Below are 47,982 nucleotides of genomic sequence, written 5' to 3' on the forward strand. Positions count from 1 at the left end.
TAGGGAGAATCTTCGTCAGGCCATGGCCCAAAACCCCTATTTGAATGTTTTGATACAATCGGGGTATTATGATGGTGCCACCACCTATTTCAATGCTAAATACACCATGTGGCAAGTGGACCCCAGTGGTCGTATGAAAGATCGCTTCGAATTTAAGGGCTATCGCAGTGGACATATGATGTACTTGAGAAAAGAGGACCTGCAAAAGGCCAATGAGGATATAAGAGCCTTTATAAAACGAACAATGTCTAATGGCAAAAGCGCTAAATATTGAATGAAAACAGTAGATTTTAGCAACCCGCATCGCAAAAAGCATTTTGATTTTTTCCGGGAGATGAACCATCCGCATTTCAACATTACCGCCAATGTTGAAATTAGCAGACTACTCCCCTTCCTGAAGGATAATAAATTTCCAATAAATATCGGTATGGTCTATTTATTGGCCCGAACGGCCAATGAAATCCCTGAATTTAGATGGCGTATTCGAGGGGATAAAGTTGTGGAACACCCTTTGGTACATCCTTCTTTTACGGTGTCGACCGATGTCGCGGATGTTTTTAGTTTCTGTTCGGTGGACTTCTCATACGATTCAAGCATGTTTTTTGATAAGGCTTCCACGATTATGGAAAACATGAAAACGAATCCTTCCTTGGAAGATGAAATAGGACGTGATGATTTTTTATTCATGTCCACTTTTCCTTGGGTGAGTTTTACGAGCATTCAGCATGCTATGCATTACCATCCTTCCGACAGCGTACCGAGAATTATTTGGGGAAAATTTTTTGAACAGGACGGAAAAACCTTGATGCCTTTATCGGTACAGGCCCACCATGCCATAGTGGATGGTAGGCATATAGGACAATTCTTCCAGGATTTTGAGGCCATGGCTTCCGCCCCTTCCGATTTCTTTTAATGGAAAACCAATACATACGTTTTAGGAGGTTTCCTAAAAGATAATTTTTTAGGGTTTGTCAGAGTAGGTATATTCTTGAAATCAGTACCTTTAATAGCTTAACCAATTACCTTCAAATTCTATGAAATCTATAGTCCTTTTAATAGCTTTTTTAATGATAAACGTTTCTCAAGCCCAAGACTGGGCAAATCTAGAACAGTTTAGGGCAGACAATGCCAAAATAGGTCTACCTGGTGCCGATGAGGATAGGGTCGTGTTTATGGGGAATTCCATCACCATTGGCTGGATCAATACCGTTCCGGAATTTTTTGAAGGCAAGCCATATATCAACAGGGGAATAAGTGGACAAACCACCCCTCAAATGCTGGTAAGGTTTCGCCAGGATGTTATCGCTTTACAACCGAAGGTAGTCGTCATACTGGCCGGCACCAATGACATTGCCGGTAATACAGGTCCGTCGACACTGGAAATGATTGCCGATAATATAAAATCAATGGCAGAATTGGCAGAGGCACATGGTATAAAAGTGGTCATTTCCTCGGTACTTCCCGCCTATGACTATCCCTGGAAACCCGGATTGGAACCATCAAAAAAAATCATCAAATTGAATAGTATGTTGCGTACGTATGCCGAAAAAAAAGGTCATATCTATCTTGATTACTTTTCGGTCATGGTCGATGGGCGTAACGGATTGCCCAAAAAATATGCCCTTGATGAAGTCCACCCCACAAAATTGGGTTATGAGGTAATGGCTCCTTTGGCAGAAGCGGCAATTGCAAAAGCCTTGGCCAATTAATAAGGAACTCATAATGATTCGAACAACCTCTCTTGGGTGAGTTAAAAGAACCGTTTAAAATTGTTTTTAAGGGATGGCGACAAAAAAAAGGATTCCGGTTAAAATCATAAGGCAAGGGGAAAACAAATTACTGGTTTGAAACAATAGTAATTTCTTTTTGGTAATTTTAGTACAAATACCGAGCCTTATGAAACGTTTATTTTTCTTCCTTTTACTGCTTTCCCCATCTATGTGCCTCCTTGCCCAAAATACTTTTGAAGTGAAGGGGTTTTGTATATCCGCCCCACCATCGGATCAGGTTGGGCCGTTTATCGATTTTTTGGAAAATGAACTGGCCCCTAACGGAATCAACACCATGGTTTTAAGGGTAGATTATAATTACGCCTATGAGTCAAGACCTGAATTAAGGGGGGAAAACCCTTTAAGTAAGATTCAAGTCAAGCAAATCGTAAACAAGTGTAAAACACTAAATATCAATATAATCCCCCAAGTAAATTTGTTGGGCCATCAAAGTTGGCATTCTGAACACACCAAGTTACTACAGGTATACCCGGAATTTGATGAAACACCACATATTGCATTGCCAGAAAATTATGTTTGGCCTAATGATGATGGCTTATATTGTAAGAGTTACTGTCCATTACATCCCAAAGTACATGAGGTAGTTTTTGATTTGATGGATGAGATTTTGGATGTTTTCGAAGCCGACGCCTTTCATGCCGGTATGGACGAGGTATTTTATTTGGCCGATGATAATTGTCTACGTTGTAAAGGGATGGATCCCGCGGCTTTATATGCCGGTGAATTGATTAAAATCAATAACCATTTATCCCAACGGGGAGCACGGTTATGGATTTGGGGTGATCGTTTGATTGACGGGGCCCAAACGGATATTGGCATGTGGGAAGCTTCGATGAATAATACAGCCAGGGCCATTGATATGATCCCGAAATCCGTTGTTATTTGTGACTGGCATTACGAGAAGGCCTTCCCCACGGCTGCCTATTTTGCGATAAAGGGATTCGATGTCATTACCTGTCCATGGCGCAAACCCGAAGTGGCAGTGGACCAAGTGAAGATGATGCATGATTTTAAAATGAATTCCACTCCGGAAATGGCTGCGCATTATCTCGGAATGATGCAAACTTATTGGTCATCCACCACAAAATTCATAGAAGAGCAAAAAGCATCAACAGGGAATGAAGCAAATGCAGTGACTTGTTTCAAGGCCATGGTCAACACCATGAAAACCATAGAATCCCCATATGGCAAACTGGAATAATCACATATAAGAGGGCCATTTTATTTGGCATACTCCCTATTCACCCGACTACGTAGGGCATTGGCCTCAACATCCCCCTTAAATTGCTCGTTTTCAGGGTCCCATTCCAATGTACGACCCAATTGATAGGCGATGTTCGCTATATTACAGATACTTGCAGATCGATGACCGGTCTCCACATCACAAATAGGTTGGGTCCTATTTTTGATTGCATCCAACCAATCTTGGTAATGATTGCCGTTGGAATTATAAAGACGGATATCCGAATCCTTGGGCATTGCTGTTTTTATATGTTCCGGATTGGTTTCGAAATAGCTTCTACTAATGTCCATCGTACCCTCACTTCCAATAAAGCGAACGCCCCATCCCCTACCAAAGTCTTCATGCACCATTTCCACGCCATTGGCATAGAACATACGTAAACCTCGAACCAAAGACTTATCCGAAGGTGGAATATAACGGACGGGACCTGAGTGGTCCATTCCCAATGCCCATTGGGCAATATCGAACATATGGGCTCCCCAGTCACACAGAATTCCACCACCTACTTCCCTGAACAGTCTAAAGTCGGGCCAAAAATCCACATCGTTTCGTGAAGGTGCCAATCTGTGATTGTAGGGCAAAAGGGGTGCAGGTCCGCACCAACCATTCCAATCGAGTTCTTCGGGAATGGGTTCTTCCTTCATATTATAGGGTACGGCAGGATCACCGACATTAACAAGAATCTTTGTAATCTTACCCAAATAACCATTTCGAACCAATTCACAAGCCCTTCTAAAATCATCCCAAGATCGTTGCATACTCCCTGTTTGCAGGATCTTACCTGTTTTTTTTGTGGTTTGTACTAATTCCATACCCTCAGTGATCCTATGGGTCAATGGTTTTTCACAATACACATCCTTACCCGCATGCATGGCATCCATGGCTTGTATGGCGTGCCAATGGTCTGGGGTGGCAATTACCACGGCATCGATATCTTTTCTGGACAACAATTCATTATAATCGGCATAACTGGTTATACCCTTATAATCATTACGTTTTCTTTCAACGGAATACAACTCGCCCACGTGTTTTTGAAAAGCCGCGGTCTTGGTTGTCCACACATCACAACCCGCTACGATTTGTGCACTTGTATTGGTTACAAATTGCTTGGCCAATCCGTTGGTTTGTTTACCAAGTCCAATAAAACCAAGGTTTATCTTATCGTTGGGCGCAATGAAACCCCGCCCCAATACATGCCGCGGAACAATACTGATCGCCCCTACGGTTAATGCCGTATTGGTCAAGAATTTTCTACGGGAAAGTGGGTTGTGATTTTCTCCTTCTTTTTTTGTGGTATCGGTTGGTTCTTCCATAATTGGGTTTTTTAAATGGCCTATATTTCCTTCCCAAAAGCTACTACAAAAAACTAGAAATAGCAACAAAAACCATTGAAACTGAATACGATAGTAGCCAACGTACCAAATCACGATTCAATTGCGGGTATCCCATTGATCAATACTATTGAAATTCACGGGCAAGAATCGATTTCATTACGTCATAGTTCCCATCGGTATCCCCATATTTTTCGCGCTCTTGCAGCATGGCCAATTTCATTTCCTTGATAATTGTCCCATACTCCAGTTCACCATAGGCATTATGTTGTTCTTTAGGATCCTTTTGAAGATCATAAAATTCCCATGCAGGTTCCGTGGTTTCCTTTGAAGTTCCCTTCATACCCAAATCCTGTCCGTAAAATAATGCCAATTTGTATCTTTCATTTCGAACACCAAAATGGGCAGGTCGATCGGGATGGTGCAACCAATACCGATAGTACATTTGTTTACGCCAATTACTGGGGGTGTTGCCCTTAAGGTTCTCCCTAAAACTCACTCCTTGTATATACGCTGGTTTCTCAATTCCGGCGTAGTCAGCCAATAAGGCGGCGAAATCGATATTCAAAATGATGTCATCCAATCGTTGCCCCCCTTTAATTTCTTTGGGATAACGTATGACAAAAGGCATCCTCAAAGACTCCTCATAAATCAACCGCTTATCAAAAAAGCCATGTTCCCCCAAAAAATAACCTTGGTCTGCCGTATACACCACAATGGTATTATCGGCGATACCTTGTTCTTCCAAATAATCGAGAAGTTTCCCGATGTTGTCATTAACTGCGGCGCCACAACGCATAAAATCCTTCACTAGTTTTTGGTAGATTTTTTTTCGTCTTTGAATACTATCGAGTCCTTCCAAGGGGTATGGCAATCCCGGGTAATCGGTCCAAAATTCATCGGGATGCTTAGTGGCCTTTTCCCAACGTATGGCCAATCGTTCCAAGGTTTGGCCATGAAAGGTGCGTCCGGTATTGTTCTGATCGAAATCCAAAAGACTTTCGGGTTCTGGGATATCGATATCCTTATAGAGGTCTTTATACCGTTCAGGATAATCAAAAGGTTCATGCGTCGCCTTAAAATTACAGAACATTAAAAAGGGCTTGTTCTTATCACGCTTATTTAGGTGGTCAATGGTTAAATCCGTAACCACATCCGTGGAAAAACCTTCGTGTTCCGTTCCTGTACTGCTATCATAGCCATCGCTCCAATTTTCTTCTGATTTGAAAATAGGATTCCAATACCTACCCTGTCCCGGCAATACGTTATAATAATCAAAACCTTCAGGTTTTCCCACCAAATGCCATTTTCCTATAACTGCGGATTGGTAGCCGTTATTGGATAATGTCCTAGCTATATTAGGATGGTTTCTAGGTAGGGGTTCACTTAATGTATACACCTGGTTCAGGTGACTGTACTGTCCGGTTAAAATACTTGCACGACTTGGGGAACATATACTATTGGTACAAAAAGCATTGTTCAGGACCATTCCTTCAGATGCTAGACGGTCTATATTGCCATTTTGTACATAATCCTCCAAAATACCGCCGTATATTCCCCAACCTTGGGAGGTGTGGTCATCAGAGAGAATAAAGAGAATGTTCGGTGGTTCGGGGTTATTCTGGTTTTTGCCCAGTTTTGGGCCACAGCCCATGGTTAAAAGAAGTAAAAGCAGGCAAAAAAATCGGTGATAATCAATCAAAAACTTCATGTGTTATATCCTTATGCATTTTAGCATCAAGATAAAAAGAATAATGGAATAAGCTTTAACTATTAGGGGTTTCCCTATAAATTTAAATAATGTATATCTTTGTTTAGCATATGTCTAAATATTTGTCCATATCGTTATCAATATTGATCCTTATCCAAAGTTTTGGTATGGATTTTCGTGACTTGGCACATATGGACGAATTAATAGAACATGCCCAGTTTCATTCTGATAAATACGGGGATAATTTTCTGGTCTTTTTGTCCAAACATTATGGTGCCTTGGAAGTGGAGCATTCACAAGATCATCAGGAAGAAAAACAGGATCACGAACAACTTCCCTTTAACAATCATTGCTGTTCGCACAGTATTGTGGTCTATATGATCAATAAACTTCAGGTTCCGGTTATAAATACGGTTCCGGTTTTTAATTATACGACCAATTACTATTATCTGGACAATTATTCCTTTTTAGAAAAATCAGATATTTTCCAACCTCCCAAACGAGCATAATCCCCAATTGATTTAGTTCATCCTGGTTATTAATGACTTGGATGGTTTGTATCACATTTTATCATGGATTATGTTAACAAAAATCATACGATTCAGCATAAAGAATAAATTATTCGTTCTTCTGCTAACCCTATTTATAATATGTTTCGGGCTGTTTTCCATTACACAGATCCCTATCGGGGCAGTACCCGATGTTACCAATAACCAAGTACAGGTTATTACGACATCACAGAACCTTTCCACCCAGGATATAGAACAATTCATCACCTACCCTGTTGAACTGGAAATGGCAAACTTACCCGGCGTCGTGGAAATTCGTTCCATATCCAAATTCGGACTTTCCGTGGTGACCATTGTTTTTGAGGATAACATGGGCACCTATTTGCCCAGGCAGCTCATTGCCGAAAAAATAAAATCGGCTTCAGAAAAAATACCAGAAGGATTTGGTACTCCGGAGATGGGACCCATAACCACGGGCTTGGGTGAAATTTACCAATATGTCTTGGATACGAAACCTGGTTATAAGGATCAATATTCCGCCATGGATCTCCGTACGATCCAGGATTGGATCGTAAAACGCCAGTTATCCGGTATACCTGGGGTTGTTGAAGTTAACACTTGGGGTGGTTATCTAAAACAATATGAAGTAGCCATCAATACGGAGAAATTACATGCCATGAATATCTCTATCAGTGAAATTTTCAATGCGTTGGAGAATAACAATAGCGTTGCCGGTGGTGGATATATTGAAAAGAACAACCAAGCCTATTTTATACGGGGTGAAGGACTTGTAACTTCATTGGAGGATATTGAAAAGATCGTAGTAAGAAATGAAGATGGGGTTCCCATTTTAATCAAGGATATCGCAAGTGTAGGTTTTGGCAGTGCTACCCGATTTGGAGCCATTACAGGTAACGGTGAAGGCGAAAAAGTATTGGGGCAGGTCATGATGCTCAAGGATGCCAATTCAAAAAAAGTCATCGATGCCGTCAAAGACAGGGTCGCTTCCATTTCTAAAACGCTACCAGAGGGAGTTTACATCAATCCATTTTTAGAGCGTAGTGCATTGATTGGAAAGACAACGTTCACCGTGGCCGAAAACCTTATTCTAGGGTGTCTTATCGTTATCTTTGTTGTCGTACTGCTCTTAGGTAATTTAAGATCGGGATTAGTGGTGGCCTCTGTTATTCCCATATGTCTGTTGTTTGCCCTTTCACTCATGTATATTTTTGGGGTCGATGCCAATTTGATGAGTTTGGGTGCAATTGATTTTGGGATCATCATCGATGGGGCGGTGATCATTGTGGAGTTCATTGCCTTTCAAATTACCTCCAATCGTCTGGAATTAATGCAAATGTCCGAAAAAGACGTACAAGAGGCCAAGGACAGGATCACGCTGCAAAGTGCCTCTAAAATGATGAATTCCGCAATATTTGGACAGTTGATTATCTTTATTGTCTTTATTCCAATCCTCTCATTAAGTGGCGTTGAAGGTAAGATGTTCAAACCTATGGCATTGACCTTTAGTTTTGCGTTGATCGGGGCCATGCTCCTTTGTTTTACCTATGTTCCGGTTATCTCATCCATAATATTGAAACCAACGCGGATTACCGATAGGAATGTTTCGGTGCGCCTAATGCGCTTTCTAAATCTACTTTATGCCCCTACCATAAAATGGGCGTTGGCAAGTAGAAAATTGGTTTTATCCATCGCTGGGCTTTTATTGGCGTCGGCCATATATCTTTTCACAACCATGGGCGGGGAGTTCGTGCCCACTTTGGACGAAGGTGATTTTGTGATCCAACCAATACTCAAGACGGGGACATCGTTGAGCAAGACCATTGAGACGACTACCCAAATTGAAAGGATCTTATTGGAAAAATTTCCTGAGGTAGACCAGGTGGTTACCAGGATAGGTGCTGCAGAAGTTCCTACCGACCCCATGTCTATGGAAGAAACCGATGTCATCATAACCTTGAAACCAAAGAAGGAATGGGTGTCTGCCGATTCAAAGGATGAACTTGCCGATAAATTCAAGGAAGCCCTCGGTATTATCCCTGGCATGGAAGTGGAATTTACCCAACCCATAGAAATGCGGTTCAATGAGCTTATTACGGGTGTACGGGCCGATATCGCCATTAAGATTTTTGGGGATGATCTGGATATCCTCAATAAAAAAGGAAATGAAATCAAAAGGTTGATACAAGATGTTAAGGGAGCAGCCGATATCAGTGTCGAGAAAATAGCGGGGCTTCCACAAATGAACATAAAATTCAAAAGGGGGAAAATTGCCCGATACGGATTGAATATCAGTGATTTGAACAAAGTGATTTCCATGGGCTTTGGAGGAAGTACGATGGGTAGCATCTTTGAAGGGGAAAAACGTTTTGATCTTGCCCTTCGGTTGGATGATGTAAGCAGAAGGAATATTGATGATATCAAAAACTTTTATGTCGACTTACCTTCTGGAGGAAAAATACCATTGCATGAAGTTGCGGATATCTCCTATACCAAAGGAGCTGCCAAAATCTCAAGGGATGATACAAAAAGGAGAATCGTGGTGGGGATCAATGTGCGTAATCGGGACTTACAATCCGTGGTTACCGATGTTCAAAATAAGCTTGAATCGCAATTAAAGCTTCCTGTTGGGTATACCATTACCTATGGCGGACAGTTTGAAAACCTACAAAGTGCCAAAAATCGATTGAAAATAGCCGTACCCGTAGCATTGGTCCTCATTTTCATCTTGCTCTATTTTGCTTTTAATTCGATCAAGGAAGCGTTGATGATCTTATCCGCAATTCCCCTTGCAGCTGTCGGTGGCGTATTTTTGCTATGGTTGCGTGGCATGCCTTTCAGTATTTCTGCAGGAGTGGGCTTTATAGCGCTTTTTGGTATTGCGGTATTGAACGGCATTGTACTCATAGAACATTTTAAGGAATTAAAGGAACAGGGTATGGAAGATATTGAAGCCCGTATAAAAAAAGGGACTAAAGATCGTTTAAGGGCGGTTTTACTAACAGCGGCCGCGGCGGCACTGGGATTTTTACCCATGGCGGTTTCTACCAATGCAGGAGCTGAAGTTCAAAGACCACTGGCTACCGTTGTCATTGGAGGACTTGTTACCGCGACGCTTCTTACTTTGATCGTACTGCCGGTCCTATATGCCATTTTTGACACAAAAATCAAATCAAAGCGTATTTTGAAAAAGAAAAAAAATAAAAGCTTAGGAATTTTTCTACTGCTTATTGGGTTGGCTGTACAGGTCAATGGCCAGGACAAAGGATTGCATTTTGATGAAATTAGGGCATTGGCATTGCAAAATAATGCGGGTCTTAAGGCTGCTGAACTTAAAACCCAATCCTCCAAGGCCTTGGTGGGTAGTGCCTTTGATTTTGATAAAACAGAGGTCTATTATTCCTACGATCAAAACAATCTGGCCTTTAACGATAAACCGTTGAACGTATATGGGGTACAACAAAGTATCCTGTTTCCAACAGTCTATTTTGCAGGTAAGCGAATCAACAAGGCAAACTTGCGTATGGAGGAAAGCAATTTTGAACTGCAAAAACAACTACTTGAGCGTGAAATTGCCTCTGCCTATTACCAATTATTGTACGAGCGGGAGAAAACCCAGGTATATCGGTATTTAGACAGTATTTATCGGAAATTTGCACATGCCTCGCAGCGTAGGTTCGAATTGGGCGAAACAAACTATTTAGAGAAGATCACGGCACAAGCCAAGCAAAAAGAACTCCAAGCCCTTTATACACAGGCTAAGGAAGATGTGACATTGGCCCAAGTACAACTGCAGAAAACGATACAGATCGATGAGCCCATCAAGGTGGCCCATATGCCTTTAAATAAATTGGAATTGCAATCCGCAGGGATTTCCGAGAATATTGGTTTAACCCTTTATGAACATAGAAATGAATGGTTTACGGCCAAAAGCGGTTATGAAAAGCAATCCTTATTGCCCGATATCAATTTTGATTATTTCCAAGGCACCAATTCCGGTTTGGGGGAACATCTATATGGTTATCAGGTGGGGCTGAAAATACCTTTGCTCTTCAATGGCAAAGCCTCGAAAATCAAGGCTGCGAAAATCGCAAAGGATATGGCTAAAGAGGAATCGGTGAATTATAAGAACCAATTGTACCTAAAGCATGAAAAATTAATGGGGCAACTCCGTAAATACGAGGAGACATTGCGCTATTACGAGAACGACGGACAACACCTTTCCGAAGAAATATTGAAAACCGCTTCGGTTGGCTTTCAAAATGGGGAAATCGATTTTTTCCAATATATACAAAGCTTGGAAAATGCCTATCGCATTACATTATCCTATTTGGAGAATCTCAACAATTACAACCAAACCGTTATTGCCTTAAATCATTTGACCTTATGATCAGCAACTATTTTAAAACGGGGAACATAAAAATGAATAGTACGAAACACAAAATAAACGTCATGAAATCATTTCAAAATATAGCATTCCTAATATCGGCCTTTATGATTCTAGCCTGTGGGGAATCAAAAAGCAATGGTGAAAATACGGCAACTACCGAGGACACCATCCAGAATAACGAAATTGAACTGACTAAGGCTCAGTTCGATAGCAATAATATGCAATTGGGGCAATTATCGGAACAGCCCTTTCCTACGGTAATCAATACAACAGGAATGATAGATGTGCCACCGCAAAACCGGGCCATTATTAGTTCTTTTATCGGAGGTTATGTCAAGACAACGCCCTTATTGATCGGGGATAAAATCTCAAAGGGACAAGTCTTGGTCACATTGGAAAATCCGGAATTTGTTGAAATGCAGCAAACCTATCTTGAAACTGCCCAGCAACTTACCTTCCTGAAATCGGAATACGAACGTCAAAAAACACTTGTCGAGGAAAAGATCAGCTCACAGAAAAATTTTCTGAAAGCGGAAAGTGAATACAAGAGTGCATTGGCACATTACAACGGCTTAAAGAAAAAACTTCAAATGTTGAACATCAATATCGCTTCGGTGGAGGCCGGAAATATTACTTCGACCATTACCCTTTACGCCCCTATCCATGGTAGTGTAACCAAATTGAACGTAAGTAAGGGTACTTATGTTTCCCCTTCGGATGAGATTATGGAAATCATTAATACAGACCATGTACATCTTGAACTTTCTGTGTTTGAAAAGGATGTTCTTAAGATAAAAGAAGGACAAAAAATCCTTTTTAAGATTCCTGAAGCCGATAATGAATTCTATGAAGCTGAAGTGCATTTGGTAGGGACGTCAATAGATTTGAAGAATAGGACGGTCAAGGTTCATGGCCATTTACTGGATGATGAAAACCACAATTTTGCAGTGGGTATGTTCGTCGATGCCCAAATTATCACAAATTCAACCAAGGAGTCCGCTTTGCCTGAAAGTGCCATCATATCAATGGACGATTCCCATTATGTTCTTTTGAATGTCTCTAGGGGCGATTTCTATAGTTTTACCCGTAAGGAAGTAACGGTTGGTGATAGTTTCAGTGGATTCACAATGATAAAAAACAGTAGTGATTTTGATGTCAATGATAAATTCTTGGTTCAAGGAGCCTTTAATCTTATCGATGAAACGGAATAATTGCTGATTTTTTTAAATAAATACGATGGTATTTTGGGGTATTAACTTTCCCGAGGGGTTCCATTAAGATCAAAAAAGGGCAAGTCACTATTGTGGTAATGCCCTTTTACTGTTTAAAATTGCATTAAAACGTACGAAAAGGTGTAAAAGGATCTATAGGCAATGATGTTTTTCGGTCGCTGGCAATTTCTGAGACCAACTTACCGGTTGCAGGACCCAAGCTCCATCCCATCATGGCATGGCCTGTGGCAAAAATGAGGTTTTCAATGTAGTTACTCTTGCCTATATAAGGTAATCCGTCTGGGGACACGGGGCGCATCCCACTTTGTGCCTTATCCATTTCCACAGGGTTTACCTCAATATTGGGATAATAATCGGTAGCGGCATGGGCGATAGCTTCGACCCTTTCTTTTCGGACAATGGAATTTATTCCTGAAAACTCCATGGTACCCGCAAAACGGGTAAATCCCTTCATGGGGGTGACTGCAACCTTAGCTTCCATTAAAATGGCGGGTATAGTAATGCCAGTAGGTCTTTCCAGATTTATTCGATATCCTTTTCCTGCCTGTAATGGTAATTTTATGTCAAGTCTTTTTGAAAATTGCCCACTCCATGAACCTGCGGCCAAAACTACTTCATCCGCTCTATAGCTTCCTTTGTTGGTCAATACTTGTTGTATCTTCCCATTAACCAAGTCAACACCCGTGACTTCCTCATTTGTTTTTATAAGTACCCCTGAATTTTTTAAATAGGATACCATTTTTGGCATAAATTCAGTTGGGGTCATATGGGCGTCACATCCATAGTGAATCGCTCCTTTGGCATTGATTGTACAATTAGGTTCAAATGTTTTCAATTGTACATGATTCAAAACATCCACTTCCAGACCCAATTCCCCAGCCTTTTTCGCGACCCGCATTTCTTTTTCTCCGGCAGCGTCCGTTTTAAACAACATCAATAATCCCTTTCGGTCGAAATGAAAATCCCCCAAATCCCCTGAAGCTTTTATGGAAGCAAACAAATCCCTGCTAAATAGATTTATATCTTTTATGACAGGAATTGCCCTTTCTACCTTTTTTTGGTTCGAGGCCTTATGGAAATACCAAGCCCATTTAAAAAAATCGGTATTGAACTGGGGTTTTATATAAAATGGACTAGAGGAATTAAACATCCATTTAAAGCCTTTGGCCATCATGCCGGGAGCTGCCAACGGAATTATATGGCTCGGGGTTATATATCCTGCATTGACAAAAGAAGCTCCATCGGTAATATCCGATTTATCAATCACTGTTACTTGATGTCCTTCTTTATGGAGGTAGTAGGCGGAGCACAGCCCAATGATCCCTCCCCCAATAACAACGACTTCTTTGTTCATTCTCGAATATCAATTTAAAATTTGCGAATAGCGGAATACAAGGCTAGTCTCCCAAAAGGGTTCTAAATGACCTGAAACCCATGGGCATAGGGGTCATCATCATCAATGGTAATGGTATTATGCCCGTAAATTTTGGCCCAACCTTGAATACTCGGAACAACAGCGGGTATATCCCTTAAAACGACCTCCTGCTCTACCCTACCAATAAATTGGGAGCCAATATAGCTTTCATGTATAAATTCGGTTCCAAGTTTTAGTTTGCCTTTAGCGTACCATTGGGCCATACGTGCTGATGTACCTGTACCGCAGGGTGAACGGTCTATGGCCTTATCCCCATAAAAAACGGCATTACGGGCCGTAGCTTTTGGCGAAAGGGTCTTCCCTGCCCATAAAATATGACTTACCCCATTTATCGTAGGGTCATCGGGGTGTACAAACCTATCTGGGTATTTGGCATTGATCTTATCCCTTATTTCCTGACTGAATTGTATGAGCTTAGCGGCGGTATAGTCCTGTATTCCTTGGAAATTCTTCTGTGCATCAACGATGGCATAGAAATTTCCCCCGTAGGAAACATCAAATACCAATTCGCCCAATTGTGAACAATCTATCGTTAGTTCGGTTGCCGCCAAATAGGATTTCACATTGGTCAATTTTACCCAATCGACTTTTTTACCAGTTTGTCGGTATTCCACCTGTACCAATCCGGCCGGAGTTTCCATCCGTACTTTACCGGGAACCTTAGGGGTCAAAAGACCTTCCTCAATCCCAATGGTAATCGCCCCAATAGTGCCATGTCCGCACATGGGCAAACATCCACTGGTTTCTATAAAAAGAATACCGAGATCATTGACCGCATCCGAAGGGGGATAAAAAATACTCCCACTCATCATGTCATGTCCACGTGGCTCAAACATGAGTCCTTTGCGAATCCAATCATACTCCTTTAAAAAATGCTGCCTTTTTTCACTCATATTCCGCCCCTTGAGCTTCGGCCCACCAAGGGCTACTACCCTAACCGGGTTTCCACAGGTGTGCGCATCGATACAAGTAAATGAGCTTTGCCCCATTTAAGGATTGATTATACGTTGTTTTTGGTCTGTTCATTATTGACAAGCCGCGAAATTCCCAAAGGATTTGAATTTTTCAAGGCATTGGGCAATAGATTGTCGGGCCAATCCTGGTAACTGATTGGTCGTACCCATCGCTTTATGGAATGAATCCCTACGGCCGTAAAACGACTATCCGTTGAAGCAGGATAAGGTCCACCATGTTGCATTGATGGGCAAACCTCTACACCCGTTGGCACACCATTGTATATTAACCTACCTACCCTATTTTGTAGTGCACTGACTATTTTTTGGTGCCCTGCCAATTCGTTTTCCTCAGCGATTATGGTACCTGTCAATTGACCTTCAAGATTCCTGATGATTTCTTCCAATTGATCAACATCCTCACATTGAACAACAATAGAATAGGGTCCGAAAACCTCTTGATGCAAGGCCGTATTTTGTAAGAAGGTCTTTCCCTCAACCGTTGTTACGGTCTGCCGGGCATAGTTTGCCTGTACGTTTGGCGCTTTTTTATCCGCCATAACCTGCAATCCCGCCTGTGATAGGGCCTTGTCTTTTTTATGTTCATAGGCACCAATAATATTGGGGTGCAACATACATGTGGGCTCAATTTTGATGATCTCGTCTGAAAGTTTATTTATAAAATCGGTTAGTGCCCCACTCTTAATACCGAGTAGTAATCCGGGATTGGTGCAAAATTGTCCGGTACCCAAAGTGATGGATCCGGCATAGGTTTTGGCCAAGTCCGCTCCTCTTTTATGAAGGGCATCAGGTAAAATCACAACGGGATTCACACTTCCCATTTCGGCAAAAACAGGAATCGGTTCTTTGCGTTGTGAAGCAAGGTCAAATAAAGCCCTGCCACCACCGATACTTCCTGTAAAGCCCACAGCTTTTACACCGGGATGTTTTACCAAGGCAGAACCTACCTCAATGCCACTGCTATTCAAATTGGAAAAAACCCCGTTGGGCATATTGGTTTTTTGAATTGCCTTTACAATTGCTGAGGCCACTAATTCCCCTGTTCCGGCATGCATGGGATGTGACTTGACGATTACCGGACAACCCGCAGCAAATGCAGCTGCCGTATCACCACCTGCTGTTGAATATGCCAAAGGAAAATTACTTGCCCCGAAAACTACTACAGGTCCTAAAGGAATGAGCATTTTACGTAAATCAGGTTTAGGCACAGGCGTTCTATCAGGAATGGCAGTATCTATGGATGCCTCTACCCATGAACCTTCCTTGACCAATGCAGCAAAGGCCCGCAATTGCCCTATGGTCCTACCTCTTTCACCGATCGCCCGTCCTTCTGGCAAACCTGTTTCCGAACAATATGTTTTTATCAATAGTTCATCCAAGTCCAAAATTTCATCAGCTATGGCATTTAAAAAACCGGCCTTCTCTACCCCTGACATGGCCCCAAATTCAATAGAAGCCACAGTTGCCAAACGTACTGCCTCGTCGATTTCATCTTCGGTAGCCTCAACGAAGGAAAAATTGTTTTCGGTGTTCAATTGTGGATTAAACGTTTTATAGGTTGTATCGCCTTTTCCAGAGCGTGAATTCCCAATAAAGTTCTTACCCGTAATCATTTTGGTGTTCATTTTTATTTTCTTGATTATTCCACTACCAAATTATAGAATAATATTCTAAAATTATCGGTAACTTTAATAAAATAGACTATTTATGTACCTTGGGTGAAGTCTTTATATGGTGGTAAACCAGGCCTTGTTTTAAGGCTTTCCCCTATAATTCCCAAAACCCTTTTACGCTCGGTACCTTCTAGTGGTAATCTTGGGGCCCTGACTATTTCGGTACCGATTCCTGTACTGCTTTCGGCAAGTTTAATATTCTGGACCAATTGAGGGCTGATATCCAATTCCAACAATGGTAAAAACCACCTGTATATTGCAATAGCTTCCTTGGTCCTCCCCGCTTTGACCAACTCATAAATAGCAACCGTCTCAGCAGGAAAGGCGCATACGAGTCCGGCAACCCAGCCATCGGCTCCCATCAGCATGCTTTCCAAAGCCAAGGTATCTACACCACAGAGAACCTTTACCCGGTTGCCAAATCGATTTCGTATTCTCGTAACGTTGGAAATATCACGGGTAGACTCTTTAACCGCCTCGATATTATCACACGCCATCATTTCCTGAAGCATATCCAAAGTCACCTCGATTTTATAGTCAATCGGATTGTTATAGATCATTATGGGCAAATCCGTGGATTTGGCAATTGTCTTGAAATACACAACGGTTTCCCGATCCGTTGCCTTATACCGCATTGGAGGTAACATCATTAAACCGTTCGCCCCGTATTCCTTGGCCCGTTGCACGGCAACAAGGGCATCATGGGTACTTTGCTCAGCGATATTGATGATTACGGGAACCTTACCAGCCACTATTTTAACGGTTTCCTGAATGAGGATGCGCTTTTCTTCATCGGTCAAGGTACTGGCCTCCCCCAAGGTTCCCCCAAGGATTATCCCATGTACCCCTGCATTCAATTGTGCTTCTATATTTACACGGAACATTTTTAAATCCAAGGTGTCATCAGGACTAAATTTGGTCGTTACCGCTGGCATTACGCCCTGCCATTGTACTTTCATGCCTTACTTTTTTAATGGATTACACACAAAAATACACAGGGAGTAAGCTTTCTACATACATTTAAATTATCCGAATATATGCGTATATTACCCTATTAAAAGGTATTAAAACGATATGTCGTATAATATTCGCACATTTTAAAACAATGAAAGTATACCCCTTTAAAATTCCAAAGCCCTTGAACCAGAATCTGATCGTTCAGGTTGATGAGTCCAAGATGTTCTATGGTCAATTACACCAACATGAGGAAATTCAACTTAGTTGGATTGTAAAGGGTAAGGGGAAATTAATTACAGGGGATAGTATTCATCATTTTAACGATAACGACTTTTTTGTTATTGGCCCGAATTGTCCCCATCTTTTTCAAAGTGACTTAATGGACGAAAACGCTAAAATGATTTCCTTGTTTTTTACGCGGGTCTCTTTTGGAAAGGACTTTTTCGATCTGGCCGATGTGCAAGAGGTACAGCCATTTTTCAACAGTGCAAAAAACGGATTTAGATTGGTATCTCACCGAAAGGAAGTCCATAAACTCATTGAACAAATGCCACGACAAGGAAAACTCACCCGTTTTATCAGCCTTCTTCAACTGATGAAAATACTATGTACCGCGCACAAGGAGATGCTAACGGGTTTTGTTTATCCAAAGCATATTGGTAGCAGGGATGGTCAACGATTACAATCCATATTCGATTATGTCGTAAACAACTTTCAACAGGAAATACGATTGGGTATTGTAGCTGAATTGGCCTTTATGACGCCAAACGCTTTTTGCCGATTCTTTAAAAAACAGACCCATAAGACTTTCTTTCAATTTTTGATAGAACTGCGGCTGGAACATGCATGCCATTTACTCGCAACCTCAAACCTGAGCATCGCCGAAATCGCGGAACAATCCGGTTTTAATTCAATTTCCAATTTTAATCGTCAATTCAAGGCGCAAAAAGGCTTGGCACCCACCCAGTATGCCGATAATCCATCCCTAAAATTGAAAAAGGGGCACTAGTAGGATGTGTGTTTCAAATAAAAAGGACTTATCCTTCGGTTTTCATTATTTTTGATGTCATTAAAAATACGACCCAAATGAAAAAATTGGTTTTGATTGCTGTTGGCTTGACCATGGCCTGTAATTCTTCCCAAAATACGGTTCCTGAAAAAAAGGAAACCGCTACCTCCCCATCCGTTGAAACAACTTATGCCGCAACCATAACATCCGACGAATTAAAAGAGCACCTCTATGTATATGCTTCGGATGAATTTGAAGGGCGTGAGACAGGAACACCGGGCGAAAAGAAAGCCGCAGCGTATATTAAGGATGAATATGTGGCATTGGGTATTCCTGCCGCAAAGGAAAACGGTGACTATTACCAAGAAGTCCCTTTAATCATGGATGTAATGCCGACGGGGGAATTACGCATCAATGGTATGGATTATAAATTAGGTAAGGATGTACTTGCCTTCGATGCCGCCCAAGGGCATTTTAGTGATATTGTTTATGTGGGGTATGGTATTGACGATAAGAATTATAATGATTATGAAGGAATTGATATAAAAGGCAAGTTGGTATTGGTGAAGTTCGGGGAGCCCGTGAATGCCGATGGCACTTTCAAGGTCACTGGCACACGTAATAATTCAAAATGGAGCAAGGTATCCGATGCCTATGGTATGCGCTCGAAAGCGATTCAGGAGCGTGGTGGACTTGGTATGTTGTATTATGACGATACCAACTATACGAGATATCAAAATTATTTCAATAGAAGAAGACAACGTTCTTCTGGGGGACTGTCCTTAAAAACAACCAATGATAATGACTTTATTAATGTTGTTCTGAATAAGAATGTAGCAACGGCTTTATACCCTAGTATTTTAAATACAACCTCTAAGGACGTTATAAAAACAGCATTGGATCTTAACCTAAGTTCCGATAGTGGCATAATTGAGTCGGAAAATGTTGTAGCCGTTATCAAGGGGACTACTAAACCCGACGAATATGTCGTATTATCTTCCCATTTAGACCATATAGGGATAACGGATAAGGGGGAAATCAATAATGGGGCCGATGATGATGGATCAGGAACTGTGGCCTTACTGGAAATAGCAGAAGCCTTCAAAAAAGCTGCCGATGCGGGTAATGGGCCAAAGCGTTCCATTGTCTTTTTACATGTGACGGGAGAGGAAAAAGGGTTATTGGGGTCCCAGTATTATACCGATGTACAACCGATATTTCCATTAAGCCAGACAGTGGCCAATTTAAATATCGATATGATAGGTAGAATAGACCCTAAACGTGAAGGTAATCGCAACTACGTTTATTTAATCGGCTCCGATAAATTAAGCACGGAATTGCATAACCTCTCAGAAGCGGTGAACAAAAAATACATGAATATTGAATTGGATTATAAATATAATGATGAGAACGACCCCAACCGTTTTTATTATCGAAGCGATCATTACAATTTTGCCAAAAACAACATTCCTATAATCTTTTATTTTAATGGTACCCATGCTGATTATCATCGACCCTCCGACACCCCGGATAAAATAAATTATGACCTATTGGAGAACAGGACACGGTTAGTATTCCATACAGCCTGGGAAATTGCCAATCGTGACCAAAAAATAGTAGTGGACAAAGGGGTAAAGTAAGTGCTTCACGAGTAGTACAAAAAAAGCCCTGACAGTTTCGTCAGGGCTTTTGTTTTGGGTGGAAGACCGGGTTCGAACCGGCGACCTCTGGAACCACAATCCAGCGCTCTAACCAGCTGAGCTACAACCACCATTTAAAGCGGTGGCAAAGTTAATTTTTTTTCATGAATCTGTGCAACTAAAACAAGGTATATTTTAAAAGAATAGTAAAAATTATATTTTCACATTAGTTTTCCATACCCTCCCTTTTTAGCCCGACAAGGTTAAATCATCGATGAAATGCACTTTTTGGGGGACAAAACACACAAAAATCACCATTTCACAACATTTATTATTTATCAGCCCCAAAGGGGATTAATTTTATTTTTTGAATCAAATAGCTATTTTCAGTACCATATCATTTAAATGAGAATTAAACGAATATCCTTATTGAACAAGCTGGTTGTTAGTTTTGTTGTCCTAGCTTTCGGATTTACGCAGGTTCAGTCCCAAATACCACGTAGGGATAGTCTGCAATATCAAATTCAGCGATTAAAGTCGAAGACGGACTTTAATCCACAAGACAGTACATTCATTATTTTATTGAATGACTTAGGAAATGAAATGCGGTATTTCAATTCTGACAGTCTATATCTCCTTTCCAAGGAAGCCTACTCCTATTCCTCAAGTGCGAAATATGAATATGGACAAAGTAGTTCTTTGGTGGGAATCGGCAATTATTATGAAGACCAAGGGGATTACGAAGAGGCAATTAAGTACTACCAAAAAGCCCTGAAGATAGTAAAGGATATTGATGACAAAAATGAAATACTGAATATTGAGAATAGTATCGCCAATGTATATTACTATCAAGGAAATTATGCGGAGTCATTAAGCCGTAATTTAGAAAGTCTTGAACTTGCCTCTGAACTGGGAAATAACAAGATGCTTTCCATCATCAATGAGAATATCGCTGGCTTATATGCCGATCAAAACGACTTTGAACAAGCGATACAATTTTTTAAGATTGTAAAGAAAATCAATGAGCAAATAGGCGACGATATCAATTCGGCGGAAACAATGAGCAATTTAGCCTCAGTCTATACGGATATGGGGGAATTGGAGTATGCCATGTACAATATAAACAGTAGTATTTCCATCTTTGAAAAACACAAAATAATGGATTGGTTGGCTTTTGCCTATCAAGTTAAAGGAAAGGCCTACTTAAAGTCGAAAGATTATAAATGGGCCTTATACTGGTACAAACAAAGTGAGATGCTTCATAAGAATATTGAGGATAATCGAGGGGAGACTACACTATTGAATGGTATTGCCGAAGCTTATTTAGGCCGGGACAAAGATGATCTAGCGGAGGAATACGCCTTAAAGGCCTTCGAAATCTCTGAACGGATCAAGTTTCACGAAGAGACCCAAAATAGCGCTAAAATCTTATATCAAACCAACAAAAACAAAGGGGATTATAAGACCGCCTTGGCCTATCATGAACTTTTTCAAACCTTACACGATACAATTTCGACGAATAAAAATGAGAAAAGCTTGACCATGTTGATCACTAAGCTCGACTTTGAGAAACAAAAAGAAAAGCTTATCGTCGAGAATGAGAAGGCCTTGGCCAGTCAAAAGATATATATCTATCTCGGCTTGTTTATCCTTGTCATTTTCCTAATCGTAACATTGATCGTAAAAAGAAACGAAAAGATCCAGAAAAAATTGAACATAGAATTGTACAACAAAACCGCCAAATTAGTTGAAAATGAAAAAGAACTGCTTGAAATCAATGAGACTAAGGATAAATTGTTCTCGATTATCGGGCATGACCTTAGGGGACCTATCGGAGCCTTTCAAGGGCTCTTACAGCTCTATAAAAACGGTGAAATAGATTCCAAGGACTTTCTACAGTTTATTCCAAAATTAAGATCGGATATCGATAATATTTCATTTACACTAAACAATCTACTTTCTTGGGGTAGAACCCAAATGAACGGATCGACTACTAAACCAAGTATTGTTTCTTTGGAAAATTTAATCAAAGAAAATATAAATCTACTAGAGGAAACCGCCAAGGTCAAATCTATTGGTATTAAAAATAAGGTAAAAGTCAATACCCTATGCTGGTCAGACAGCGACCATATTGATATCGTTATTCGAAACTTATTGAGTAATGCCATTAAATTCACTCCTGAAGGAGGACAGATAACCATTAATGCCGATGAGCATAGTACATCATGGGAAATTTCGGTTCGCGATACCGGTATAGGTATAGATGCCGAAAACCTGGAGAAACTATTCAACAAAAACTCGAACATAACCACCTATGGTACCAATAATGAAAAAGGTACCGGTTTGGGCCTTTCCCTCTGCAAGGAATTGATAGAGAAGAACAAAGGTGAAATTTGGGTGGAAAGCGTAATACCCAACGGCACTTGTTTCTATTTTACCTTGCCCAAGATGAGGAGTAAATTGCAAAAAGCCGGTTAAATCAGATCATCAAAACCAATGATACCAGGAAAACGCTCGGTGGTAAATCCTTCAGCGTGGTCTACCCCTATTATTCTCCCTAGGTCCCTAGCCCTATAATTTACACTATCCAAAAAATTCTTACTGCTGATCGGTGTTTCGGGCTCATCACTGTTTGGGTCATGGAATTGGGATGAATAAGCCAATATCGCTTCAATTTTAGTGTCGATATACCCCGAAACATCCATTACAAAATCCGGATTTAGATTCTTCCATTGAATATAATGATATACATGTTTTGGTCGCCATGGATCCTGCCATTGGTCATCCCCTTCCATTTTTGTATCTATTTTTATCAATCCACTCAAAAAACAGGCATTACTTACCAATGCACTGCCTTTGCCGTGGTCAATATGTCGATCATCAATGGCATTGCATAAAACGATTTCCGGGCGGTATTTGCGTATCATCCTGATTACGGCCATTTGGTGCTTTTGGTCGTTTACGAAAAACCCATCTGCGAATTGCAGGTTTTCCCGAACGGAAACCCCTAATATTTTGGCTGCAGCAGCAGCCTCCCTATCCCTTATCTCGGCAGAACCACGGGTTCCCAGTTCTCCACGGGTTAAATCAATTATACCTACTTTCTTTCCCCTTGCCACCTCTTTGGCTATGGTTGCCCCAGCGCCAAGTTCTGCATCATCGGGGTGTGCCCCGAAAACCAATATATCCAGTTTCATTTGTATTATTCCTTATTTTTTGGATTGCCACTTTCGTGGAAATGATAATTAAAAATCTGTGTGAATACCTATTTTACATTGACTTCGGAAGGACTCCTTACCTGTGCTAAAGCCTGTTCAATATCAGCGATCAAATCCTCGGGTTCCTCAATACCTACCGAGAACCGAATCAATCCGTCGGATATACCTTGGTTTTTACGTTCTTCAGCCCCTATAAGCGCATGGGAGGTTTGGGCAGGTGATAAAACCGTACTTTCGACCCCTGCCAAACTCATGGAGGGTTTTATCAATTTCAGGGCTTTTTGGAATTTTGATGCATCGTACCCAGCTTTCAATTCAAAAGAAAGCATTCCGCCAAAACCACGCATTTGCGATTTGGCCAGTTCATGTCCAGGATGGTTGGGTAAACCGGGATAATAAACTTTATCAATTTCGGAATGACCCTCAAGATATTCAGCCATATGCTGGGCATTGTTATTTTGGGCCTTGACCCGGATTCCCATGGTTTTTATACTTCGTTCCAAAAGCCAAACGGTGTAATCGCTTAAACTACCCCCTAAATTTTTGGCCAATTGGAAGATGCGATCCATATTTTCTTCCGTGGAAGCAACGGCACCGGCACAAATATCAGAATGTCCGCCCATATATTTTGTGGCACTATGGATAATTATATCAATGCCAAAATCAATCGGATTTTGATTCACCGGACTTGCGAATGTATTGTCGATCATTGAAACCAACCCATGTTTTTTGGCGATTTTGGATATGGCCGATAAATCGGTAATCGTTAATAATGGATTGGAAGGGGTCTCCACAAAAATAACCTTGGTATTCCCTTTTATTTTTGTCTCGAAATCCTCAGGTTCCAAACCTTCGGTAAAAGAGTATTCAATTCCATATTTAGAAAATTCCTCATTGACGAAGTTGTACGTTCCCCCATAGAGTGTTTTTTGGAGCACTACATGGTCACCCGCCCTCAGAAATGCCAAAAGCGCTGTACTTATGGCCGCCATACCACTTCCAAAAATCATCGCAGCCCCAGCATGTTCAAGTGCTGCTATTTTTTGTGACAAGGCCACCTGGTTCGGGGTATTGAAATACCTTGGATATCGCTTAACTTCAACATCCTCAAAGGCGTACGATGTACTCATGTACAATGGGGAAACGACTCCCTTAAACTGCTCATCCTTAATATCCCCCTCATGTGTACAAATGGTATTGATACCTTTTTTCATAGTCACAAAATTAAATTTTTAACGAAAGTTAAAGTTATGAATTTCTTTTGGTCATCCAAGATTTATCGGAAAATGTATCACAGTGAAAGCAGTATGTTAAAAAATGCATGGCACCCCTTCCTTTTCCCTACGGAATATCAATGTTTTATGGACATCATACCCCATATTTTCGATACCCCATGTTATTTGGGACATGATTAAGATCATGTGTCTTTGTTAGAATGTACTCTAATTTTGGCAGGATATTTTTAAGGGTGTAAATAGTTTTTACTCCTTAAAAACAACACTTTACAATTAAAGGTTATCCAAATAAATTAAAATGAAAACTCCCACTAAAAATTACATTATCGACATTGTTGCCTTTGTCTGTTTCATCTTTTTGGTCTCAACAGGTGTTATACTATATTACAATCTTCCGAAAGGCAGTGGGCATAGTATTACCATATGGGGTCTGGATCGGCATGAATGGGGAACTGTCCATTTTTGGATAGCCGTTTTGTTTTTATTGGTTTTGGCTCTGCATTTGGTACTCCATTGGCGATGGATCGTAAGCCTAACCAAAGGAAAGAAAACCCCGGATTCGGGTAAAAGGGTCGCTTTGGGAATAGTTGGTTTCCTTGCCATCGTGGCACTTGCCATAGCACCGATAATTACCCCGGTTGAAAGTTCCACAACGAATACCAAAAAAGAAAACAGCGGTAATCCCACCTCGTTGAACACCCAATCCATTCGTGGCTCTATGACTTTAAATGATATAGAACAGGAAACCCATGTACCTATTTCCTATATGATTGAAAAATTGAACTTACCTAAAAACATTTCCACGGAAACCCCCTTGAAAATATTAAGGAGTGAATACCATTTCACCATGGAGGACATTCGAATAATCGTAGAGGATTACAAATGACAATACTTACCGTATTTGCCTAGGGCATCATCATGCAAGAAATGGTCTATATCTTATTTCTTTTCATAATTCACTTTGTAGCGCCAGTAACTGATTACCCCTAGAAGTGCCACCCCAAAAACGGTATACCAAATAAATACGGGTGTTATTACTTGTGCCCCACTGGCATAACTATGTAGCCCCACCAAATAGAAATTAACCCCAAAATAGGTCATCATAATACTGCCAAAGGCGACCACACTCAAAAAGTTAAAAAGCCATTTACCTCGCATTCCAGGCACTAGGCGCGCATGTATGACGAAGGCATATACCATAATCGAAATCAAGGCCCAAGTCTCCTTAGGGTCCCAACCCCAATAACGCCCCCAACTTTCATTGGCCCATTGTCCTCCTAAGAAGTTACCAATGGTAAGCATGACCAAACCGACCATTAAGGCCAATTCATTGATAATGGTCAACTCCTTAAGATTGATCTGCATCCGCTTTTTATTTTTCTTGGTGGTAAGCATAATCAAAAGAAGTGAGACCACCCCTAATATCATACCCACGGTCAACGGACCATAACTACCGACAATGACCGCAACATGGATCATCAACCAATAACTGTCCAATACTGGTACCAAATTGGCAATGGCGGGATCGACCCAACTCTGGTGGGCAATCCATAATAACATGGCTGTCACAAAGGCCGACGCCGCAATGGTCATATCACTTTTACGGCCCAATAGCAATCCCATACCCATTGTGGCCCAAGAAACATAAAGAATACTTTCATAGGCATCACTCCAAGGTGCATGGCCAGAAATGTACCAACGCATGACCAGGCCTGCCGTATGCCAAAGGAAAAGGATCATGATCGTACCTTTAAAGAAATAAGTACCTATACGCCATAGTTCGCGATCTTTGAATATCTGGAAGATCAAAATAAAGAACATTAGTATACCCCCTACTGCGTATAGCTTATACAGGTGGTTAAAGATGTTCAGTTTATTGAATATCACTTCAGCATTGATCTTCGCATCCGAGGGAATGACCTCACTACCGTGGTTAATCTGATTTTGTTTGAAGGCAGCCAATAGTTTATCGGCTTCGGTATAATCCTTACTGTCCATGGCTTTGTTCAAGGACATAAGGTAATAGGGCAAGGCGTTTTTAATGAAATTGGAATATAGGCTGTCGGTTACCTGATATTGCCCCCCTCGATATTCAATGGCGGAAACCCATTTGTTATTCTCATCGTTCAATAGTGGGAATATTTTCAGGATCTGACCACTCAATGCTTGATCCAAAAGACTTAGTCGAATGTTGGCATCCTTGAAATCCTGCTCAAATTTATTGGGATTGTTCGTGGCTGTAGCTTCCCTAAGGAATGGCTCTAGTTTATACCGTCCCTTTTCATCGAAGAAATCTATGGCCTTTACATACTTCTGTCCTTTAGGAATACCTATAACCTTACGTATGCTATCGTTCTGGGCTTTTTTATCCAGGGCGATGAACTCCACATTATACCATAAGGCCGGATTCATCATCATGGATAGGAAAATTTGATCGGCATTCATTTTCCTGAAGGTGTCCCTTAAGCTCAATTTCCGAACCAATTCGGAGGAAAAGGTATTGATCGGCTTCATTCTACCCCCATCATCCTGTATCACCAATTTCCCAAAAAGCTCCGCATGTTTCGCATCTACGACATTAGCTGCCAAAACGGAGTCTATCTCTCTTTGCGTTGGGGTTCTTGAATGATCATGGCCATCATTTTCGGTATGATCTTGGGCCAAGGAATTCATTGAAAGTCCCAAAATAAAAATTAGGCTCAAAGCTGCCTTTTTAGCCTTGATTTTTTCCAAGGATACTGCCAGATCCTTAAAACGCGTTTTTCCAAAGAACATAATCCCCATAAGTCCAGTATACAAAAGGAAATAACCTATATAAGTAATCCACGTGCCCCAAAAATCATGATTGACGGAAAGCGTGGTCCCCCGCTCATCAGGATCAAAACCTGATTGAAAGAAACGGTATTTCTTATGGTCCAAAATATGGTTCATATAAATGTCATAGTCAAATGGGCGTTCATCCTCGATCGTCACTTTACTCATAAACGAGGCGTACCCCTTTTCCGTTCCGGGATATTTTTCGGCAATGAAATCATTTAATCGAATACTGAAAGGAAGTTCGTAAACCTTTGATCCATAAGCCATGGAAAACTCCAATCCCCCCACATTGATTTTTTCTGAAAAATTTGACGTACCCCTACCCCCCAATAGTTTTTGTTGTACCGTTTCCCCATTGGTACTCACTTCGATCACCAAGGCATCTTGGCTCATCGGTGTCACTTGTTCGTCAGGGATCTTCACGATATCATAGGTACCTTTAATGATCGGTTCGGGAATCACAAATTGCATGCCGGCCGTATTGTATAACGATCGTAGTTCCAAAGTTTGCAAACTGTCTTTCAATAAAACACCTTGCAATTGATCGGCCATTCGCATATAACTGCCCTCAAAAGGTGATTTTATCTGATAGGTGCCCTCGTTGGAAAAGATATTTATGGCCCCTTCGGTCTCTTTGTTCAAGGAAACCAATATGTTGTGTATACTGGCTACTTGTCCATTCTCCAAGAAATGTTCATGACGCTGCCCATCACCGGCCTCAACGATTTTAAGGTATTCCTTTCCATTTTCATCCGGAACCAAACCTCTTTCGGCCCCTTTAATAAAACCGGCATAGGAAATGGTCAATGGCTGTCCGTTAAAATCATTATGCCAGGGTAGATTTGACTTTAAGGCTTCCGGTGTCACGATAAGGTCATCCTCCAATACTTTCCTTCGGGGTTCCCCATTGATCTTTCCATCGATATTGACGGTAAGAAAGGTCTTATCTGAATAAAACACATTTTCCGATTGTCCCTCCCGAATGGGCATCATTCCCTCAAAACTGATATATCTGGTCACAAAAGCCCCAAGAATGATCAATATCCACGATAAATGTAATAGCAAGACCGGCCATTTTTCTTTTCTAAAAAGTTTGTATTTGGATATGTTTCCTATAAAATTGATAACGAAGAATACCATGATCAATTCGAACCATGTCGTATTGTATATCCAAATTCGGGCTGTTTCCGTACTATACCAACTTTCGATAAAAGTACCAAAGGCCATCGCTGTCGCAAAAACTATAAATAAAACCGCCATTAAGCGGGTAGAGAAGAATATTTTCTTGAATAAATCTTTCATAAGCGCATCATACCAAATTAACCGGAGTGGGCAAAAATAAGGTATTTTAAATACAATAAAGGAGCTTTTAACATAGCGCTGTTTTTTTATCCATTATGCTTATAATTCTCTTTTTAACCAGAAACCCTATCCAATTTTGATCATGGTAATTATAAATGTAGCCACGGTTTCGATACTTCTTAAATTGCTTCAACAAGAATAATTATATCACTATTTTCGCAGTATGATTAACGTAGTAATCCTAGGGACGGGTAATGTGGCCAAACATCTGTTGGATGTTTTCATGACCCATGATGGGATAAAAGTCGTACAGGTTTATGGTCGGAACCAAAAAGCCTTATCCGTATTTGGGAAATTCGTACCAACCACTTCAGAGATTTCCAAGATAATACTAGCGGATATTTATATTATGGCTGTCAGTGATGATGCCATCGTTGAAATTGCAAGTCGTTTGGATCTGAAGGAAGGATTATTGGTCCATACCTCCGGAAGTATTCCCATGAAATCGTTGCCCAAAAAGAACAGACGTGGAATATTCTACCCTTTACAAACCTTTACTGTGGGCAGAACCGTTGATTTTAAGGAAATACCGATTTGTATTGAGGCGGAGAACGACCAGGATTACGGCTTATTGAAACAGTTGGCCTCGATCATTTCGAATAAAGTTGTTGGTATGGATTCAAAACAGAGAAAATCGTTGCATTTGGCAGCTGTAATGGCAAATAACTTCACGAACCATATGTATTTTCTGTCCAATGAATTTTGTGAACAAAAGGGTATTCCTTTTGATTTATTGCACCCCTTGATCAAGGAAACTGCACATAAGATACAAGACCTAGCCCCTTACGAAGCACAAACAGGGCCTGCGCGTAGAAATGATAAAGGAACCCTGAAAAAGCATTTGGCCCAATTAAAGAATAAAAACCACAAAGAATTATATAGACTATTGAGTAAATCGATTAGAAAGACCTATGGAAAAAAGTTATAAGCAATACTTAAAGGATATTACCACCTTCGTTTTTGATGTTGATGGGGTTTTCACCGATGGTTCCGTCTTAGTGACCTCACAAGGTGAATTATTGCGTAAGATGAGTGTGAAGGATGGTTTTGCCCTTAAAACCGCCATAAAAAAAGGTTATAATGTATGTATTATAACAGGGGGCACCAACGAAGGGGTAAAAGCAAGATTAAAGGCATTGGGTGTAACTACCTTCTATATGGGGGCACACAACAAAGCAGAACCCCTTGATGAATATTTGGATGTATATGGGATTGCCCCGGAAAATGTCCTCTATATGGGAGATGACCTACCAGACATCGCCCCAATGAAAATGGTAGCCCTACCTACCTGTCCCCAGAACGCAGTACAGGAAGTAAAGTCGGTCTGTAAATATATTTCCCATATAAACGGAGGTGAAGGCTGTGTACGCGATGTACTGGAGCAAGTATTGAAAGTGCGTGGCGATTGGTTTGATGATTTTAACGAAGCCCAAGCCTAAGCTATGTGGAAGGATAAATTAAAAGGTTATACAATAATCCTTGCCTCAGGTTCCCCAAGAAGAAAGCAATTTTTCAAGGACATGGACCTTGAATTTGAAATACGCTTAAAGGAGGTTGACGAGGTCTATCCCCCAAATTTAAAAGGAAGTGGAATATCCGATTATTTGGCGGAATTAAAGGCCAAGGCCTTACAGGACAGTTTAACGGACAAGGAAATATTGATTACCTCGGACACGGTTGTTTGGCATAAAGGCGTATCCTTGGCAAAACCAGCCGACAAGGAAGAAGCGGTTTCTATGTTAAAGACCTTATCCAACGGCTGGCACGATGTAATCACATCTGTAAGTTTCACGACCCAAACCGTACAAAAGACCGTGAACCATACAACAAGCGTCAAATTCAAAGACCTTAGCCTTGATGAAATCCTGTATTATATTGAAAATTATCATCCGTATGACAAAGCCGGTGGATATGGTATACAGGAATGGATCGGACTCATCGGGATCGAGGAAATAAAAGGTTCCCACTCCAATGTTGTGGGTCTTCCCGCGCATTTGGTCTATGAAACGTTAATGAATATGGTCGATTAAACGAGTTTCAGTAGTTTTATATAAAACAAGCTTATGAAAAAACGGATAAAACCAGGATCAGCTGTTGTCCTTTTTGCAATGACCATGATACTACTTGGTTCTTGCAAGGATAAAAATTCCACCAAGCCTACGGCGTTATCGGTAACCGATACCAAAGAAATGGAAGTGCCCAAAAAACCATTATCCAAAGAATTCAAGGATTATTGGTATTCAGGAAATGCGGAAATAACATCGTATTCCTTGGAGCAGGCCCGATATGGGGAATTACGGGAGGGCAAAGCCGTACTTATTTATGTGACGGAGCCTTTTCTAAAGGATAAACAAGTGAAAGCAGAGCAAAGTGGCCCTTCGAATATTCCTGTCTTAAAATTGAACAGTACAAAAAAGTACCTTACGGGTATTTACCCTTATTCCATTATGAGCAGTAGTTTTTATCCCGTCCACGATAACCAACATGCCATAAAAGTCACTTTTTCCGCCCAAGAATGGTGTGGACAGGTTTTTACACAATTGAACAATCGTGAAAAATACCATGTGACGTCATTTTCCTATTTTGAAAGGGAAGGTGATAAGGACATAACCTTGGAAAAAGAAGTTCTTGAAAATGAGCTATGGAATAAAATCAGGATCGATCCATCCGGCCTGCCCCTTGGTGACTTTAAAATGATTCCCTCCATGGAATATGTTAGAATGTCGCACAATGTGTTGAAACCCTATGAGGCACAAGCTTTCTTAACCCTGGACAACGGCATCAATACGTACAAAATTCACTACCCCGAATTGCAAAGAACACTTGAAATCCATTTCTCATCGACCTTCCCATACGCTATTGAAGGTTGGTCGGATTCCTTTAAAAGTGGTTTTGGGGACAAGGCTAAAACCATGGTATCCAAGGCAACGAAGATCAAAACTTTAAAAACACCCTACTGGCGACAAAATGGAAATAAGGATTTATCTTTGCGCGATACCTTAGGACTTTAACATGGAAGAATTCATTGTCGACAACCATCAAGAAATCGTGGCAACGGTTATAACGCTTGTTGTATTGGTGGTCTTAAACTTCATAAGCACAAAAGCCATTCGGAAAATAGGGCGTATCAGTGACCTGAACCAAGCTCGGACCCGATTGATCATAAAATATGTGACCATTGGACTATTAGCGATAGGTATTGGGGCATTGACTTTTATCTGGGGGGTGAATTTCAAGGAAATCGGATTGTTGCTATCGTCGATATTCGCCGTTATTGGGGTGGCCCTTTTCGCTTCCTGGTCGATCTTGAGCAATATTACCGCTGGCATTATCTTATTTTTCTCTTTTCCTTTTAAAATCGGGGACCGTATTCGAATATTGGACAGCGACTTTCCTGAGGAAGCCGATATTTTGGATATAAAGGCCTTTCATGTTTATTTAAGAAAGGATAATGGGGAATTGGTAACCTACCCCAATAATCTTTTGTTACAAAAAGGGGTGGCTTTAATCGCAAAGAACACCGTCATGGATGACGATACACTCTAATTTTCCATCCTGTTAAAGAAAATGTAAAAGTTCCCTGTTGGTGGTATATCTTTATATCTTTGGAAACCATCTAAAACAACAACATGCGAAAGTTATTGGTATCCTTCTTAGGAATCCTTTTATTATGTAATACCACCTTTGCCCAAGCGCCAAAAAAAAATTCTTCCTCCAGTATTTACCATGCCATCCAAAAATTGAACTTTTTGGGATCCGCATTATATATAGCCGCACACCCCGATGATGAAAACACAAGGCTGATATCATATCTATCCAATGAGGTAAAAGCCAATACCGCCTATTTGTCCCTTACCCGTGGGGATGGGGGTCAAAACCTGATTGGACCGGAGTTACGGGAGCTTTTAGGGGTATTGCGAACACAAGAACTTTTGGCTGCACGTCGTATCGATGGTAGCCAACAATTTTTTTCCCGGGCCGTCGATTTTGGATATTCAAAACATCCGGATGAAACTTTGGAAATATGGAACAAGGAAGCTGTCCTTGGTGATGTTGTTCGAATGATCAGAAAATTCAAACCCGATGTGATCATTAATCGATTCGACCATAGGACCCCGGGGTCTACCCATGGCCACCACACCTCTTCAGCCATGTTGAGTGTTGAGGCCTTTGACCTTGCGGCGAACCCTAACTCCTACCCCGATCAATTGAAGGACTTGAACGTATGGAAACCCTCAAGGTTATTTTTTAATACTTCATGGTGGTTTTATGGGAGTCAAGAAAAATTCGAGGCTGCCGACAAAACAAAAATGCTAGGTTTTGACATTGGGGTTTACTACCCGATGTTAGGGGTATCCAACAATGAAATTGCCTCCTTGGCAAGTAGCCAACATCGATGCCAAGGTTTTGGCAGGTTGAATACCCGTGGAAGCGAAATGGAATACATTGAATTATTAAAAGGTGATTTGCCTGAAGATAAAAACAATATATTCGATGGTATAAATACAACCTGGTCCCGCGTTGAAGGCGGACAAGCCATTGGGGATATCCTTTACGGAATCGAACAAAACTTCAATTTTAAAAACCCCTCCGTACACATCAAAAAATTATTGGAGGCCTATCAATTGATCCAGAAAATCCCCGATACCCATTGGAGGGACTTAAAATCAAAAGAGCTACAAACAATAATCGCTTCGATCACAGGATTGTACCTAGAGGCTTCCTCTGCAAATACCTCCGCCTACCCAGGCAGTACCGCCGATATCAATATTGAAGTGTTGAACCGCAGTCAAGTTGATATAAAACTGAGGTCTGTCACCATTGGGAATACCCAGGCTAAGGAAAAAGATTTGGTTCTTTCCAATAATGACAAGAAAGTACTTAAACTTGCATTGTCGATTCCAGAAAACAGTTCGTATACGAGTCCCTATTGGTTGAACAAGAAGGGCACCTTGGGAATGTATACGGTTGAAAACCCCGAATTGATCGGAAATCCGGAAACACCACCAGCTTTCCATGCAAAATTCAATATAGAGATTGAAGGTTATCCGATGACGATCAGTAAGCCTGTTGTACATCGTTATTCCAAACCGGATTATGGTGAATTATATCGTCCTTTCGATATTTTACCCGAAGCTACAGCCCGTTTTCAGGATAAGGTATTGATTTTTGCCGATGGCAAACCCAAAAAGGTTCCTATTACCATTACAGCCCATCAGGACAATATCAAAGGGGAAATCGTTTTTTGCCATTCCAAAGGATGGAAGGTAGATCAGGAAACAAGGCCTTTTGAAATTTCCAAAAAGGGTGATGAACAAATCGTGTCCTTTGAATTAACACCCCCTGAAAATGAGGATGAGAGTTTCATTGCCCCCATAATCAAGGTCAATGGAAAGGAAATATCCAAAGAATTGGTGACCATCGCTTACGACCATATTCCAACACAATCGGTCTTGTTACCCGCAGAGGCCAAAGTTGTCCGTTTGAATATTGAAAAAGTAGGGGAACATATTGGATATATTGCCGGGGCAGGTGATGAAGTCCCGAAAAGTTTGGAACAGATCGGGTATCAGGTCCATACAATCGATCCAGGCTCGATAAATGCTGAAACTTTAAGTAAGTATGGTGCGATTGTTGTGGGAATACGGGCATATAATGTAGTGCCTGAAATGAAGTTTAAACAAAAATATCTTTTTGATTACGTATCGAACGGTGGTAACTTGATCCTACAGTACAATACGGCCGGAAGATGGGATAAACAATATGAGGATATCGCCCCTTTTCCTTTAAAATTATCGAGGGACAGGGTGACCAACGAGGATTCCAAAGTTGAGATCATTGCCAAGGACCATGAATTGGTCAACTATCCCAATAAGATAACCAATAAGGATTTTGAAGGCTGGGTACAAGAACGCGGTCTTTACTTCCCCAATGAATGGGACGGGCATTTTACCCCTATCCTATCGATGCACGATAAAGGGGAAACGCCAAAAAAGGGTAGTCTTTTGATTGCACCCTACGGAAAAGGTAATTACATTTATACGGGACTTAGTTTTTTCAGGGAGTTGCCGGCAGGTGTTCCTGGAGCCTATAAGCTATTTGCAAATATGTTATCTGTGGGTAAGAAGAATGTTGAACCTATGGCCAAAATAAAGGATTGATTATGCATAACCGCCTCATTTGGAAAAAAGAATATACACTTGTGTTGATATTGAATATCATCTACATTTTGATTTTTAATTATATAATGACCGCTTTTATGTAATATGGGGACTATAGATTGGGTAATTCTTTCGGGCACACTTTTATTCATCGTAGTTTATGGTGTCTGGAAGACTCGTGGTAGCAAGGATGTCGATGATTATGTAAGGGGTGGCAGCCAATCCAAATGGTGGACGATTGGACTTTCCGTTATGGCTACACAAGCCAGTGCCATTACCTTTTTATCCACGCCAGGCCAGGCCTTCCATGATGGGATGGGCTTTGTGCAGTTCTATTTTGGGTTGCCTTTGGCCATGATTATCATTTGCCTTGTTTTTGTTCCGATATACCATAAATTAAAGGTGTACACCGCCTATGAATTTTTAGAGAAACGCTTTGATGTCAAAACACGTTCGCTGGCGGCAATCTTGTTTTTGATTCAGCGAGGCTTAGCTGCCGGGATAACGATTTTTGCACCGTCTATTATACTTTCTGCTGTTCTTGGATGGGATTTACGCACCTTAAACATTATTATTGGCACTTTGGTGATCATTTACACTGTTTCAGGGGGTACCAAAGCGGTGAGTGTGACCCAAAAACAACAAATGTTCATTATCATTACCGGAATGTTTATGGCCTTTTTCTTTATTTTGGGCTATTTGCCCAACGATATTGGATTAGGAAAAGCCTTAAAGATCGCTGGGGCCAGTGATAAGCTTAACATTTTGGATTTTAGCTTCAATACAAAAAGCCGATATACTTTTTGGAGTGGTATCACCGGTGGATTGTTCTTGGCATTGGCCTATTTCGGAACCGATCAAAGTCAGGTTCAACGATACCTTTCCGGAAAATCGGTTAGGGAAAGTCAATTAGGCCTCGTTTTTAACGGCATTTTCAAGATTCCCATGCAATTTTTCATTTTATTGGTCGGGGTCATGGTTTTCGTTTTCTATCAGTACAATCCTTCGCCTTTGAATTTTAATCCCGCAGCCACGAAGGGGGTCCTGAATTCCGAATATGCCGATGATTACAAGGTTTTACAGCAACGTCAGGTTGAATTGGAATCCGAAAAGGTAATCGCCCAGAATAAATTTGCCATAGCGCTTGACCTTAAGGAGTATACCACTATTGAGGCGGCCAAGGCGCAAATGATAGGAATCAATAAAAAGGACAGTACCAACAGGGTGGCCGCAAAGGCGTTGATCAAACTCGCCGACGATTCCATTGAAACCAATGATAAGGATTACGTGTTCATACATTTTATCCTCAATAACCTACCTACGGGACTGATAGGCTTATTGTTGGCGGTGATTTTGTCCGCAGCCATGTCTTCCACGGCCTCGGAACTGAACGCACTGGGTACTATCACGGCATTGGATCTTTATAAACGGGGAAAAACCTCAAAAAACCTCTCTGACAAGCACTATGTAATGGTTTCCAAAGGGTTTACGCTCATGTGGGGTATAATTGCTATTATCATCGCTTGTATAGCGCATCTTTTTGACAACCTAATACAATTGGTGAATATCATTGGGAGCATATTCTATGGAAATGTGCTGGGTATTTTCCTTTTGGCATTCTTCTTTAAATATGTAAAGGGGAATGCGGTTTTCATCGCTGCGATACTGACGCAGGTATTGGTTTGTATCACCTATTACAACCTGATCCATATATATCCTGCAGGACAGGAAAAATTAGGGTACTTATGGTTGAACTTCATTGGGGCAGCACTCGTCATTATATTTGCCCTTGTGTTTGAGGCTTTTGATAGATTGCTGAAAAACCCACCCATTCAACCGTAATAATCCCAAAATATAGGGTAAGCCATTGCCGCAAACGATTCGAAAAAAAGCACCCAAACAACCTCTTTTCCGATTGGGCTATTCCTATTCCAAAGGTTTTATAACATAGCTGTAAGAACGATTTTCCGGTTGGATCTGATAGGTGTCCAAAGCCATTAATCCCCAACTATTATCACCCCCTACTCCCATTTGCTTATAGTCGATATTGATATTGACCAAATCGCGCTTTACAATATCAATGGTGTGCCTTTGCTGTTTGCTTTTCCCTGCGTCAAAATCATTATTGTATTGATGATGGGCACTAAAATCGAACAACTGGGGTGCATATATTTTTATACCCTGACCTTTTTCATTTGCAAAAGTGACCCATCTAATATCCGATCTATTGCCATTTTCCTGTGGACGGATGTAGGGATAGTATAAATCATCAACAGAAGCCTTATAACTACCTACCAACGCCCCTGTCTTACGATCCTGATAATTCTCATGGGGTCCCCTACCGTACCACTGCACGTGTTGATATTCATTATTGATGATGAAGTTGGTGCCGAATCTTGGCAATACCGGTAGTTCTTTGGATAACCCTGATAACTGGGTGGTGACCCTGATTTCACCTTGATCATTGATGTCATAGGTAATAGCTACCCTTGCCTGTGGCCCGTTAAGTTCATAATCCGATTTAATCTGGATAGTACCATTTTCAATCTTAAAGGTATTTGCACTTAATTTCAGGGCATCGATTACCTGCTCCCCGCTTATGGAATTCATGGAGACTTCCAATAACTTTTGATTTTCCGTGGCATCTTTCCAAACCCCTAGTTTTTTGGGCATATCATATCCAAAATCATTGTCAGTGGTTGCCCTCCAGAAATTAGCGGTAATACCTTTTTGTAAAATATTGCCATTACCGTAGTCTATAGCGGTTAAAGTTCCTTTTTCCGCATCGAATCGCACTTCAAACCCTTCCCCGCTAATAATCACATCATTATTTTTGGAAACAATATCGATTCCATTATTCCTATTGGCCTCTATGAATTTTTCAGGTGTATAGGGTTTAAGCTGGAATTGTTCGTAGGCCATTAAATGATTTACGGGTACTAGGGCACTTGCCGCCTTGGTATGCGCATAAAGATTCAAAAAATACTCGGCTTTTGGATCATCCAATTTTGGTAAATCAATTTTTATTGTTTTTGATCCACCAGGGAGAATATCCATAGTAGGAAGGTCGCCCGACGCGATTTCAGTTCCGTTTTTAAACAATTTCCAATCAAAACCAAACTGACCCAAGTTTATAAAATCATAGCCGTTATGGATGGTAACGGTACCTTTTTTGGCATCATCGGCCTTGAATTTCACATATTGGTACACTTTCTTTACCTCGTGTAGGGAGGGGTGTGCTGTCCTATCCGGATTTACTAATCCGTTAAGGCAAAAGTTTCCATCATTTTGAAAATCCTTACCTCCCAAATCACCACCATAGGCCCAATATTCCTGTCCATCCGCTGTTTTGGTCAACAACCCTTGATCGACCCAATCCCAGATAAATCCACCTTGTAACACATCATATTTTTCGATGACATCCCAATATTCCTGTAGATTCCCTACACTATTACCCATGGCATGGGCGTATTCACATTGGATCAAGGGTCTTTTGGGATTATTTTCGGCGTATTTCACCATATCCGATATTTGCATGTACATAGGAGCCTGTATATCGGTGTTTTCGTAATGAGTTGCCCCTTCATACTGTACAGGACGCGTTGCATCGTGACTTTTCAACCAGGCATAGGTCGCATAAAAATTGGCCCCGTTACCGGACTCATTGCCCAAAGACCAGGTAATGATACTGGCATGGTTCTTATCCCTTTCAAACATGCGCATGGTACGATCTAAGTGCATGGCCTTCCATTGGGGAAGATAGGAAGGATGCGTTTGTTGGGTTTTAATGTCCGCATCCAAACCCTGATTGGTAGCCCCCATTCCATGTATTTCGATATTGGCCTCATCGATAACATAAAAGCCATAGGTATCGCACATTCTATAAAAATGGGGATTCTTGGGGTAATGGCTACAACGAATGGCATTAAGGTTATTTTGCTTCATTACGGTAAGGTCCTTCAAGGTAAGTTCCTCGGTGACCACATGTCCTGTTTTGTCATTATGATCATGGAGATTGGCCCCTTTCAATAACACCGCCTTACCATTGACCATAAATTGGTTGTTCTTTATCTCGACTTTCCTAAAACCAACCTTTACTGAGGTTGCCTCCGAAACCGATCCATCCTTATTGGTGAGGCTGATCAATAACGTATAGAGGTTTGGGGTTTCGGCATTCCATGTTCTTACATTCGGTATTTCTTTTTCAAAAGCCAGTTCAACAAGACCTGCATCACCTTTTATTGGTTTGGCTTCCGTATAAACCTCTGTATCACCCTCCAATAATTTCACTTCCGCTTGTACCGCTTTATTTTCGGTGGCTTGATTGATTTTCAATTGCAGTCCAAATACGCCATCCTTATAATCATTGTCCAAATCCGCTGTTACCCTAATATCCTTTAGGGTCGATTTTGGGGTAGCATAAACGTAGACATCACGATCAATACCACTTAATCGCCAAAAGTCCTGATCTTCCAAATAACTGGCATCCGACCAACGCAATACCTGTATGGCCAATGCGTTTTTTCCCCGCTTGGCAAGTTTCGTAATATTATAGGCCGCGGGAGTCTTACTTCCCTCATTATAACCTACCATTTCCCCGTTTAGCCAAATGTACATGGCACCACTAACGCCTTCAAAATGAAGATAGATTTCTTTGTCGTTCCACGTATCCGGGATTTCAAATTCGCGTTTATAACTACCTACCGGATTGATTTCATGGGGAATGTAAGGTGGATTTGCCGGAAACATATACGTGATATTGGTGTAAAAAGGAATCCCATGTCCTTGTATTTCCCAGTTAGAAGGAACAGGGATGGTATCCCAACCCGTAAGATCAAAATCGTTTTTATAGAAATCCACAGGTCTTTTCATTGGATTTTCGGCATAATAAAAATCCCATTTACCGTTTAATGACCGGTAAAGTGGGGATTGTTCCCAACTTTCATTCGCCAGGGCATCCTTCGTATTGGTGTATCTATAAAATGAAGCCACGGGAGCTTCCCTATGGATCTCAAATATTTCAGGGTTTTCCCATTCCGGGTTCTCCCATTTTTCCGCTGTATAAGTGGGTTTTTCAATTGGTTTTTGGCAAGAAAATTGGATAATTAAAACAGCGAGGTAAACGAAATTCTTATGCATGGTCTTTTAAGGAATTGTGAAACTATAAATTTACTACATCCCTGAATATTATAGTCCATTATAACATAAAAAAACCCTGACAATAGCGTCAGGGTTTCTGTAATATACTATGGAATGTTTTTTTACATACCACCCCACTCCTTTAAGGAGTCCTTGTTCATTTTAACGTAATCCGCATTACCAGCTTTTTCAGCTGCTGCCAAAGATTTTTTTGCGGTCGCAATTGCACCTTTCTTGTCCCCAGCCTTAGCCTGTATCAAGGATTGTTGTCTTAATTGCCAAAAAGCGGGTTCTTTGGTCATTGCCATGGCCTTGTCCATAAATTCCTTTGCCTTGTTGATATCCTTATCCGTTGACGAATAATAAACCGCTGCGGCATAGTAATCGTCAGCCCCAGGGCCGTTAAGGACCTTATCGATATTTTGCATTACCGTGGCATCGGTAGGAACCTCAAATTTTACACCCACATAGGTCTTTTCCCAAAGTATACCCAAGGTAGCGGCATCATTACTTATTTCATCGATCACAATCATAAAGGATTCAACATCCATTGGCATGGTCAGAACCTCTACGGTTGTTTTGGCAGCTACTTTGCTATCATCCCACTTCTGTGGTGTACCCCAATTATTTGTGTCAGAATAAAAGATCACTTCCCAAGAAGTTTTCCCTGGTTTGGTAAAAATGGCATAGGAACCCGCCTTAAGTTCTTGACCATCAATAGTAACATCGGTACTGAACTCGATAGTGGTGTTCTTGTTGGCACCTGTTCTCCAAAGTTTATCATAAGGCACCAAATCACCAAAAATAGTCCTACCGCGCATGGCAGGTCTTGAATAGGTCACGGTTACATCGGTTAATCCCACGGTTTGCATCAATGTTGATGACGGACTCGGCTGTGGCGTCTTTATCTGGGCTTCGATTGAAAAGGAAGCCAAGGCCACACATACTAATACTAGAAATTTTTTCATTTTGTTGTTGAATTATAGTTTTTCCAAAGCTATATATAAACCCTTGTCAGATTTGTTAACAAACTCTTAAATAAACGGAAATCGGTTTATCAATAGGCCACAAAAGCCTTGGATAACACTTTATCACCCAAATAAAGCGTAAGATAATATACACCTGATTTAAAGGTTGTTACATCCAAATCGTTATTTTCGATATCGGCACCCAATGTAAATTGGACCATTTTACCCGAAGTATCGAAAACCGCCTGGGCCAGAATTGATTTGTTCGACAACAGATCATATTGAAGTTTTTCCGGATTATAGGAATCGAAGAGCAATAGACGATCTTCCTGATGGTCTATATCGGGGTTCTCCTCTTCCTCCTCTTCCATTTCATCGATTGGGTCATTATCTTTCTTAAATTGGATGGCATAGAGCATTGGATCTAGATGTATCCCATAATTTTCCCGCACAAACTGTTCGGTACCTATGAAATAGCGCTGTAGCCCTACGGTTGTAATCGACTCTGCTTGAGCAAAACCGATATCCAAAGGTATGCGTTCCACAGCATCCCCAAAAAGTGAGGACATCCCAATATCCCTACTTATTAAAACAAAGGGCGATAAGGTACTTGAATAGGCAACCAACAATAAATCATTCTGGAGAGCATCGTATGAGGCCCCTGTAATCAGTCCACCCGCAGCATAGGATGCTACCCTTTTCGCTACATAATCCCCTGCTTCCTTGGGAATGCTGTAGACCACCGTACCTTCATCCAACCATTGTTTTGTAAACAGCAACAATTGGTCATTGAACACAGTTAAGGCCTCGGCATCCCAATTACTTTCCCCATTATCAACGAAATCCTGCTGGTCCTCATACTTGAATTTGATGATTTCTGCGGAGACTTCATCACTTCGATCAAAATCGTCTTTGGAAATCTTATAAATGGCCAAATCGGTTCGTATGCCCGAATAATTACCGATATCGGCCACATAGATATAGGCATCATCCTGGGAAAGGTCCTCCCAATCCATATTGGTCCCATTCAAAACGGTCACCCTGCGGGTTATTTGCATATTAACCGTATCCAAAACATAAAGTATCGGTGCATTGCCCGAATCATTGTGGGAGACCAAACTACCGTTGTAGAATATATGCCCCGAGTTCTCCATTAATTCCATAGGCATCTGCCCTACTTCTTCAACATTAACTTGGGCGCTGCCTTCATAAAGCAGAAACAGTATTAGTATAGGTAGTACAATCGTTCTCATAGTGATTTCCAAAACGTCAATGTACAAAATAGAAATGAAATGAATATTTCTATATTGTTTAATCTTTTACTATATTTGTTAAACATTATTAGATTGACATTTATGAAACTCTATCAATTACATGCTTCCCAAGCCCTCCCCATAACAAAGGATGTGGCATGGGCATTCTTATCGGACCCTAGGAATCTTGCGGCCATCACCCCGGATCATATGGGATTCGATATTTTATCGGGAGCCGATAAGGCCATGTTCCCCGGACAGATTATCCAGTATAAGGTGATTCCCTTTCCGGGTTTCCCGACCCGATGGGTTACTGAAATCACACATGTTAGGGATGGGGAGTACTTTGTGGATGAACAACGCTTTGGACCTTATGCCCTTTGGCACCATAAACATTTTATAAAAGCAATACCCAATGGTGTACTTATGGAAGATATTATCGATATAAAACTTCCTTTTGGTTTTTTGGGTCGTTTGGGGTATCCTTTGATCAAGAAGCAATTGACCAAGGTATTTAAATATCGCGAACAAAAACTAGTAGAACGCTTTGGTTGTCTCGAAGACCAACCGACGCGATTAAACCTAAAATCCATATAAGATGAAAAATATACTATTGATTGGGGGATCACAGGGCATTGGACATTCGTTGGCCCAACTCCTACAGGAAAACCATCATGTTTTCGTAGCTTCCCGCTCATGGGAAATTACCGATCTTCCAAAGGTTACCCATATCCCTTATGATGTTACCAAGGATACTTTGGATACTTCCCTGCTGCCCACTGAACTCCACGGGTTTGTCTATTGCCCTGGAAGCATTAACTTAAAACCTTTTAAGATGTTATCATTAGAAACCTTTCAAGAGGATATGCACCTAAATTTTTTCAGCTTGGTGAACACTATAAAACAAATCATAACCTATATGGTTGAAGGATCAAGTATGGTCTTTTTCAGTACGGTAGCCGTACAGACAGGTATGCCCTTTCACACCAGTGTGGCCGCGGCAAAAGGGGCTATAGAGGGATTTACCAAATCACTCGCCGCCGAATACGCCCCCAAAATACGGGTGAATGCCATTGCCCCCTCCCTGGTCGACACCCCCTTGGCTGCGCGACTTTTGAATAATGAAAAAAAGAAGGAAATGATGGCCCAAAGACATCCGCTTAAACGTGTTGGAAAAGCCGGGGATATGGCCAAAATCGCCCAGTTTTTACTCAGTTCGGATAGTTCCTGGATGACGGGTCAGATCCTAGGTGTAGACGGAGGATTATCAACCCTGAATGTTCATTGATATGACAAATAAAGTATCCCTATTTTGGTTTAGACGCGATTTGCGATTAAAAGATAACACTGGGCTGACCTATGCCCTTCAACAAACATCCAACGTACTTCCCATTTTTATTTTTGATAAGGAAATCCTGCATCAATTACCGAAAAACGATGCCCGTGTTACCTTTATCCACGAAACAATTTCCCAGATCAATTCGGAATTAAGGCAAAAATCGAACAGTTCCATAGGTATTTACCTAGGTCAGCCCCTTGAGATCTTTCAGACTTTGACCAAGGATTTTGAAATAGAGGCCGTTTATACCAACCACGATTATGAACCTTATGCCCTGCAGCGTGATAGACAGGTAAAAGAACTCCTTGCCCCTAAGGGCATCGCTTTTAAGACCTTTAAAGACCAAGTGATTTTTGAGCGGGATGAAATTGTGAAGGCAGACGGTAAGCCTTATGTGGTATATACCCCGTACAAAAACAAGTGGAAGGAAAAATTCGACACTGCCAACCCCTTGAAGCAGATCGATGATAACCCCTTGATCAACAACTTCATTCAAAACCGTGAATTACCCTTTTTGACCTTAGCGGATCTGGGCTTTGAAAAATCGCCCATAAAAGTGCCCGATTATCTGGTTTCTGAAGACCTGATCGAAAATTATGAGGCTACAAGAAACTTTCCTGCCATAAGCCATGGTACTTCCAGAATCGGTCCCCATTTACGATTTGGTACCGTATCCATACGACAAGTACTACAAAAAGCACTAGCGGCAAAGAACGAGGTATTTTGGAACGAATTGATTTGGCGGGAATTCTTTATGCAGATCCTATGGCATTTTCCCAATACCGTAAATAACGCCTTTAAGCCCAAATATGATCGTATTCCATGGCGGAATAATGAGGAAGAATTCGAAAAATGGAAAAACGGTGAAACCGGCTATCCCCTGGTTGATGCAGGAATGCGTGAACTGAATGAAACCGGTTATATGCACAATCGGGTACGTATGTTGGTGGCCAGTTTCCTATGTAAGCATTTATTGATCGATTGGCGTTGGGGAGAGGCCTATTTTGCCGAAAGGCTATTGGACTTCGAATTGAGTTCCAATGTGGGTAATTGGCAATGGGCAGCCGGTAGTGGTGTCGATGCAGCCCCATATTTTCGTATTTTCAATCCCACCACACAAATCGAGAAATTCGACAAAGAGCGAAACTATATCAACCATTGGGTCAAGGACCTACAGGAGTTGACCTATCCGAATAAAATGGTCGACCATAAAAAGGCTAGGGAACGATGTTTAAAGGTTTACAAAGAAGCACTCGGATAAGACATTTTTAGTATATTTAAGGGATAATAGTTTCCATGGAAAAAGAAATCATAAAAGAATATACCAAGGGGGACATGACAATTATTTGGAAACCCAAAACCTGTATTCATTCCGGTGTATGCGTACAGCAATTGCCCGAAGTATACCAACCTGGGGAAAGGCCTTGGATAAAGCATCAAAATGCCTCAAAAAAACAATTGATGCTACAGATATCGGCCTGTCCGACCGGTGCTTTAAGTTATCGCATCAAAGGTAAATCAGAAGAAATCAAAATCAATAAAGATATGACAACAGTAAAAATAAAACCGAACGGACCCTTATTGGTAGATGGTCAAATAACCATCATCGATGCGGATGGCAACGAAGAGATCAAGGAAAAAACAACTGCCTTTTGCCGTTGTGGCGCCTCTAACAACAAACCATTCTGCGACGGCACCCATAATAAGGTGGGTTGGAAAGACAGCTAAATAAGATGGGTAAGGCCAACCCCAAGTCTACCTATTTTCTGCCCATATTCACCCTCCTTGTCCTAATCGATTTGTATGTGGGTAGTATTGGGGATGATGCCATGCGTCATTTTACCAAACCCTTGATCCTATGCTCCCTAATGGTTTATTTTGCCATTAATGGGCGTCAACTAGGGAAGCCTACCTATGGGTTAATGCTGATGGCCCTCTTTTTTTCTTGGCTGGGTGATGCTTTTCTGATGTATGATGGCATTTCGTCCCATTATTTCGTGGCCGGACTCCTTTCCTTTCTTCTGGCGCATGTGGTATATACCGTTCTTTTTTTCAGAAAGCGGAATACTCCATTTTCAAACACCTTTTGGTTGGTTTTAGGTCTGTTGGCCTTTTATGGGGGTTTTCTCTTCTTTCAGATACAAGCGGGACTTGGAGCCCTTAAAATTCCCGTTATCTTTTATGTAGCCGTTATTCTATTGATGGCCTTAGCGGCCTTTGGAAGAAAAGGCAAGGTGCGGCAATACAGTTTTAACCTGGTTTTTTGGGGAGCATTGTTCTTTATTGCCTCCGATAGTATATTGGCAATCAATAAATTTTTAATCGATGTCCCCTACTCCCACCTATTGATCATGGGTACCTATGCCACGGCACAATATTTGATCACCCAAGGTGTGCTGGATCAGGAAAATCCATAATCAGGTTTTTAAAAGGGTTGTTACCTTATTGATTCAACAAAAATTAGATACATTTATTTACAATAGAACATTGATGATTGCTGTTATATATCGTAGCAATATGGCACGAGCGTGACGCTCGCGCTAGCGTGGGCAACCGCTTCAGGTTTGACTAGAGCTGAACTGTATAGAATCGGGTGGTATGACAATAAATTTGACCACATATTATTAAAAGAGGGTGTTTGGATGGATTTTAATGCCAATGCTTATGTAATTTTTGCTGGTTTAAAACTTGAAACCGAAACATTTTATGAAAAAGTACAGTTAATAGAGCCTAAATATGAGTAAAGGAGTAAAATACGTTTTTAGTTGGATTGTAGTGTTTTTTGCGCTTTCCGGGCTATTAGATAGTTTATTACACAATTTTTCGGAATTAAAATGGCTATACGCAACAATTTATCCTACAGAGTACTTCAGCAAGGATGTCTTAATATATGAAAGCCAGAGCAAGGGAGCTGGCAGCGGGGGTAGAGATTTTTACTATTTCAATGGAACATTAAAAAAATTTAAAACAAAAAAGAGAGTTTTTTATACAGGAAAAGGAATGAAAAAAATATGGACAACGGATGGTTATCCTGAAAATGAGCTTAAAATCCCCGTATGGTACAATACTATGGACGGTGCAATTTCAATAAGAACTTCCGAAAAATTTCCCAAACCATATTCAATAGGGCAAATTAAAGCTTATATCAATATGATAACGTGGATACTCTTACTGCCTTGCGTATGGTATATTATTCATTATCAAATACAAAAACGCAAAAAAAAATCTTAGAAAAATTAAACTAATGAAAATTAAGCTTATTTACTTATTAATTCTACTATATGCCTTTAGTGTTCAGGGGCAACAAGAAAATTTAGGCATAGTTGTAGAATACACTGCTCCGATAGATTTAACCTTCCAAACCTACGATCCACCACTTAAAATAAAAAAAAACCAGCCAAAAAGAAGGGATCAATTACAAAGAAATTGAAGGCTTATTACAATCATTCTTCTCCGCATCTGATATGGAGTGGGCACTTAGCGATTATCTGGCTGAAAATGCAACAACCTCCCGTGACGAATCCCATTTTGAGGCTATTAAAAAAATCGATGCAGATAATTAGAAATGGTGTATGGATTCAATTACCAAGGCAGGCAGATGGCATATGTGAGGTATTCTTTTATAATGGATCAAATGCCTTTTCCAATCATCGGTATTTTATCTGCTGAATTTTCAGAGGGGAGATGGTTTATCAATACGCTTTTAAATCAATCGGATGTTTTTACGGTACTCTCCAATTTGGACCCAGCAGTTCTAAAACAACTGTTCTCCGGCAAAAGCACCAATCCCGATATTAATAAAATTATTGCTAAGACAAGCCAAAACGGATTGTTCAATATGTTTCTGATGGGGCAATTGTATACTGAATTTAATAACGATGAAAGTATAAGGTCACAAATGAAGGATAAGAGATTAATTATTGAGGACTATGAATTTAAGAACGCATCTCTTGCCGTAAAACCAGTAACAACAAAATATACGGTTTTGAATCCATTTGTTCTAGATCATGCCAAGTTTTTAGAATACACCAAAAAAGATAAAGGTGTAATGAATGACGAAAAAGGACAAAAAGCATATGAAGGTAAACCTGAAGCTGTAGTCTTGAAGAACACCCCAATTGATTTTATGGTCAAACTAGAATTTGCCACACAAGGAAAGACATACCACCTTATCAAATATTTTGATTATACAGATCAAGTAGTTTTGATAACAAATAATGAAGGAAACTTCTCTATTAGTCCATCAAAACGAGGGTGTAAACTGAACTCTGTCTGAAATAAATTTAAGTATTAATTTTATTCAGACAGAATCATGAGAAAAGAAGAACAAACAGAATTCGAAAAGAAGGTGCTTGACCAGTTCATGTCCGGCAAGAACCTTTTCGGTAAAGGAGGTGCTTTCGCCCCAATGCTGAAGAACGTGATCGAAAAGGCCCTTGAGGCCGAGATGGAGGGGCATTTGAACGAAGTTCAAAGGACCAAGGGCAACAAACGCAACGGCAAGGGCAAGAAGACGATCAAGAGCGGCTACGGCACCTTCGACATCGATACGCCCCAGGACAGGCAGAGCAGCTTTGA

Annotated in this window: 40 protein-coding genes and 1 tRNA gene (1 of these 41 running past the window's edge); 28 read left to right on the forward strand and 13 right to left on the reverse strand. The window is 40.9% G+C overall.

All coding sequences use genetic code 11. From position 1 onward, the window contains the following. From LX92_RS19110 to LX92_RS19125, 4 genes are all read left to right on the forward strand, one after another. Positions 1-274, forward strand: partial view of a S10 family peptidase gene (locus LX92_RS19110; protein ID WP_109654048.1) — the final stretch only. 1,211 nt of this gene lie to the left of the window's left edge; only the last 274 of its 1,485 coding nucleotides appear in the window; its start codon lies beyond the left edge, outside the window; it ends in the stop codon at positions 272-274. Continuing rightward, the gene (locus LX92_RS19115) at positions 275-913 is read left to right on the forward strand and encodes a chloramphenicol acetyltransferase (RefSeq protein ID WP_109654050.1); all 639 of its coding nucleotides are present in this window, start codon (positions 275-277) and stop codon (positions 911-913) included. A gap of 154 nt (positions 914-1,067) precedes the next feature. Beyond that, positions 1,068-1,709: an SGNH/GDSL hydrolase family protein gene (locus LX92_RS19120; protein ID WP_223308419.1), complete on the forward strand. Its 642-nt coding sequence runs from the start codon at positions 1,068-1,070 to the stop codon at positions 1,707-1,709. Between the two features lie 187 nt (positions 1,710-1,896). Beyond that, positions 1,897-2,991: a family 20 glycosylhydrolase gene (locus LX92_RS19125; protein ID WP_109654054.1), complete on the forward strand. Its 1,095-nt coding sequence runs from the start codon at positions 1,897-1,899 to the stop codon at positions 2,989-2,991. A 20-nt stretch (positions 2,992-3,011) separates the two neighbouring features. On the opposite strand, the gene LX92_RS19130 is transcribed toward LX92_RS19125, so the two are convergent. After that, on the reverse strand, positions 3,012-4,346 hold the full coding sequence (locus LX92_RS19130; RefSeq protein ID WP_109654056.1) for a Gfo/Idh/MocA family protein: 1,335 nt from the start codon (positions 4,344-4,346) through the stop codon (positions 3,012-3,014). Positions 4,347-4,491: 145 nt separating this feature from the next. Continuing rightward, positions 4,492-6,075 carry a sulfatase family protein gene (locus LX92_RS19135; RefSeq protein WP_223308420.1) on the reverse strand — a complete coding sequence of 528 codons (1,584 nt, stop codon included), beginning with the start codon at positions 6,073-6,075 and terminating at the stop codon, positions 4,492-4,494. Positions 6,076-6,242: 167 nt separating this feature from the next. Here LX92_RS19135 and LX92_RS19140 point away from each other — a divergent pair, with 167 nt between their 5' ends. The 3 genes from LX92_RS19140 to LX92_RS19150 all read left to right on the forward strand — a co-directional run bounded on the left by LX92_RS19140 (position 6,243) and on the right by LX92_RS19150 (position 12,203). Then, positions 6,243-6,584 (forward strand): hypothetical protein, encoded by a 342-nt coding sequence (locus LX92_RS19140; RefSeq protein WP_223308421.1) that lies wholly within the window; start codon positions 6,243-6,245, stop codon positions 6,582-6,584. Positions 6,585-6,654: 70 nt separating this feature from the next. Continuing rightward, entirely contained in the window at positions 6,655-10,992 is a 4,338-nt protein-coding gene (locus LX92_RS19145) for a CusA/CzcA family heavy metal efflux RND transporter (protein ID WP_109654059.1), read from the forward strand. Positions 10,993-11,054: 62 nt separating this feature from the next. Further along, positions 11,055-12,203, forward strand: coding sequence for an efflux RND transporter periplasmic adaptor subunit (locus LX92_RS19150; RefSeq protein WP_109654143.1), 1,149 nt, complete (start codon positions 11,055-11,057; stop codon positions 12,201-12,203). Between the two features lie 124 nt (positions 12,204-12,327). Here LX92_RS19150 and LX92_RS19155 read toward each other — a convergent pair whose 3' ends face one another. The 4 genes from LX92_RS19155 to LX92_RS19170 form a co-directional block, all read right to left on the reverse strand. Beyond that, complete coding sequence (locus LX92_RS19155) at positions 12,328-13,578, reverse strand: NAD(P)/FAD-dependent oxidoreductase (protein ID WP_109654061.1); 1,251 nt, start codon at positions 13,576-13,578, stop codon at positions 12,328-12,330. A gap of 62 nt (positions 13,579-13,640) precedes the next feature. Further along, a complete protein-coding gene (locus LX92_RS19160; RefSeq protein WP_109654063.1) occupies positions 13,641-14,648 on the reverse strand; it encodes a 4-hydroxyproline epimerase in 1,008 nt (335 codons plus the stop codon). An 11-nt stretch (positions 14,649-14,659) separates the two neighbouring features. Beyond that, on the reverse strand, positions 14,660-16,246 hold the full coding sequence (locus LX92_RS19165) for an aldehyde dehydrogenase (NADP(+)) (RefSeq protein WP_109654145.1): 1,587 nt from the start codon (positions 16,244-16,246) through the stop codon (positions 14,660-14,662). 92 nt (positions 16,247-16,338) lie between these two features. After that, positions 16,339-17,265, reverse strand: coding sequence for a dihydrodipicolinate synthase family protein (locus LX92_RS19170; RefSeq protein WP_109654065.1), 927 nt, complete (start codon positions 17,263-17,265; stop codon positions 16,339-16,341). Between the two features lie 146 nt (positions 17,266-17,411). Between LX92_RS19170 and LX92_RS19175 the strand changes: the two genes are divergently transcribed. Then, positions 17,412-18,272, forward strand: a complete 861-nt coding sequence (locus LX92_RS19175) for an AraC family transcriptional regulator (protein WP_109654067.1) — start codon at positions 17,412-17,414, stop codon at positions 18,270-18,272. 77 nt (positions 18,273-18,349) lie between these two features. Then, positions 18,350-19,912 (forward strand): M28 family peptidase, encoded by a 1,563-nt coding sequence (locus LX92_RS19180; RefSeq protein WP_109654147.1) that lies wholly within the window; start codon positions 18,350-18,352, stop codon positions 19,910-19,912. A gap of 56 nt (positions 19,913-19,968) precedes the next feature. Here the strand turns inward: LX92_RS19180 and LX92_RS19185 are convergent. Beyond that, a tRNA-His gene (locus tag LX92_RS19185) sits at positions 19,969-20,044 on the reverse strand. A 273-nt stretch (positions 20,045-20,317) separates the two neighbouring features. On the opposite strand from LX92_RS19185, the gene LX92_RS19190 reads away from it, so the two are divergent. Next, positions 20,318-22,390, forward strand: a complete 2,073-nt coding sequence (locus LX92_RS19190) for a tetratricopeptide repeat-containing sensor histidine kinase (RefSeq protein WP_109654069.1) — start codon at positions 20,318-20,320, stop codon at positions 22,388-22,390. On the opposite strand, the gene bshB1 is transcribed toward LX92_RS19190, so the two are convergent. Both bshB1 and LX92_RS19200 read right to left on the reverse strand, forming a co-directional pair. Further along, a complete protein-coding gene (bshB1, locus tag LX92_RS19195; RefSeq protein ID WP_109654071.1) occupies positions 22,387-23,109 on the reverse strand; it encodes a bacillithiol biosynthesis deacetylase BshB1 in 723 nt (240 codons plus the stop codon). The two genes, LX92_RS19190 and bshB1, sit on opposite strands and share 4 nt — an antisense overlap. 68 nt (positions 23,110-23,177) lie before the next feature. Beyond that, positions 23,178-24,344, reverse strand: coding sequence for a trans-sulfuration enzyme family protein (locus LX92_RS19200; RefSeq protein WP_109654073.1), 1,167 nt, complete (start codon positions 24,342-24,344; stop codon positions 23,178-23,180). Positions 24,345-24,663: 319 nt separating this feature from the next. Between LX92_RS19200 and LX92_RS19205 the strand changes: the two genes are divergently transcribed. Continuing rightward, positions 24,664-25,251: a DUF4405 domain-containing protein gene (locus tag LX92_RS19205; protein WP_109654075.1), complete on the forward strand. Its 588-nt coding sequence runs from the start codon at positions 24,664-24,666 to the stop codon at positions 25,249-25,251. Positions 25,252-25,304: 53 nt separating this feature from the next. Here the strand turns inward: LX92_RS19205 and ccsA are convergent, their stop codons facing one another. Continuing rightward, a complete protein-coding gene (ccsA, locus tag LX92_RS19210) occupies positions 25,305-28,484 on the reverse strand; it encodes a cytochrome c biogenesis protein (protein ID WP_109654077.1) in 3,180 nt (1,059 codons plus the stop codon). Between the two features lie 223 nt (positions 28,485-28,707). On the opposite strand from ccsA, the gene LX92_RS19215 reads away from it, so the two are divergent. From LX92_RS19215 to LX92_RS19245, 7 genes are all read left to right on the forward strand, one after another. Then, positions 28,708-29,472 carry a Rossmann-like and DUF2520 domain-containing protein gene (locus LX92_RS19215; protein WP_109654079.1) on the forward strand — a complete coding sequence of 255 codons (765 nt, stop codon included), beginning with the start codon at positions 28,708-28,710 and terminating at the stop codon, positions 29,470-29,472. Continuing rightward, complete coding sequence (locus LX92_RS19220; RefSeq protein WP_109654081.1) at positions 29,456-29,983, forward strand: KdsC family phosphatase; 528 nt, start codon at positions 29,456-29,458, stop codon at positions 29,981-29,983. The genes LX92_RS19215 and LX92_RS19220 overlap by 17 nt, the downstream gene beginning before the upstream one ends. Before the next feature lie 3 nt (positions 29,984-29,986). Next, on the forward strand, positions 29,987-30,574 hold the full coding sequence (locus tag LX92_RS19225) for a Maf family nucleotide pyrophosphatase (RefSeq protein WP_109654083.1): 588 nt from the start codon (positions 29,987-29,989) through the stop codon (positions 30,572-30,574). Between the two features lie 33 nt (positions 30,575-30,607). Beyond that, positions 30,608-31,555 carry a septum formation inhibitor Maf gene (locus tag LX92_RS19230; protein WP_109654085.1) on the forward strand — a complete coding sequence of 316 codons (948 nt, stop codon included), beginning with the start codon at positions 30,608-30,610 and terminating at the stop codon, positions 31,553-31,555. Between the two features lies 1 nt (position 31,556). Continuing rightward, entirely contained in the window at positions 31,557-32,090 is a 534-nt protein-coding gene (locus tag LX92_RS19235) for a mechanosensitive ion channel domain-containing protein (protein ID WP_109654087.1), read from the forward strand. 83 nt (positions 32,091-32,173) lie between these two features. After that, positions 32,174-34,705, forward strand: coding sequence for a PIG-L family deacetylase (locus LX92_RS19240; RefSeq protein WP_109654089.1), 2,532 nt, complete (start codon positions 32,174-32,176; stop codon positions 34,703-34,705). 105 nt (positions 34,706-34,810) lie between these two features. After that, entirely contained in the window at positions 34,811-36,547 is a 1,737-nt protein-coding gene (locus tag LX92_RS19245) for a sodium:solute symporter (protein ID WP_109654091.1), read from the forward strand. An 84-nt stretch (positions 36,548-36,631) separates the two neighbouring features. On the opposite strand, the gene LX92_RS19250 is transcribed toward LX92_RS19245, so the two are convergent. The 3 genes from LX92_RS19250 to LX92_RS19260 form a co-directional block, all read right to left on the reverse strand. Then, entirely contained in the window at positions 36,632-39,844 is a 3,213-nt protein-coding gene (locus tag LX92_RS19250; protein ID WP_109654093.1) for a glycoside hydrolase family 2 TIM barrel-domain containing protein, read from the reverse strand. Positions 39,845-39,966: 122 nt separating this feature from the next. Continuing rightward, a complete protein-coding gene (locus LX92_RS19255; RefSeq protein ID WP_109654095.1) occupies positions 39,967-40,812 on the reverse strand; it encodes a DUF2911 domain-containing protein in 846 nt (281 codons plus the stop codon). Positions 40,813-40,901: 89 nt separating this feature from the next. After that, positions 40,902-42,065, reverse strand: coding sequence for a T9SS type A sorting domain-containing protein (locus tag LX92_RS19260; protein WP_109654097.1), 1,164 nt, complete (start codon positions 42,063-42,065; stop codon positions 40,902-40,904). Between the two features lie 102 nt (positions 42,066-42,167). Between LX92_RS19260 and LX92_RS19265 the strand changes: the two genes are divergently transcribed. From LX92_RS19265 to LX92_RS19310, 10 genes are all read left to right on the forward strand, one after another. Continuing rightward, positions 42,168-42,662: an SRPBCC family protein gene (locus LX92_RS19265; protein ID WP_109654099.1), complete on the forward strand. Its 495-nt coding sequence runs from the start codon at positions 42,168-42,170 to the stop codon at positions 42,660-42,662. Position 42,663: 1 nt separating this feature from the next. Beyond that, positions 42,664-43,353, forward strand: a complete 690-nt coding sequence (locus LX92_RS19270) for an SDR family NAD(P)-dependent oxidoreductase (protein WP_109654101.1) — start codon at positions 42,664-42,666, stop codon at positions 43,351-43,353. 1 nt (position 43,354) lies between these two features. Further along, positions 43,355-44,665, forward strand: coding sequence for a cryptochrome/photolyase family protein (locus tag LX92_RS19275; RefSeq protein ID WP_109654103.1), 1,311 nt, complete (start codon positions 43,355-43,357; stop codon positions 44,663-44,665). Positions 44,666-44,700: 35 nt separating this feature from the next. Next, a complete protein-coding gene (locus LX92_RS19280; protein WP_109654104.1) occupies positions 44,701-45,132 on the forward strand; it encodes a (4Fe-4S)-binding protein in 432 nt (143 codons plus the stop codon). After that, entirely contained in the window at positions 45,117-45,821 is a 705-nt protein-coding gene (locus LX92_RS19285; RefSeq protein ID WP_146197873.1) for a lysoplasmalogenase, read from the forward strand. Before LX92_RS19280 ends, LX92_RS19285 begins: the two co-directional genes overlap by 16 nt. A gap of 111 nt (positions 45,822-45,932) precedes the next feature. Beyond that, complete coding sequence (locus LX92_RS19290) at positions 45,933-46,148, forward strand: hypothetical protein (protein ID WP_109654108.1); 216 nt, start codon at positions 45,933-45,935, stop codon at positions 46,146-46,148. Next, positions 46,141-46,635 carry a hypothetical protein gene (locus tag LX92_RS19295; RefSeq protein ID WP_109654110.1) on the forward strand — a complete coding sequence of 165 codons (495 nt, stop codon included), beginning with the start codon at positions 46,141-46,143 and terminating at the stop codon, positions 46,633-46,635. Before LX92_RS19290 ends, LX92_RS19295 begins: the two co-directional genes overlap by 8 nt. 13 nt (positions 46,636-46,648) lie before the next feature. Continuing rightward, positions 46,649-46,834: a hypothetical protein gene (locus tag LX92_RS19300; protein WP_109654112.1), complete on the forward strand. Its 186-nt coding sequence runs from the start codon at positions 46,649-46,651 to the stop codon at positions 46,832-46,834. A gap of 204 nt (positions 46,835-47,038) precedes the next feature. Then, positions 47,039-47,680, forward strand: a complete 642-nt coding sequence (locus LX92_RS19305; RefSeq protein ID WP_146197874.1) for a hypothetical protein — start codon at positions 47,039-47,041, stop codon at positions 47,678-47,680. Positions 47,681-47,716: 36 nt separating this feature from the next. Continuing rightward, the coding region (locus LX92_RS19310; protein WP_211315897.1) for a transposase at positions 47,717-47,982 on the forward strand (266 nt) is incomplete at its 3' end.

The organism is Maribacter polysiphoniae (assembly GCF_003148665.1).
Classification (GTDB): domain Bacteria; phylum Bacteroidota; class Bacteroidia; order Flavobacteriales; family Flavobacteriaceae; genus Maribacter_A; species Maribacter_A polysiphoniae.

What these genes read in the sequence shown, in the direction of transcription:
- LX92_RS19125 (WP_109654054.1), top strand. Translation starts at nt 1,897, where the DNA reads ATGAAACGTTTATTTTTCTTCCTTTTACTGCTTTCCCCATCTATGTGC.
- LX92_RS19175 (WP_109654067.1), top strand. Translation starts at nt 17,412, where the DNA reads ATGAAAGTATACCCCTTTAAAATTCCAAAGCCCTTGAACCAGAATCTG.
- LX92_RS19120 (WP_223308419.1), top strand. Translation starts at nt 1,068, where the DNA reads ATGATAAACGTTTCTCAAGCCCAAGACTGGGCAAATCTAGAACAGTTT.
- LX92_RS19250 (WP_109654093.1), bottom strand. Translation starts at nt 39,844, where the DNA reads ATGCATAAGAATTTCGTTTACCTCGCTGTTTTAATTATCCAATTTTCT.
- LX92_RS19150 (WP_109654143.1), top strand. Translation starts at nt 11,055, where the DNA reads ATGAAATCATTTCAAAATATAGCATTCCTAATATCGGCCTTTATGATT.
- LX92_RS19155 (WP_109654061.1), bottom strand. Translation starts at nt 13,578, where the DNA reads ATGAACAAAGAAGTCGTTGTTATTGGGGGAGGGATCATTGGGCTGTGC.
- LX92_RS19260 (WP_109654097.1), bottom strand. Translation starts at nt 42,065, where the DNA reads ATGAGAACGATTGTACTACCTATACTAATACTGTTTCTGCTTTATGAA.
- LX92_RS19190 (WP_109654069.1), top strand. Translation starts at nt 20,318, where the DNA reads ATGAGAATTAAACGAATATCCTTATTGAACAAGCTGGTTGTTAGTTTT.
- LX92_RS19165 (WP_109654145.1), bottom strand. Translation starts at nt 16,246, where the DNA reads ATGATTACGGGTAAGAACTTTATTGGGAATTCACGCTCTGGAAAAGGC.
- LX92_RS19280 (WP_109654104.1), top strand. Translation starts at nt 44,701, where the DNA reads ATGGAAAAAGAAATCATAAAAGAATATACCAAGGGGGACATGACAATT.
- LX92_RS19255 (WP_109654095.1), bottom strand. Translation starts at nt 40,812, where the DNA reads ATGAAAAAATTTCTAGTATTAGTATGTGTGGCCTTGGCTTCCTTTTCA.
- LX92_RS19145 (WP_109654059.1), top strand. Translation starts at nt 6,655, where the DNA reads ATGTTAACAAAAATCATACGATTCAGCATAAAGAATAAATTATTCGTT.
- ccsA (WP_109654077.1), bottom strand. Translation starts at nt 28,484, where the DNA reads ATGAAAGATTTATTCAAGAAAATATTCTTCTCTACCCGCTTAATGGCG.
- LX92_RS19160 (WP_109654063.1), bottom strand. Translation starts at nt 14,648, where the DNA reads ATGGGGCAAAGCTCATTTACTTGTATCGATGCGCACACCTGTGGAAAC.
- LX92_RS19220 (WP_109654081.1), top strand. Translation starts at nt 29,456, where the DNA reads ATGGAAAAAAGTTATAAGCAATACTTAAAGGATATTACCACCTTCGTT.
- LX92_RS19270 (WP_109654101.1), top strand. Translation starts at nt 42,664, where the DNA reads ATGAAAAATATACTATTGATTGGGGGATCACAGGGCATTGGACATTCG.
- LX92_RS19135 (WP_223308420.1), bottom strand. Translation starts at nt 6,075, where the DNA reads ATGAAGTTTTTGATTGATTATCACCGATTTTTTTGCCTGCTTTTACTT.
- LX92_RS19115 (WP_109654050.1), top strand. Translation starts at nt 275, where the DNA reads ATGAAAACAGTAGATTTTAGCAACCCGCATCGCAAAAAGCATTTTGAT.
- LX92_RS19215 (WP_109654079.1), top strand. Translation starts at nt 28,708, where the DNA reads ATGATTAACGTAGTAATCCTAGGGACGGGTAATGTGGCCAAACATCTG.
- LX92_RS19205 (WP_109654075.1), top strand. Translation starts at nt 24,664, where the DNA reads ATGAAAACTCCCACTAAAAATTACATTATCGACATTGTTGCCTTTGTC.
- LX92_RS19225 (WP_109654083.1), top strand. Translation starts at nt 29,987, where the DNA reads ATGTGGAAGGATAAATTAAAAGGTTATACAATAATCCTTGCCTCAGGT.
- LX92_RS19275 (WP_109654103.1), top strand. Translation starts at nt 43,355, where the DNA reads ATGACAAATAAAGTATCCCTATTTTGGTTTAGACGCGATTTGCGATTA.
- LX92_RS19240 (WP_109654089.1), top strand. Translation starts at nt 32,174, where the DNA reads ATGCGAAAGTTATTGGTATCCTTCTTAGGAATCCTTTTATTATGTAAT.
- LX92_RS19230 (WP_109654085.1), top strand. Translation starts at nt 30,608, where the DNA reads ATGAAAAAACGGATAAAACCAGGATCAGCTGTTGTCCTTTTTGCAATG.
- bshB1 (WP_109654071.1), bottom strand. Translation starts at nt 23,109, where the DNA reads ATGAAACTGGATATATTGGTTTTCGGGGCACACCCCGATGATGCAGAA.
- LX92_RS19140 (WP_223308421.1), top strand. Translation starts at nt 6,243, where the DNA reads ATGGATTTTCGTGACTTGGCACATATGGACGAATTAATAGAACATGCC.
- LX92_RS19170 (WP_109654065.1), bottom strand. Translation starts at nt 17,265, where the DNA reads ATGAAAGTACAATGGCAGGGCGTAATGCCAGCGGTAACGACCAAATTT.
- LX92_RS19265 (WP_109654099.1), top strand. Translation starts at nt 42,168, where the DNA reads ATGAAACTCTATCAATTACATGCTTCCCAAGCCCTCCCCATAACAAAG.
- LX92_RS19130 (WP_109654056.1), bottom strand. Translation starts at nt 4,346, where the DNA reads ATGGAAGAACCAACCGATACCACAAAAAAAGAAGGAGAAAATCACAAC.
- LX92_RS19295 (WP_109654110.1), top strand. Translation starts at nt 46,141, where the DNA reads ATGAGTAAAGGAGTAAAATACGTTTTTAGTTGGATTGTAGTGTTTTTT.
- LX92_RS19300 (WP_109654112.1), top strand. Translation starts at nt 46,649, where the DNA reads ATGAAAATTAAGCTTATTTACTTATTAATTCTACTATATGCCTTTAGT.
- LX92_RS19200 (WP_109654073.1), bottom strand. Translation starts at nt 24,344, where the DNA reads ATGAAAAAAGGTATCAATACCATTTGTACACATGAGGGGGATATTAAG.
- LX92_RS19235 (WP_109654087.1), top strand. Translation starts at nt 31,557, where the DNA reads ATGGAAGAATTCATTGTCGACAACCATCAAGAAATCGTGGCAACGGTT.
- LX92_RS19245 (WP_109654091.1), top strand. Translation starts at nt 34,811, where the DNA reads ATGGGGACTATAGATTGGGTAATTCTTTCGGGCACACTTTTATTCATC.
- LX92_RS19305 (WP_146197874.1), top strand. Translation starts at nt 47,039, where the DNA reads ATGCCTTTTCCAATCATCGGTATTTTATCTGCTGAATTTTCAGAGGGG.
- LX92_RS19180 (WP_109654147.1), top strand. Translation starts at nt 18,350, where the DNA reads ATGAAAAAATTGGTTTTGATTGCTGTTGGCTTGACCATGGCCTGTAAT.